Genomic DNA, 56,047 nt, shown 5'->3' on the forward strand with positions numbered 1-56,047 from the left:
CGGAGGTGCGGCAGGCCATCGCCGACCGGCTGGCGCGGATGATTGCCGCCGCCTCAAAGACAGCGTGATGCCCGCCATGCGGGTACCCTTGGCGGTTCACTTCTTGAACGACGGGAACGCCTGATGGATTACCAGCTTGTGATCAAGTTCTGGCGAAAGTCGCTGGACGACGAGGCCTTTCTGGCCACGCTGGAGGCCGAGCTGACCACCGCGCTCGGCAAGGCTGCCACGCTGGACGGCTACGACGTCAGCGCGAAAGAGATCAACCTTTTCATGTTCACGGCGGATCCGCGCCCGACGTTCCGGAAGACCAAGGACGTGCTGGAAGCGATGGGCGTGCTGCACAGTGTGTCGGCGGCGTACCGGCTGGTGGGTGGTGCGCAGTTCACTTCGGTGTGGCCGCTGCGGATGGCGCGGAAATTCACGTTGCCGTGATGGGCTGAGCGGCTGTCTTGCTGGCGGAAGACGGGCACAAAAAAGGCCGGGACCTTCGATTTCTCTAGGGTTCCAGCCTTTGATGCACCGTCGAAACGGCTATATGGTGGAGGTGGGCGGAATTGAACCGCCGTCCGAAGGCACTCCATCCCCGGTACTACATGCTTAGCTCACCGTTGAATCTCATCCTGTGGCAGCACGGTGTGCAAAGCGCACCCCAGGACCAGCCTGCTTTAGTTAAGTCGTGACTGACAGGCAGCCATCACAACCGGTTCCGTGATAATGACCCTACATCTACGAGCACGGGCACAAGTAGGTTCGGGGGTTCGCCTAAGGCGGCTGTAGAACTAAACGCTAAAGCTGTTTTTAGGCAGCGATTGCGAAGTCGTTCGAACCGTAGTTGTCGTCGTTGGCAACTAAAAGTTTGCTGCTGGATTAACGAGGAAAGCTGCCCCCTCGGCATGCACCAAGTAACTTCACAACCCCCGTCGAAACCAATGCACCCCCGGTTTCTTCAAGAACCGCACTTCATCCGGAGAACAGCACCGGAGCTCTACTTGACGGACTGGATGCTACTCCAATCCAGCTGAACAGTCACCTTGCCCGCCAAGGACTTACTTCTGCAGCTGGCGGCGGCTGTCGGCCTTGTGGCGGGCCTTTTCCTTCTTCAGGCGGTTGTGCTCGTTGCGCACGGTCATGGCCTGCTTCTTGGCCTGCGGCTCAACCCGGGCCATCAGCGATTCCACCTGGGCCACCAGGCGGCGGTGCTCCAGACTGTCGTAGCTCTGGGTTTCCGAGGCAACACGCTTGGCATTGCGGATCAGGTAGGTCAGCACCTTGAGCAGCGCGGCCGGGTCCATGGCGCGGGCGAGTTCGTCAAAGATGAACTCCAGCGCCGCCACGTCGGCGCGCAGGGTGGTCAATTCGTCCGCCGCCTGTGCGGGTGCCGGGGTAGTTTCAAGAGTCACGCGCGGATCCTTTCCGTATCAATGCGGGGATTCTGACAGCTGTGCGGGGTTGGCGGGGAAAGATCGTTTCCGTGCGGGGGGCGCGGGGGGGGCAGGCGAGGCGGACGTCCGGCCGGTAAGGCCGCCTGCCGATGGTGCCGGGGCGCAGCACTGGCGGCTGTCAGGCAGGGGCTACAGCCGCTTGCGCAGATACATGCGCTGATGACCAGGCGGAAAATCCTGCAGCCGGCCGAACACTTCATAGTCCTGCTTGAGATAGAAGCCCTCGGCCTGCCAGGAGAAGGTATCCAGCGTCACGGCGTGCGCGCCGAGCGCGCGGGCCTGCTGCTCGGCCTCGGCCAGCAGGGCCCGGCCCAGTCCTTCGCCACGGCGGGTATCGTCGACCCAGAGCGCATGCACCATCAGCCAGCCGCCACAGACATCGGCGGCGATCCCGGCCACGACCTGGCCGGCGTCATCGTGGATCACCCGGTTGACCGGGTGATCGTCCAGCGCATCACCACAGGCGGCCTGGTTGAAGGCCAACAGGCCGGCGAACACCGCGCGGGTGCCCTCGGCGCTGGCGGGCTGGATAACCGGGGCGGGCGACGCCGGCGCCATCAGGCGTCGCGGTTGTGCCGGCGCATGGTGCGCGACTTCTCGCGCGCCCAGTCGCGGTCCTTCTCGGCATCGCGCTTGTCGTGGGTCTGCTTGCCCTTGGCCAGCGCGATCTCGAGCTTGATGTTGTTCTTGCTCCAGTACATCGCGGTCGGCACGATCGTGTAGCCATCGCGCTGCACCTTGCCGATCAGCTTGTCGATCTCGCTGCGATGCAGAAGCAGCTTCCGCTCGCGACGGTCGTTGGCCACCATGTGGGAGGAGGCCTGGATCAACGGGGTGATCTGCGCGCCGATCAGGAAGATCTCGCCATCGCGCACGTAGGCGTAGGCATCGATGATGTTGCCGCGCCCGGCACGGATCGACTTGACCTCCCAGCCCTGCAGGGCCAGGCCGGCTTCGAAGCGATCCTCGATGTGGTACTCGTGACGGGCACGCTTGTTGAGCGCGATGGTTTTGTTGGCCGTCGCGCCCTTTGCTTTATCCTTGCCGCTGTTCTTGCTCATTTCCCTATTGTCTCCGATTCGGGCACGCCCGGTCGATTCATCCGACATCTGTATCGCATGCCAACTATCCGACGTAGTGCCCTGGTCGAACATTCGGCTGCCCGTATGTTCGACCTGGTCAATGATATTGACGCCTATCCGCGCCGCTTCCGCTGGTGTTCGGCCTCGCAGATCCTGGAGTCCGGCCCGGACCGACTGGTCGCGCGCCTGGACCTGGGCTTTGGGTCGTTCTCGACCTGGTTCATGACCGAGAACACGCTGCAGCGCCCGCACAGCATTGATATGCAGCTCAAGGACGGGCCGTTCAAGCGCCTGCACGGGCGCTGGGAGTTCCACGCGCTGGCCGAGGACGCCTGCAAGGTCACGCTGACGCTGGAGTTCGAACCGACCTCACGCCTGCTGGGTCCGGCTTTGGCGCTGGGTTTCCAGGGGCTGGCCGACCGCATGGTGAATGATTTCGTCCGCGTCGCCGACGCTCAGGACTGAGTCGTGATCACGGTCGAGGTGGTGCTGGCCTGGCCCGATCGGGCCGATACCCGGCGTTTGACCTTGCCTGAGGGGGCCACGGTCGCCGATGCCATTGAAGCGGCGGCCATTGACGGCAGCGCGCAATGCCCGGCCGTGGCCGTGCATGGCCTGCTGGCCAGGCCGGATCAGATGTTGCGCGAGGGCGACCGGGTCGAGCTGCTGCGTCCGCTGCTGGCCGACCCGAAAGACAACCGCCGCCGGCGCGCACGCGCCGGCAGCTGAGTGAAGAAGGCGGGCCTCAGCGGCCACGCTTCTTCTTGTCCTTGGGCAGGTTGCGGCCGAACTGGCGCAGCGTGCTGCGGGCCAGCTCGGCGTCGTCGCTGGCGAAGTACTCGCCGTCCCAACGGGTGACTGCGTCGTTTTCGAAGTAGACGGTGAAGTTCTTCACTTCCGTCTTGCCCACGCGGTTGACGCGCTGGCTGGCGGTGTAGTCCCAGCGCTGGGCGTGGAACGGGTCCGCGATGGAGGGCGTACCAAGCAGGGCACCAACCTGCTGCTTGCTCTGGCCCACCTGCAGCTGACCGACGGCCTGCTCCCGGATCAGGTTGCCCTGATAGATGGGTTGCTTGTAAATGATGCCGCAGCCCGTGGTGGACAGGGCAACGGCGGCGACCAGCAGGAGATTGCGCATCGGGGAATGGCGTTTGGGGAAATCGAGTCGATGATACACTCCTGACGTGTCGCCGCGACCCAATCCGAGGCAGCTGGCGCTAAATCGCCAATGAACGGAGAAGTATGGAAACCCACGACCTGCGCAAAGTCGGCCTCAAGGTGACCCATCCGCGTATGCGGATCCTGGCGCTGCTCGAGCAGCGCAATGCCAGCCACCACATGACCGCCGAAGACATCTACCGCCAGCTCCTGGAGCACGGCGACGAGATCGGCCTGGCCACGGTGTACCGGGTGCTGACCCAGTTCGAGGCCGCCGGCCTGGTGCTGAAGCACAACTTCGAAGGCGGTCAGGCCGTCTACGAGCTGGACCGCGGCGGTCACCACGACCACATGGTCGATGTGGACAGCGGCAAGATCATCGAGTTCGAAAGCCACGAGATCGAGGAGCTGCAGCGCAAGATCGCGGCCGACCACGGCTACGAGCTGGAAGAGCACTCGCTGGTGCTGTACGTCCGCAAGAAGCGTCGGTAACGGCCTGCAGGGCGCCCGCATGCGATCAAAAAACCCCGGGCGTGCCCGGGGTTTTTGTTTTCAGGGTGAGGCACCGGTTCGGGCGGGGCGCCGGCCAGCGGCCGGCACTACCTGTCACACCTGGAGCAGCTTGCGCGCCGCGGCCCGGGCTTCCTTGCTGACTTCCACGCCGCCCAGCATCCGGGCGAGCTCTTCCTCGCGGGCCTTGGTATCGAGCTTCTCGACTGCACTCTGGGTCATGCCGTCCACCGGCGCCTTGCTGACCCGGTAGTGGGCGTGGCCCTTGGAGGCGACCTGGGGAAGATGGGTGACGCACAGCACCTGACGCTTCTCGCCCAAGGCGCGCAGCTTCTGCCCGACGATGTCGGCCACGGCGCCACCGATGCCCGAATCGACTTCGTCGAAGACCATGGTCGGCACCGCATCCAGGCCCAGCGCGGCGACTTCGATCGCCAGCGAGATACGGGACAGCTCACCACCCGAGGCGACCTTGCGCAGGGCGCGCGGCGGCTGGCCGGCGTTGGCGGCGACCAGGAACTCGACCCGCTCGGCGCCGTTCGGGTCCGGCTTGACCGCGGTCTGCGGCTCGATATCGATCAGGAACTGACCGCCGCCCATGCCCAGCTCGCCGATCAGGGTGGTGGTGGTGTCCGACAGGGCCTTGGCGGCCTTCCGGCGGCTGGCGCTGAGCACCTCGGCCACGGTCTTCCACTGGCCGGCGGCACGGTCGATCTCGCCGGCCAGGGCCTGCAGGCGCTCGTCGGCACCGCGCAGCTGCTCGACTTCGGCTTCCATCGCGTCGCAGTGCTCGCCCAGCGCTTCCATCGGCACGCGGTGCTTGCGGGCGAGGTCGTGCAGGCGGCCGAGACGGCGCTCGATATCCTCGAACTGCTCCGGGTCGGCATCCAGGTCGTCATGCACGCGGTCGAGCAGGGACAACGCTTCGTCCAGCTGGATGGCGGCGCTGTCGAGCAGGGCATCGACCTCGCCGAGCCGGCTGTCGTGTTCGGCCACGCGGGCCAGGTCATGGCGGGTCTGCTGCAGCAGCTGCAGGACCGAGACCTCGTCATCCCCATTGAGGCGGCTCACCGCCACGTCGCAGGCGCCGATCAGCGCGCTGGCATGGGCCTGGCGGCGGTGGCTGCTGCCCAGGGTGGCGATCGAGGCCGGGTCCAGGTCTTCGCGCTTGAGCTCGCTGAGCTGGTGCTCCAGATAGCCGATCCGGTCGCTCACGTCGCCCTGGCGCGACAGCGCCTCGGCTTCATCGACCAGCGTCTGCCAGCGTGCCGCGGTCTGGCGGACCTGGGCGCGCTCGGCGTCGTTGCGGGCGAAGGCATCCAGCAGCGAGAGCTGCGAGGGGCGCGAGAGCAGGGCCTGCTGTTCGTGCTGGCCGTGGATTTCGACCAGCATGCTGGCCAGCTCGGTCAGCTGGGTCAGCGTCACCGGGCGGCCGTTGATGAAGGCGCGCGAGCCACCGTCGGCGCGGATCACCCGTCGCAACTGGCACTGTTCTTCGTCGTCGAGCTCGTTGTCGCGCAGCCATTGGCGGGCCGGGGCATCGGCCAGCGGCGCGAATTCAGCCGAGAGCTCGGCGCGCGCGGCGCCGTGGCGGACCACGCCGCTGTCGGCGCGCAGCCCGGACAAAAAGCCCAGCGCGTCCACCATCAGCGACTTGCCCGCGCCGGTTTCACCTGAGACCACGGTCATGCCGGCGCCGAATTCCAGCTCGGTGGCGCGGACGACCGCGAAATCCTTGATCGATAGATGTCTAAGCATGGTCTACGTTGTACACGAGGGGCGTCTCCAAGCCGCGCACGCTAGCATGGGCGGGGGGCGTCTCCAATGACTTGCCAACGCCCCGTGCAGCCATTATCTAAGTGGGCGTCTCACAGGCTGATTCCATGCATCCTTCCGCGTCCCATCTCGCCCCACGCGCCCGCCATCTGCTGCGGACGCTGATCGCGCGTCACATCCAGGATGGCGAACCGGTCGGCTCGCAGACGCTTGCCCGGCATGCCGGCCTGGACGTCAGCCCGGCCACGATCCGCAACATCCTGGGCGACCTGGAGGACCTGGGGCTGCTCAGCTCGCCCCATACCTCCGCCGGCCGGGTGCCGACCGCGCACGGCTACCGGGTGTTCGTGGACAGCCTGGTCAAGATGCAGCCGCCGGGCGAGGGCGAGCTCAGCCGCCTGCGCACCGAGCTGGCCACCGGCACTGGCACCCAGGCCCTGCTCGGCAGTGCCTCGGAGCTGCTCTCGGCGATGAGCCATTTCGTCGGGGTGGTCAGCGCCCCGCGCCGGGAGCAGTTCGCGTTCCGGCATATCGATTTCGTGGCACTGGACGCGCGCCGGGTGCTGGCGATCCTGGTGTTCGCCGACAACGAGGTGCAGAACCGGGTGATCGAGCCTCGCCGCGGGTTCAATCCCGGGGAGCTGGAGCAGGTCGCCAACTACCTCAATGCGAATTGCGCCGGTCGGCCGCTGGCCGAGATCCGGGCCCGCCTGCTGCTGGAGCTGCGCGATGCGCAGTCGGAAATGGAGCAGTTGCTGGCGCACAGCATCGAGCTGGCCGAGCAGGCGATGGTGCCGCCGGCCGATGACATGGTGCTGGCCGGGCAGACCCGCCTGATGGGCGTGCAGGATCTCTCAGACCTGGAGCGCCTGCGCGAGCTGTTCGACGTGTTCGCCAGCAAGCGCGAGATCCTGCAGCTGCTCGAGCGCACCATCCAGGCCCCGGGGGTGCGCATCTTCATCGGCGAGGAGACCGGGGTGATGCCGCTGGAAAGCGTCTCGCTGGTCACCGCCCCGTACTCGGCCGACGGCCAGGTGCTGGGCGTGCTGGGGGTCATCGGCCCCAAGCGGATGGCCTACGACCGCATGATCCCGCTGGTGGAGGCCACCGCCCAGGTGCTGGGGGCCGCGCTGGGCTCGCCCGCTGGCGGCGGATTGTCCCGCGATCGCGCATAAAGCGGCCCTGGACTCTTGAATCCCGTAGCCGCGCCCACATAGGGGTGGGTGGAGGCGGAGAGTCACCGCCAAGGATCCGGAAATGAACCAAGATCAGCCCGATATCGCATCCCAGAATCCCGCCGGCGAGCCGGCCGCTGAGCCGTCCCTGCAGCAGCAGCTGGACAGCCTGCACAACGAGGTGGCCCTGCTGCGTTCGGAGTCGCTGCGCGAACGCGCCGACCTGGACAACCAGCGCAAGCGCGTTGCCCGCGACGTGGAACAGGCGCGCCGCTTCGCCAACGAGAAGCTGCTCGGCGAACTGCTGCCGGTGTTCGACAGCCTCGACGCCGGCCTCAATGCCGCCGGCAGCGAGCCGAGCCCGCTGCGCGAAGGGCTCGAACTGACCTACAAGCAGCTGCTCAAGGTCGCCGCCGACAATGGCCTGACCCTGCTGGACCCGACCGGCCAGACCTTCAACCCTGACCACCACCAGGCCATCAGCCAGGTCGACGCGCCCGGTGCGGCGCCCGGCAGCGTGGTCCAGGTGTTCCAGAAGGGCTACCTGCTCAACGACCGCCTGCTGCGGCCGGCGCTGGTCGTGGTCGCCCGCGACTGATCCACAGGTCGGTCCGCCGGGCCAGGTCCGGCGGCTCGGCCGGACGCTGAACGCGTTGGGTCGCCATCGAACACTGTGTTTGATGGACGGCTTGAAAGTGTCCGCAGCGTCCCACACATCCCATTCATAACCCGGCAGCTGCCGGATGTACCCAGAACTTTCAGGAGTCTCCCTCATGGGCAAGATCATTGGTATCGACCTCGGCACCACCAACTCGTGTGTGGCGATCATGGACGGCGGCAAGGCCCGCGTCATCGAAAACGCGGAAGGCGATCGCACCACGCCGTCCATCGTCGCCTACACCAAGGACGGCGAAGTCCTGGTCGGCGCCTCGGCCAAGCGCCAGGCCGTGACCAACCCGAAGAACACCTTCTACGCTGTCAAGCGCCTGATCGGCCGCAAGTTCACCGACGCTGAAGTCCAGAAGGACATCGCGCACGTGCCCTACGGCATCCTGGCCCATGACAACGGCGACGCCTGGGTCCAGACCAGCGACGGCAAGAAGATGGCCCCGCAGGAAATCTCCGCCCGCGTGCTGGAGAAGATGAAGAAGACCGCCGAAGCGTTCCTGGGTGAGACCGTCACCGAGGCCGTGATCACCGTGCCGGCCTACTTCAACGACAGCCAGCGCCAGGCCACCAAGGACGCCGGCCGCATCGCCGGTCTGGAAGTCAAGCGCATCATCAACGAGCCGACCGCTGCTGCCCTTGCCTATGGCCTGGACAAGGGTGACGGCCGTGACCGCAAGATCGTTGTGTACGATCTGGGCGGCGGCACCTTCGACGTCTCGATCATCGAGATCGCCAACGTCGACGGTGAGAAGCAGTTCGAAGTGCTGGCCACCAACGGTGACACCTTCCTGGGCGGCGAAGATTTCGACAACCGCGTCATCGAATACCTCGTCGACGAGTTCAACAAGGACCAGGGCATCGACCTGCGCAAGGATCCGCTTGCCCTGCAGCGCCTGAAGGATGCCGCCGAGCGCGCCAAGATCGAGCTGTCCACCAGCCAGCAGACCGAAGTGAACCTGCCGTACGTCACCGCTGACGCGTCGGGCCCGAAGCACCTGAACATCAAGCTGACCCGCGCCAAGCTGGAAGCGCTGGTGGAAGACCTGATCAAGAAGTCGATCGAGCCGTGCCGCATCGCGCTGAACGATGCCGGCCTGCGTTCGAGCGACATCGGTGAAGTGATCCTGGTCGGCGGCCAGACCCGCATGCCGAAGGTGCAGCAGGCCGTGACCGAGTTCTTCGGCAAGGAACCGCGCAAGGACGTCAACCCGGACGAAGCCGTGGCACTGGGTGCTGCGATCCAGGGCGGCGTGCTGGGCGGCGACGTCAAGGACGTGCTGCTGCTGGACGTGACCCCGCTGTCGCTGGGCATCGAGACCCTGGGTGGCGTGTTCACCAAGATCATCGAGAAGAACACCACCATCCCGACCAAGGCCTCGCAGGTGTTCTCCACCGCCGAGGACAACCAGTCGGCCGTGACCGTGCACGTGCTGCAGGGTGAGCGCGAGCAGGCCCGCTTCAACAAGTCGCTGGCCAAGTTCGACCTCTCCGGCATCGAGCCGTCGCCGCGCGGCCTGCCGCAGGTGGAAGTGTCCTTCGACATCGACGCCAACGGCATCCTGCACGTGTCGGCCAAGGACAAGAAGACCAACAAGGAACAGAAGGTCGAGATCAAGGCCGGTTCGGGTCTGTCCGAGGACGAGATCGCACGCATGGTCGCCGACGCGGAAGCCAACCGCGAAGAAGACAAGAAGTTCCATGAACTGGTCCAGGCCCGCAACCAGGCTGACGCGCTGATCCACGGTACCCGTACCGCGATCACCGAGCACGGCAGCAAGGTCGGTGGCGACGTGATCGGCAAGGTGGAGTCGGCCCTGGCCGATCTGGAAACCGCGATGAAGAGCGACGACAAGGCACAGATCGAAGCCAAGTCGAAGGTGCTGGAAGAAGCCGGCCAGGCACTGTTCGCGGCCTCCGCGGCAGCCGAGCAGGGCGGCGCGGCACCGGGCCCGGATGCCGGTGGCAACAGCGGCGCGCACGACGATGTGGTCGACGCCGAGTTCACCGAAGTCAAGGACGACAAGAAGTCCTGATCCGGGCACGACACGGGACGTTGCGCAGGCAACGTCCCGTTGTCATATCCCCCTTCTGGTCCTGACAGCCGTATCCCGGCCTGTCGGGGCGCCCGGCGAAAGAGCGGACCTGGTGCCGCTCTTCCGCTTTGACGAATCCCGACTTCCGGAACCCGATTCAAGTTATGAGCAAGCGCGATTACTACGAAGTGCTGAGCGTGTCCCGCACCGCCAGCGATGAAGAACTGAAGAAGGCCTATCGCCGTTGCGCGATGAAGTTCCATCCGGACCGCAATCCGGGTGACAACGAGGCCGAGGCCGCCTTCAAGGAATGCAAGGAAGCCTACGAAACCCTGTCCGATGGCAATAAGCGCCGGATGTACGATGCGCACGGCCACGCGGCGTTCGAGCACGGCATGGGCGGCGGTGGCGGTGGTCCGGGTGGCCCGGACATGGGCGATATCTTCGGTGACATCTTCGGCAACATCTTCGGCGGTGGCGCCGGTGGTGGTGGTCCGCGCCAGGCCCGTCGGGGTGCCGATATCGGGTACGTGATGGAGCTGGACCTGGAAGAAGCGGTGATGGGCGTGGAGCGCCGCATCGAGATTCCGAGTCTGGTCGAGTGTGATGACTGCAATGCCAGCGGCTCGGAAGATGGCAAGGTCGAGACCTGCTCGGTCTGCCGTGGCCAGGGCCAGGTGCGCATCCAGCGCGGCATCTTCGCGATGCAGCAGGCTTGCCACCACTGCAACGGCCGTGGCCAGATCATCCAGAACCCCTGCAAGACCTGTCACGGCAATGGCCGTGTCGAGGAAGACAAAGTGTTGTCGGTCAAGGTGCCTGCGGGCGTCGACACCGGCGACCGCATCCGTCTGTCCGGTGAAGGCGAGGCCGGTCCGGCCGGCACCCCGGCAGGCGATCTGTACGTGGAAGTGCGGGTGCGCGAGCACGCCATCTTCCAGCGCGACGGCGACGACCTGCACTGCGAAGTGCCGATCCGCATCTCGCAGGCCGCCCTGGGCGATACCGTCCGTGTGGCAACGCTGGGCGGCTACGCCGAGATCCGCATCCCGGCCGAGACCCAGACCGGCAAGCTGTTCCGCATGCGGGGCAAGGGCGTGCGTTCGGTGCGCAGCCGCAGCGAAGGCGACCTGTACTGCCGCGTGGTGGTGGAGACCCCGGTCAACCTCACCCCGGAGCAGCGCAAGCTGCTGGAACAGTTCGAAACCACCTTCACCGGTGAGGAAGCGCGCAAGCATTCGCCGAAGTCGGCGACCTTCATCGATGGCGTGAAGGGCTTTTGGGATCGGATGACGTCGTAAGCGTCACGGGTTCCTGTGAACTACCGAAGGCCCCCTGGCGACAGGGGGCCTTTTTTGTACGCGGACGGCGGTGTAGAGCCACCCCATGGGTGGCTGCGCGGGGTCCTCGGTGGATCGACAGCCACCCATGGGGTGGCTCTACCGGGCGGCACCGGGCGTAAAATGTCGGCATGAACGAATCCCTCGAAAGCCACCTGGTCCACGGCCGCCGCCAGCGCCCGGACGGTCCGTCGCCGGTCGACGTCATCTCGGTCCAGTCGCAGCTGGTGTACGGCTATGCCGGCAACAGCGCGGCCGTGCCGCCGCTGCGCGCGCTGGGCGTGCGCGTGGCCGAAATCCCGACCACGCTGCTCAGCAACGCGCCGTTCTACGAGACCACGCGCGGCCGCGTGCTGCCTTCGGACTGGTTTGCTGACCTGCTGCTCGGCGCCGGTGAGCGCGGCCTGCCACAGCGGGCACGGATGCTGGTGTCCGGCTACTTCGGCAGCGTCGGCAACGGTGCGGCCTTCGCCGACTGGCTCGATGCGGTGCTGCCGTCCTCGCCGCAGCTGCGCTACTGCCTGGACCCGGTCATTGGCGACACCCACACCGGCCCTTATGTCGAGCCGGGCCTGGAAAACGTCTTCGCCGAACGTCTGCTGCCGCATGCCTGGCTGGTCACGCCGAATGCCTTTGAACTCGGCCGCCTGACCGGGATGCCGAGCCTGGCCCAGGACGATGCGATCGCCGCCTCGCAGGCGCTGCTGGCGCGTGGGCCGGAGTGGGTGCTGGCGCACAGCGTCGGCGGCGATCCAGGCCAGCTGGTCACGCTCGCGGTGAGCCGCGACGCGATCTGGCGCTGGTCCTCGCCGCATCTGCCGGTGGACGTGGCCGGCACCGGCGATGTGCTGATGTCGTTGCTGGTCGCCTTCCTGCTGCGCGGGGAAACCTTCGAACAGGCGATCTCGCGTGCCATCGCCGGCGTGCACGTCGCGCTGGAGACCACGCTGGCCAACGGCCACGAAGAGTTCGATGTACTGGCCGCGGCGCCGGCAGCGTTGGCGTTGCCGGATCGTTTCGTCGCCGAGCGCCTGGCGTGAGTCTGAAACCGGTGGTCGGCATCGTCGGCAGCGACGGTGCCTACGGGCGCTGGCTGCGCCGGTTCCTGGAACAACGCCTTGGGCTGGACGTGATCGGCCATGACCCGGCCGACGCATCGTCGGACAATCCGGAAACGCTGCTTGATCGCGCCGAGGTGTTGATCTTCTCGGCACCGATCCGGCACACGCCCGCGCTGATCGCCGAGTACGTGGCCCGCTCGGCCGGTCGTGAAGCCGGTCGCCTGTGGCTGGATGTCACCTCGGTGAAATCGGCCCCGGTGGAGGCGATGCTCGCCTCGCAGGCGGACGTAGTGGGTCTGCATCCGATGACGGCTCCGCCCAAGGCACCCACGCTGAAGGGCAGGGTGATGGTGGTCTGCGAGGCGCGCCTGTCGCGGTGGCAGCCGTTCGTGCAGCAGCTGTGCGAGGCACTGGAAGCGGAGTGCGTACGCGCCACGCCCGAGCACCATGACCAGGTCATGGCGCTGGTGCAGGCGATGGTGCATGCCACGCATCTGGCCCAGGCGGGTGTGCTGCGCGAGTACGCGCCGATCCTCGGTGCCCTGCCGGCGTTGATGCCGTATCGCTCGGCCTCGTTCGAGCTGGATACCGCGATCATCGCGCGCATCCTCTCGCTCAATCCGGCGATCTACGAAGACATCCAGTTCGGCAACCCGCACGTGGCACCGATGCTGGACCGGCTGCTGGCTCAGTTGCAGCAGCTGCGATCGCAGCTGGAGCAGGGCGATGACGCGGCGCGCGCGGCGTTCCGTCAGCAGTTGCTGCTGGACAATCGCGACAGCCTGGGAGCGGAGGTGCTGGCCGACGGAAATTACACCTTCGAGCGGGTCGGCTACCTGCTGGCCGATCTCACCGAACGCAACGCGATCAGTGTGCACCTGCCCGAAGACCGGCCCGGCTCGTTGCGCGAGTTGCTGCATGTGTTCGAACGGCACCGGGTCAGCCTGGCCTCGATCCATTCTTCGCGGACGCCGGCCGGTGAGGTGCACTTCCGGGTGGGCTTCGTGGCGGGCAGCGATGCCCTCGCGCTGCAGGCGGCGGCCATCGAGATCGATGCCTCCGGTATCGGCCGCGTGCTGGTCCGCTGACACGGTGCGCTGCAGCATTCATCCACAGGGGGTGTGGATGATCTGCGCACAAACATGTGGATAAGTGCGTACGCGCCTTGCGGTAAAAGGCTGTCAAGATGCTTGGTCAAAAATTGACCAACATCCGCGTAACTTTTTTTCAACGCGTCAGGTGACGAGGGTCAGCTCGCCGCCCGCCGTGCGGAACTCGCGGCCGTCGCGGATCAGATGGCGGCCATCGGCCAGCTCGTAACGCGCGCTCTGGCCGGTGCCTGCAGCAGCATCGGCCTGCTCATCTTTGAACTCGATGATCACGTAATCGTCGCCGTTGGCGTCGGTGGCGGGGAACTGTCGGAACGACATGAAACACCTCCTGCAGCGCATCCAGTGAGGGCTGCAGGATGCGATGGCCGGTGTTACCGGCCCGTCATCAATCGATGAATTGCAGACGCGCCAGCTCGGCGTAGAGACCGCCCTCGGCCAGCAGCTCGGCATGCGTGCCTTGGGCGACGATGCGGCCGTGGTCCATGACCACGATGCGGTCAGCCTTGAGCACGGTCGCCAGGCGGTGCGCGATCACCAGCGTGGTGCGGCCGGCCATCAATCGCTCCAGCGCCTGCTGCACCGCGCGCTCGCTTTGTGCATCCAGTGCACTGGTGGCTTCATCGAGCAGCAGGATCGGCGCGTTCTTGAGCAGGGCGCGCGCGATCGCGATGCGCTGCTGCTGGCCGCCTGACAGGCGCGCGCCGCGCTCGCCCAGCTCGCTGGCATAGCCCTCGGGCAGGGCCTGCAGGAATTCATCGGCCTCGGCGGCTTCGGCCGCGCGCTGCACCTCCTCATCGGTCGCCTCCAGGCGGCCGTAGCGGATGTTCTCGAACGCACTGCTGGCGAACAGGGTCGGCTGCTGCGGCACCAGCGCCAGCTGTTCGCGCAGCTGCGCCGGATCGACTTCGCGCAGGTCCACGCCATCGACCAGGATGCGGCCGGCCGCCGGATCGTGGAAACGCAGCAGCATCGACAGGATGGTGCTCTTGCCGGCGCCGGAGGGGCCGACCAGCGCGACCGTTTCACCCGGGCGCACGAGCAGGTCCACATGATCCAGCGCGGCGGTATCCGGGCGCTGCGGGTAGTGGAACACCACGTCCTCGAAACGGATTTCGCCGCGCAGTGGCTGCGGCAACGGGGTGGGATGGGCCGGGGCGGTGATCTCCACGTCTTCCTGCAGCAGCTCGGCAATGCGGCCCATGCCGCCCGAGGCACGCTGCAGTTCGTTCCAGACCTCGGCCAGCGCACCGACCGAACCGCCACCGATCAGCGCGTACAGGACGAACTGGCCCAGCGTACCGGCGCTCATGTTGCCGTCGATCACCTCGTGCGCGCCCAGCCACAGCACGCCGACGATGGCGCCGAACACCAGCACGATGGCGCTGGCGGTGACGATCGACTGGGCGCGGATGCGGCGGCGTGCGGCACCGATCGCATCGCCCAGCGCGGCATTGAAGCGGCCGCGCTCATACGGTTCGCGGGCGTGGGCCTGCACGGTGCGTACCGCGCCCAGGGTTTCCGAGGCCAGGCTGTTGGCATCGGCGATGCGGTCCTGGCTGGCGCGCGCGATGTTGCGCAGGCGGCGGGCGCCGATGATGATCGGCAGCACCGCCAGCGGAATGCCGACCAGCGACCACGCCGCCAGGTGCGGGCTGGTCACGAACAGCATCACCAGGCTGCCGACCACGGTGACGCTGCTGCGCAAGGCCACCGACATGGTCGAGCCGATCACGCTACGCAGCAGTTCGCTGTCGGCGGTCAGGCGCGAGACCAGCTCGCCGCTGCGGCTGCGGTCGTGGAAGCCGGCACCCAGCGTGATCAGGTGGGCATACAGGCGGCTGCGCAGATCGGCGACCACCTTTTCGCCCAGCAGCGAGACAAAGAAGAAGCGCGCGGCGGTGGCCAAGGCCAGCACCACTGCGACCAGGAACAGCAGCGCGAACGCCTTGTTGATCTGGCCGCCACTGGTGAAGCCGTGGTCGATCATCTGGCGCACCGCGACCGGCAGGCTCAGGGTGGCCACCGAGGACACCGCCAAGGCCACCAGCCAGGCGCTGAACAGCCCGACGTGCCGGCGCACGAATGGCCACAAGGTGTTCAAGCTGCCCAATCGGCGCATCGGCGTGTCGTTCGGAACGGGTGCGTCAGTCATTCGATGGGCCTGGTTCGATGCGGGATTCAATACGGACACGATCACGAGTGGCGTCGCGGAGGCGGTTTTTCAACGGTTCGACCTGATCGGCCGGCAAGCGCAGGTGCAGGTTCACGCCGTCGGCGGTGAATGCTTCGTCCACTTTCTCGGCCAGATGGGCGCCCAGGGCGGCATGCAGCGGGCCCAGATCCTCGAAGCCGGCCTGCACGTCCAGCTCGGCCATGGCGATCAGGGGCAGCCGCGGGGCTACCCGCAGGCACTCGGCGGCGGTGCCGCCATAAGCACGGACCAGGCCGCCGGCACCGAGCTTGATGCCGCCGTACCAGCGTGTCACCACGACCATCACGCGATCGAAGCCCTGGCCATCAATGGCGGCCAGGATCGGGCGCCCGGCGGTGCCGGACGGCTCGCCGTCGTCGCTGGAGCGGTACTCGTTGCCGTAGCGGTAGGCCCAGCAGTTGTGGGTGGCATCGGCGACGGCGACCTGCTGCAGGAAGTCCAACGCCGCGGCTGCATGCTGGATCGGCGCGGCATGGGCGATGAAGCGGCTGTGCTTGATCTCCAGGCTGTGGCTGACGGGGGTGGCGAGCGTATCGGGCATTCCCATCATTCTAGTGGGGATGCCTGATCACCGTACGCGCCGCATCAGTTCTCGAGCAGCTGGCGGAGATCGCGCGGGATGCGCACTTCCGGGTATTGCTGCAGGTAACGCTCCAGGCTGGCGCGTGCGGTATCCACATCGCCGGCATCGCGTCGCTCGCGGATGCGCTTGAGCCATTGCTTGCGCGGCAGGCTGGCGTCGGCAGCGACCGCCTGATGCAACGCGCGCACGGCGTCGTCTGCCGAGGTGGGGGCCCCCATCGGCGCGGCGGCGCGCCGCATCACGCCGGGGGCGCTGGGCGCAGGCTTGACCGGCGCGGCGCTTTTGAGCGCCCCACGCGGTGCTGCGCGGTCGATCGTGGAGCCGGTCACCACCACGCTGTCCAGCGCCGGTTCGTTCGTCTGCAGGGCAGCGGCCGATGCCGCCTCCGGTGCCGGGGCGGACATCATCGGCGCCGGTGCTGGCGGCGGTGCTGGTGCTGGTGCGGAAGCATGCGGCGCGGGTGCGGCGATCACTTCCGGGCGGGGCGGGGCGACCGCTTGCGCACGCTCGGGCGCAGGCGTCGAGGTTGGCGCAGTGGCGGCCGCTGTGTCGTTCGCAATGCGCTCTTGCTGGACCACGGGCGGTGCAGCGACCGGGGCCGGTGGCGGTGCGGCGTCCAGTGCCGGCGCAGCCTCCATCCTTGCCGTGCTCGATGGGGCGGCGCCCGGTACGGGTGCGGCAACCGGTTCGGCCAGCGGCGGCGCGGGCGGCTCTTCAGGCTTGAGCTGCCAGGCGATGCCGACCGCGAAGATCACCGAGGCGGCGAGGCCAAACACCGCCGGCAGACGCGAACGCTTGCGCGTTGCCCGCACCGGCGCAGCCGGCGGCAGCTTCCAGGTCGCCGCGTCGGCGGCCGGTGCTTCCACGGCCGTTCGCGCGGCCGCGAGCACGGCCGCGTCGATCGCCGGTGCGGGACCGGTCGCGCTCGGCCGACCCAGCAGCCGAGCCAGTTCGCGTTCTTCCGGGGTCAGCGAATCCGGGCGGTTCATCCGCTCAACCCCGCACGTAGTTTGTCCATGGCATAGCGCAGTCGCGATTTGACCGTCTCACGGCCGACGCCGGTGATCTCGGCGATCTCCTCCAGGCTCAGTTCCTGTTCCAGGCGCAGCTGCAGGACCTCGCGCTGCTCCGGCGGCAGCTGTTCCATCGCCAACTGCAGCTGGCGGCGTTGCTCGAAGTCGGACAGTTGGGTTTCCGGCGTCCGCGCATCGGCGATCGCCGCCACACGCTCATCGGCGTCGATCGGGGCCGACGGCCGGTGCCGTGCGGCGCGCCAATGGTCATTGAGACGGTTGTGGGCGATCCGGAACAGCCAGGTGGTGAAAGCAGCTTCGGGCTGCCAGCCGGCACGGGCGGCAATCACGCGTTGCCAGACATCCTGGAACATCTCATCGGCCAGCGCACCATCGCGCAGCTGGCGCAGCAGGAAGCTGTACAGGCGGCTGCGGTGCCGGCCGTACAGCGCCTCGAACGCACGCAGGTCGCCACCGGCCCAGGCCAGCATCAGTGCTTCATCGGTCGGCAGGGCAAGGGCGTCCACGCCGCACAGAGTAAGCGCTGCGGGGGTGTTCGCATAGTCGATGGGCAGCCGGGCGAGGTTGCTGGGGGGCATGGGGATGGCCTGGGAGACAACAGGAACAACGTCCATTGGCAGCCGATGGGGTTGATGCGCTTCCATTTCCCCCCGGTCGGCGCGTTATGCTCGCAGGCAGGGGAGGTGCCGGGCAGCCGGCACCCGTAGGGATGAGCAACGTGTCCAGTCAGATGGTGACCTCTGCAGTGCAACGCGATGGTGATGCGGTGATCCCTGCCGCCGTCGCCAGGGCGTTGTGCGCCCTGCTGCCGGGTGGCGCCGTGGTCGCGCTGGCCTGGTCGGATCCGGTCCTGGGCGAGGGCACCCAATGCCATCCGGACGGGGATTCCCACGGCGCGGACCCGCCCCCGGCACGCCGGCATGAGGCCGCTGCCGGGATGGCCTCGCAGCAATCCTGGACGCATATCGGCGCCGAGTTGACGCTGAGCGTGGCACTGCCCTGCGGCAACGCGCCTGCCGACAGCTGGTGGACGGCCGCGCGCAGTCTGTTCCAGGGCGAGTTGTCACTGGCCCGACAGCGCCGCGAGATCGCCTCGCTGGAGGAATCCAAACGCCTGCAGCAGGCCTTGTATGAAATCGCCGATCTGGCCGGTGCGGATCTGGAAATGGCCGAGATGCTTCGACATTTCCATCGCGTGCTCAATTCCCTGATGTACGCGCAGAACTGTTTCATCGTCGAGTACGACGATATCCGGCATCGGGTGCGGTTCCTCTACTTCGCCGACCAGAAGGACGACTTCGTCGCCGATCCGGACCGCAGTTACGAAGAACACGAAATGCCGCGCAGCCTGACCTTCGCGCTGCTGCGGCATGGCGAGCCGTTGAGCGGTCCATCCAGTGAGCTGCTGGCGGAAATGGAGGGTGAGCAGGGGCAGCGCGGGCCGGAAAGCCTGGACTGGCTGGGCGTGCCGATGCTCCGCGACGGCCGTGTCTGCGGTGCGATCGTGGTGCAGAGCTATGAGCACCGCGCGCGCTATGGCGAGGCCGATCGCACGTTGCTGGGCTATGTCGCCCAGCACATCCTCACTGCGATGGACCGGCGCCAGGCGCAGGTCCAGCTGGAGCGTCAGGTAGAAAGGCGCACGCTGGAGCTGCAGCGCGCCAATCGCAACCTGCAGGACGAAGTGGTCGAACGTCGCCGTGCCGAAAAGCTGCAGATGGCCCTGTTCAACATCGCCGAGCTGGCGATGAGCGCCGAGTCGCTGTCGCAGTACTACGGTCAGGTGCATGGCGTGGTCGGCACGCTGCTGGACGCCCGCAATTTCTATATCGCGCTGGTCAACGAGAACGGCGATGGGCTGGAGTTCGTCTACTCCGTGGACGAATACAACCCCTCGCGCGCGCCACGTCCGTTCAGCGAGGGGCTGACCGAATTCATCGTGCGCAACCGCCAGCCGCTGCTTGCCAATCGTGAGCGCATCGATGCGCTGCGCGACAGTGGTGTTGTCCGCGAGTTTGGCGCGCGTTCGCAGTGCTGGCTCGGCGTGCCGCTGCTGAGCGATGACGATGTGGTGGGCGTGATCGTGGTGCAGAGCTACTCCCCGGAAGTGGTGTTCACTGCACACGACCAGCGCCTGCTGACCTTCGTCGCGCAGAACATCGGCAACGGCCTGGCGCGCCAGCGTGACCAGGAGCAGCTGCGCAACGCGCATGCCGACCTGGAAAAACGCGTGGACGAACGTACCCGCGAGCTGGCCGACGTCAACGACAAGCTGCTGGGCCAGATCGGCGAGCGCCTGCGGGCGGAGCAGCGCCTGACCCACCAGGCCATGCACGATGCGCTGACCGGGCTGCCCAACCGGCTGCACCTGCTGGATCGGCTGGAAGATGCGATCGCGCGCGCGCGTGGCAGCGAGGGTCACGGTTTCGCGGTGCTGTTCCTGGATCTGGATCGCTTCAAGCTGGTCAACGACAGCATCGGGCATGCCGCTGGCGATCAGATGCTGGTCGAGGTGGCCAAGCGCATCGTGTCGATGATGTCCGCGCAGGACGTGGTCGCGCGGCTGGGCGGTGATGAGTTCGCGATCCTGCTCCAGTGTGGCGATGGCCTGGCGTCGGCGCTGGAGTTCTCGCAACGCATGCTGGTCGCACTGGAAGAATCGATGTGGGTGAAGGGGCGCGAACTGTTCCCGTCCGGCAGCCTGGGTATCGCGATGTGGAACCCGCGCTACCGCAACGGCGAAGAGCTGGTACGCGATGCGGATGCGGCCATGTACCGCGCCAAGGCGCAGGGCAATGACCGCTGCGCCGTGTTCGATGAGGCCATGCGCGAGCAGGCAATGCGCAGCCTGGATCTGGAGGCGGACCTGCGCCGGGCCATCATCAACCGGGATTTCGTGCCGTACTACCAGCCGATCATGCGGCTCAGCGACGGTGAGCTGGTCGGCCACGAGGCGCTGCTGCGCTGGCAGCACGAACGCCGCGGGCTGCTGCTGCCGAGTGCGTTTCTCGATCTGGGCGAAGAGAGTGGCCTGATCGAGCAAGTGGACTGGCTGCTGTACGAGCAGGTCATCACCCAGTTGGCCCGTGGCGGCCGCGGCTACCTCTCGGTCAATGTGTCGCCACGGCACTTCCGCTCGGCCGATTTCAGCACGCGGCTGTTCGGTCTGATCGAGGCGGCCGGTGCCGACCCGCACCGGTTGCGGCTGGAGATCACCGAGGTGGCGTTGCTGGACGATGGTCCACGCACGCTGCGTATCCTGCAGACGCTGCGCGAGCGCGGCGTGCTGGTGCAGCTGGATGATTTCGGCACGGGCTTCTCGGCGTTGTCCTACCTGCACCGGTTCCCGATTTCGACGTTGAAGATCGACCAGTCCTTCATCGCCGGTCTGCACGGCCAGGACATGCAGAGCACGCACGCGCTGGTACAGGGCGTGCTGTCGCTGGCGCGCACCCTGGGCATCGAAACGATAGGCGAGGGCATCGAGACCCAGGCCCAGCACGACACGCTGCTGCAGCTAGGCTGCGATTACGGCCAGGGCTACCTGCTCGGCCGGCCAGCGCCGATGGACACTGCCGCAGCGGTCTGAACCGCTACGGCAGCGGGTGGATCAGCGCAGCGCGTTGGCGCGCTTTTCGTCGATCCACTTGGAGGCCTGCGCCGGCTCGTAGGCGCGCATCCAGGCCAGCATCTCGTCGATGTCCGAGCCGTACCACAGGTCCGCGCGCTGGGCCGGGTGCAGGAAACGCTCTTCGACCATGCGGTCGATCATGCCGATCAGCGGGGCGTAGAAGCCGTCCACATCCAGGAACGCGCACGGCTTGTTGCCGATGCCCAGCTGGCGCCAGGTCAGCATCTCGAAGATCTCTTCCATGGTGCCGAAGCCGCCGGGCAGGGCGACGAATGCATCGGAGAGATCAAACATGCGCGACTTGCGCTCGTGCATCGAACCAACGATTTCCAGCTCGGTCAGGCCGCGGTGGGCGACTTCCCAGTCCGCCAGCTGCTGCGGGATCACGCCGGTCACTTCACCGCCACCTTCAAGCACGGCATTGGCCACGGTGCCCATCAGGCCGACGTTGCCGCCGCCGTAGACCAGGCGCAGGCCGTCGCGGGCGATGCGGTCACCCAGCGCGATGGCGCGCTCGGTGTAGACCGGCTTGCTGCCGGGGTTGGAACCACAGTAAACGCAAATCGACTTCATTGGATCTTCCTGTTGTCCGAATCTGTAGCGACCGGAAACGAAAAAGCCCCGCCGATGACCGGTGCGCTGGTCTCGTGACGGGGTGTCGTTCCGCAGGTGCGGTAGCGGATTATCGCGCGTTTCGGGCGCGGGGGCCAATCGGCCAGCGGTGACGGCAACCGACCCGTGGTCGGCTACCTCCGTGCGGGCTAACACCCGCACGGAATCCGGACTCAGGCCGCCTGCGACTGCTCCCGGCGCGGGCCTTCCTTCAGGGCGCGGCCGACCAGGCCGACCAGCAGGTCCAGCTCTTCGCCGTCCATCCCGAAGTGCGGGGTGAAGCGCAGCGAATTCTCACCGCCATGGATCACATTGATGCCGTGGTTGCGCAGCCACTCTTCGGTGGAGCCGGTGCCGTAGCACTTGAACTGCGGGGCCAGCTCGCAGGAGAACAGCAGGCCGGTGCCCTGGACCTTGGTGATCAGGCCGCCCAGCTCGGTCTTCAGCTGTTCCAGCTTGCGCACGGCTTCCTCGCCGCGCACGCGGATGTTCTCGCGTACCTGCGGGGTCAACAGCGAGAGCGTGGCGCAGGCCACGTCCAGCGCCCGCGGGTTGGAGGTCATGGTGTTGCCGTAGATGCCCTTGCGATACAGCTGCGCGGCGTGCTCGGTCACGGCCAGCACCGAGAGCGGGAACTGGGCCGCGTTGAGCGCCTTGGAATAGGTCTCCATGTCCGGCACGTCCAGGCCTTCAAAGCCCGGGTAATCCACGATCGAGAGCACGCCGTGCGCGCGCAGGCCCGCCTGGATCGAGTCCAGCAGCAGCAGGCTGCCGTGCTGGCGGGTCAGTTCGCGGGCCAGCGCATAGAACGCGGGCGGCACCGAGCGGCCCGGGTCGCCTTCGCCCATCACCGGCTCCAGGAACACCGCTTCGATGAACCAGTGGTTCTGCTCGGCCTCGGCGAACACCCGCTTGAGCGCGTCTTCGTCATACGGGGCGATCGCGATGACCGTGTCCTCGCCGCGGTAGCTGGCAAGGTGCTGCATGTAGGTCTTGCGGCTGGAATCGGAATACAGGCCCGGGCGATCGGTGCGGCCGTGGAAACTGCCCTTCACCACCACGCGCTTGATCTTCGCCCCGGCATGGCGCGCGCCCGGATCGGTCTGCAGCTTGGCGTTGACGTCGGCGATGCGGGCGGCCAGGCCCACGGCTTCCGAACCAGAATTCAGGCACATGAAGTGGCTGTACGGACAGCCGCCACGACGGTGGCCGATTTCCCTGCGCAACGCCTGGATGAAGCGCTGCTGGGAGAGGCTGGGGGTCATCACATTGGCCATGACCTGTGGCGCGGCCATCGCCGCCATCACCGCCTCGGGGGTATGCCCGAAGCCGAGCATGCCGTAGCCGCCGGCGTCGTACAGCACCGCACCCTTCAAGGTGACCACCCACGCGCCACGGGCGGCGAGGGCGACGTACGGGGTGACCGCATCATCGGCATAGAAATTGACGAAACCGTCCTGCATCGCCTCGATCTGGGCGCGTTCGTCCAGGGCCAGCAGATCGCCCAGATCGGCGCGCACGCGGTCGAACTCCGCAGCGGCAGCATCAATGGCGGCGACCAGGGCGGGATGACCCGCAGCCAGGCGTTCAAGGGTGGCGTCATCCAGGCCGGTGGTCAGGCGGGTGCCGGGCTGGGCGCGAAGGGGGGCGAGGCGTTCGATGAAGCTCATTGCAGATCTCCTGAAACGATTGGCGGCACGGCGGAAAAGCAAAACGCGCGTCTATTCGCGCGCGCTTCGGGCATTCCTGCTCGTGCATCAGACTTCCGGTTCGATGCTAGCACGCGGTTTTTCGCGCGATAACCCCGCAAAACGCTGTTGCATAGCAGCATTTTGCGCGACGTTTGCCGAATCCTGCGTTGCCACCGAGGGCCAGTCGTACAATGGCCGACATTGCCTACACGTTGCCGTGCGCTGCCTTGAAGAAGTCCGATTTCAACTACGAACTCCCGCCTGAACTGATTGCCCAGGCGCCCCTTGCCGAACGCTCGGCCAGCCGCCTGATGGTGGTGCCGCCGGCGCCGGCCGCCTTCGAGCACCGTCAGGTGCGCGACCTGCCTGATCTGCTGCGCGCAGGCGACCTGCTGGTGTTCAACGACACCCGGGTGATTCCGGCCCGTCTGTTCGGCCAGAAGGCCAGCGGCGGCCGTGTCGAGATCCTGATCGAGCGCCTGCTCGGTGGTCAGCAGGCCCGCGCGCAGGTCGGCGCGAGCAAATCGCCCAAGCCGGGCAGCTGCATCGCGCTCGACGCGGGTGGCGAGGCCGAGGTGCTGGGCCGCGACGGCGAGTTCTATGTGTTGCAGTTCCACGTGCCCGAGGCCCTGGAGCAATGGCTGCTGCATGCCGGCCGGCTGCCGCTGCCGCCCTACATCCAGCGCGAGCCGGGCGTGGACGACCGCGAGCGCTACCAGACCGTGTTTGCGCGCGAGATCGGCGCGGTGGCCGCCCCGACCGCCGGCCTGCACTTCGATGAGGCCCTGCTGGCCACGTTGAAGGACAGGGGCGTGGACTTCGGCCACGTGACACTGCATGTGGGCGCGGGCACCTTCCAGCCGGTCCGCGTGGACGATCTGAAAGAACACGTGATGCACCGCGAATGGCTGAACGTCGGCGCCGAGCTGGTCCAGCAGGTGCGCCGCACCCGGGCTGCCGGCGGACGGGTGATCGGCGTCGGGACCACCGTGGTGCGTGCACTGGAAAGCGCCATGCGCGAGGGCGAACTGCTGCCGTATGCCGGGGAAACCCAGATCTTCATCACCCCGGGCTACCGGATCCGCAGCGTGGACGCGATGGTCACCAACTTCCATCTGCCGGAAAGCACGCTGCTGATGATGATCTCCGCGTTTGCCGGCCAGGCCCGGGTGTTCGAGGCCTACCAGGCCGCGATCGCGGAGAAGTACCGCTTCTTCAGCTATGGCGATGCGATGCTGCTGTTCCCGCAGGGGGAATGACGGCAGCGGGGCAGGCGCGGCCGTTTTCGGCGACAATGGCAGACTATCTGCCCGAATGACCGCTCCATGTCCCGACTCCAGTTCCAGCTCCAGACCACCGACGGTCGCGCCCGCCGCGGCCGCCTGACCTTCCCGCGCGGGACCGTGGAAACCCCGGCTTTCATGCCGGTGGGCACCTATGGCTCGGTGAAGGGCATCCTGCCGGAGCAGATCCGCGCGCTGGGTGCGGAAATCATCCTGGGCAACACCTTCCATCTTTACCTGCGCCCGGGCCTGGACGTGATCGCCGACCACGGCGGCCTGCATGGCTTCGCCCGCTGGAACGGCCCGATCCTGACCGACTCCGGCGGCTTCCAGGTGTTCTCGCTGGCCCACCGCCGCAAGATCACCGAGCAGGGGGTGACCTTCTCCTCGCCGACCGACGGCGCCCGCGTGTTCCTGGGCCCGGAAGAGAGCATGCGCATCCAGAAGGTGCTCGATTCGGACGTGGTGATGATCTTCGACGAGTGCACCCCGTACCCGGCCACCGAGCCGGTCGCGCGCACCTCGATGGAACTGAGCCTGCGCTGGGCGCAGCGCAGCCGCAACGCGCACGATGAACTGGGCAACGACGCGGCGCTGTTCGGCATCGTCCAGGGCGGCGTCCATCACGACCTGCGCAGCCGCTCGGCCGAGGGCCTGCAGCAGATCGGCTTCGACGGCTACGCCATCGGCGGCCTGGCCGTGGGCGAGCCCGAGCACGAACGCAACGCCATGCTCGACCACATGCACCCGATCCTGCCGGCCGATCGCCCGCGCTATCTGATGGGCGTCGGGCGACCGGAAGACTTGGTCGAAGGCGTCGCCCGCGGCGTGGACATGTTCGATTGCGTGATGCCGACCCGGAATGCCCGCAACGGCCACTATTTCACCTCGTTCGGCACGGTGCGCATCCGCAACGCCCGCTACGAGCGCGACATGGACACCATCGAGCCGGGCTGCGGCTGCCATGCCTGCACCAGCGGCTACACGCGCTCCTACCTGCGCCATCTGGACCGCTGCAACGAGATGCTGGCACCGATGCTGGGCACCATCCACAACCTCTATTACTACGAGAAGTTGATGGCCGACATGCGTGCCGCGATCGCGGCGGGAACCTTTACCGCCTTCCGCGAGTCTTTCTACGCGGCTCGTGGAGCGGTCACGCCTGCGCTGTAAAGTGACCCCCGCCGGCCGATCCGGCGCGCCGACCCTGCCAAACGGCCCAAGGACGAACTCCCGGGGCCATGGCATACTTCGAGGCTGACCCCCGTTTCGCGGCGACTCCCTGACCCTTCAAGGGGCTGGGCGCCTCCCAACCCAAGGACACACTATGAACCTGCTCGCCTTCCTCATTCCCACCGCCAACGCCCAGGCCGCCGGTGGCCAGCCGCAGGGCATGGGTCTGACCACCCTGCTGTTCCCGATCATCCTGATCGCGATCATGTACTTCCTGATGATCCGCCCGCAGATGAAGCGCCAGAAGGAACACAAGGCCATGCTGGAGAAGGTCAAGCGCGGTGACGAAGTGCTGACCAACGGCGGCATCGCCGGCGTGGTCACCGACATCGGCGACAACTTCATCACCATCGAAGTGGCCGAGAACGTGCGCATCCGCGTGCAGAAGGGCGCCGTGGGCAATGTGCTGCCGACCGGCACGCTGAAGTCGGCCAACTGATCCACTCCCTTTCCGTTCAACCGCGGTGCCGGGACGGGCACCGCGCGGGACCCAAGCAATGCTCGAATTTCCACGCTGGAAGTATTTCCTCATCCTGATCGTGCTGGCGGTCAGTGCGCTGTACGCACTGCCCAACATCTACCAGAAGGACCCTGCCGTGCAGATCACCGCCAACCGTGGCGGGCAGATCGACGACGCCCTGCGCGACCGCGTGCTGGGTGACCTCAAGCAGGCCGGCGTGGAGCCGTTGTCGGTGGCCAAGGAAGGCGACAGCCTGATCGTGCGCCTGCCGACGCTGCAGGCGCAGACCGCCGCCAACGACGCCCTGCGCGACGAGATGGGCGAGGACTACGTGGTTGCCCTGAACCTGGCCTCCACCGTGCCGGAGTGGCTGAGCGACCTCGGCGCCAAGCCGATGGTGCTGGGCCTGGATCTGCAGGGCGGCGTGCACTTCGTGCTGCAGGTCGACCAGAAAGCCGCACTGGACAAGCGTCTGGATGCCTACGCCGAAGACGTGCGGACCAGCCTGCGCGATGCCCGCATTGCCTACCAGTCGGTCGAACGCCGTGGCGACAACACCATCGTGGCGAGCATCAGCCCGTCCGCCGGTGCCGATGCTGCCGCGCGTGCCCGCGAAGTGATGGTCAAGGCGCAGCCGACGCTGGGCTACGAGGTGGCGGGCAACCGCATCACTGTGAGCATGCCGGAGACCGAACTGACCGCGATCGCCAACGGCGCCATCGAGCAGAACGTCAACACGCTGCGCAACCGTGTCAACCAGCTCGGTGTTTCCGAGCCGATCATCCAGCGTCAGGGTGCCGACCGTGTGGTCGTGCAGCTGCCGGGTGTGCAGGACACCGCCGAAGCCAAGCGCATGATCGGTGCCACCGCGACGCTGGAATACCGCGCCGTGGTCGAGGGCAATGCCCAGGACGCGATCACCAGTGGCCGCATTCCGCCGGAGGCCAAGGTCTACCAGCGCCGCGATGCAGGTGGCCCGATCCTGCTCAACAAGCGCGTGATCGTGACCGGTGACCAGATGGTCGCCGCACAGGCCACCACCGACCAGAACGGCGCCGCGGCGGTGAGCGTGACGCTGAACAATGTCGGCGGCCAGCGCATGTTTGATTTCACCAGCGCCAACGTCAACAAGCCGATGGCGGTGGTCTACACCGAGCGCATCCCGACCGTGAACGTGGTCGATGGCAAGGAAGTGCGCAGCTTCCGCGTCAAGGAAGAAGTGATCTCGGTCGCCAATATCAACGGCGTGTTCGGCAAGAACTTCCAGACCACCGGCCTTGAGAAGACCGAGGCGGAAAATCTGGCCAAGCTGCTGAAATCCGGTTCGCTGGCTGCACCGATGGACTTCGTTGAAGAACGCATCGTCGGCCCCAGCCTGGGTGCGGAGAACGTCGAGCGCGGCGTGACCGCGGTCGGCTTCGCGTTCCTGTTCACCCTGATCTTCTTCACCGTGTACTACCGGATGTTCGGCGTGATCACCTCGGTGGCCATGCTGTTCAACCTGCTGATCGTGGTGGCGGTGATGTCGCTGTTCAGTGCGACGATGACGCTGCCCGGCTTTGCCGGTCTGGCGTTGTCGATCGGCCTGTCGGTCGACGCCAACGTGCTGATCAACGAACGTATCCGTGAAGAGCTGCGGGCCGGCATGCCGCCCAAGACGGCCATCGTGGCCGGTTACGAGAAGGCTTCCGGGACCATCCTGGACGCCAACCTCACCGGCATTCTGGCGGGTGTGGCGTTGTATGCGTTCGGTACCGGTCCGTTGAAGGGCTTCGCCGTGACGATGATCGTCGGCATCCTGGCCTCCATGTTCACTGCAATCACCGTCTCGCGTGCCCTTGCCGTGCTGCTTTACAGCCGCCGCAAGAAGCTCAAGACCCTGGCCATCTGACGGGAAGCGAATAGAAACCATGAAACTTTTCCCGTTGCATCTGATCCCGAACGACACCAAGTTCGACTTCATGCGCACCCGCTGGGTGGCCATCGGTCTGGCGGCGCTGGTGTTCATTGCCGCCATCGGCTGCATTGCCTTCAAGGGCTTCAACTACGCGCTGGACTTCACCGGCGGCACCGTGGTCGAAGTCCGCTTCGACAAGCCCGCTGACGTCGATGCCGTGCGCGAGCACCTGGAAGGCGCCGGTTATGCCGGTGCCCAGGTGCAGAGCTTCGGCAGCGGCAGCAACCTGCTGATCCGTCTGCAGCCGCAGGAGATGGCCGAAGGCGAGAACGCCGGTGAGGCCAACAACCGCACCGCCGAAGCCGTGCAGAAGGCGATCTCGATGGAGGGCAACCAGGCCGCCATCGTGGGTGCCGAGTTCGTCGGCCCGCAGGTGGGTAAAGAGCTGGCGCTGAACGGCCTGTACGCGGCGCTGTTCGTGCTGATCGGCTTCCTGATCTACATCGGTTTCCGCTTCGAGTGGAAGTTCGCGATGGTGGCGATCATCACCACGCTGTTCGACGTGCTGGTGGTGGCGGGTTACTTCTCGCTGAGTGGCCGTGAGTTCGATCTGACCGTGCTGGCCGGCCTGCTGTCGGTGATGGGCTTCTCGATCAACGACACCATCGTGGTGTTCGACCGTGTCCGTGAGAACTTCCGCAGCCTGCGTGTGGAGCCGCTGGAAGTGATGAACCGGTCGATCAACCAGACGCTGTCGCGCACGATCATCACCTCGCTGGTGTTCTTCCTGTCGGTGCTGGCACTGTATCTGTACGGCGGTGGTTCGCTGGAAGGGCTGGCGCTGAGCCAGATGATCGGTGCGGTGATCGGTACGCTGTCGTCGATCTTCATTGCCTGCCCGCTGCTGACGATGGGTGCGCTGGCGGTGACCAAGCAGGATCTGCTGCCGAAGGCGAAGGACGTGGAGGCGTTGGAGCGCCGTCCGTAAGGTTTCTGGTGGTATGAAACATCTGAGAGGCCGCGCATTGCGCGGCCTTTCTTTTTGTTTGGGGCCAGAGCCAGAGCCAGGGCCAGGGCCAGGGCCAGAGCCAGAGCCAGGGCGGCGCCTTGGGTGCTCACTGTTGGAGGGCGACGGATAGCGCTGTGCTGGACCCGCCGTAAACCCATCCCTGGGGGCTCGTGAGCGCCATCCATGGCGCTCCAACGGTCCTGCACAGCGCTATCCGTCACCCTCCAGACGGGCTGCTGGATGGCGGTCGGTAGGGCAGAGCGAAGCAAGGCAACGCAAGGCACAGCAAGGCACAGCAAGGCACAGCAAGGCACAGCAAAACAACGCAACCCGCGCTGGCGTGGATCTACGGGGTGCAAGAATCGGTCTTGGCATTGGTGACTCTCTGCACGCGCGATCCTGGTTCGGCGACAGTCGGCCAATCTCCAAGAGTCAGCATCCAATGCACTCGTCACAGCGTCAGGTGTGGCAGGTAGAGCCACGCCATGCGTGGCTGCTCTCCCGTCCGCAGCGACCCTGTGTCGGGCAGGGGCCGGTGAGGGCAGGGCGGGACCGACACCCGCATGGATGCGGGTGTCGAGCCTCCACGGACGGATTCACGGCGCGTCCGGTCCTGCCCTCACCGGTCCCAGGCCACAAGGAACATACACCCCCGTCGGTTGTACTAAGCAGCGCTGCGCACTACGATCCCTTGCGTTCCGCGCAGCCGCTCCGGTGGCGCGCGACCTCCCTTTTCAACGCGCCGGTCCGCCCTGCGCCAGTCCCCCTCGAGGTTTACATGGTCATCAAACCGCGTGTGCGCGGCTTCATCTGCGTCACCACCCATCCCGTCGGCTGCGATGCGGCCGTCAAGCAGCAGATCGATTACATCCAGTCCAAGCCGAAGATCACCCACGGCCCGAAGAAGGTGCTGGTGCTCGGCGCCTCCACCGGCTACGGGCTGGCCGCGCGCATCACCGCTGCCTTCGGCAGCGATGCCGCCACGCTGGGTGTGTTCTTCGAGCGCCCGGGCACCGAGACCAAGCCCGGCACCGCCGGCTGGTACAACACTGCCGCGTTCCACAAGTACGCCGAGCAGGCCGGCCTGTACGCCAAGAGCGTCAATGGCGATGCGTTCTCCGATGAGGTCAAGGCCAAGGTGATCGAGCTGATCAAGCAGGACCTCGGCCAGGTCGACCAGGTGGTGTACAGCCTGGCCGCACCGCGCCGCAAGCATCCCAAGACCGGTGAAGTGATCAGCTCCACGCTCAAGCCGATCGGTGCGCCGATCACGCTGCGCGGCCTGGATACCGACAAGGAAGTGATCACCGAGACCACGATCGAGCCGGCCAGCCCGGAAGAGATCGCCGGCACCGTCGCCGTGATGGGTGGCGAAGACTGGCAGATGTGGATCGATGCGCTGCTCGAGGCCGGTGTGCTGGCCGAGGGCGCGACCACCACGGCCTTCACTTACGTGGGTGAGGAAATCACCCAGGCGATCTACTGGAACGGCTCCATCGGCGCGGCGAAGAAGGATCTGGACGAGAAGGTCGTCGGTCTGCGCCAGAAGCTGGCCCCGATCGGTGGCGATGCGCGCGTGTCGGTGCTCAAGGCGGTGGTCACCCAGGCCAGCTCGGCGATCCCGACCATGCCGCTGTACCTGTCGCTGTTGTTCAAGGTGATGAAAGCCAAGGGCACGCACGAAGGCTGCATCGAGCAGCTCGATACGCTGTACGACATCCTCTACGGCGGCAAGGATGCGGGCACCGCAACCGAGCGCCTGCGCCACGATCTGGTCACCGATGGCGGCCGCAAGGTCGAGCTGATCGATGACGCCGGCCGCCTGCGCGCGGACTACAAGGAAATGGCACCGGAGGTGCAGGGCGAGGTGGTCGCGCTGTGGCCACAGGTGACCAACGAGAACCTGTACGAGATCAGCGATCTGGCCGGCTACAAGGCCGATTTCCTGCGTCTGTTCGGGTTTGGCGTGGAGGGCGTGGATTACGACGCCGATGTCGCCACCGACGTGAAGATTCCGAACCTGGTCGAGATGGCCTGATCGAAAGGAGGGATGCCGACCAACGGTCGGCATTTACTGGTGTGGCGCGTCCGTTGGTGCTTGGGCGGCGCGCCCCCTGATGCGGGGGAGGCGGTAGGTCACGACCGTGGGTCGTGACGCTTCCCCTCAGCTGAAATCGAAGTTCATCACCGGCCCCGCCGGGCCGACGAACTCACCCTGCACGTAATCCACGCCGGCACTGAAGAGCAGGCTCATCGAGTTGGCATCGGCGACGAACTCGGCGATGGTCCGGATGTTGGCGGCCTGCGCACGCGCGGTGATCTCGCTGATCTTCTCGCTGTGCTCGCGGGTGCGGGCGAAGTCGGACGTGAAGTCGCGGTCCAGCTTGAGGAACTGCGGCTGGAAGTGCGCCAGCAGCTGGAACGAATCCAGCCCTGATCCGAACTGCTCCAGACCGATCCGGCAGCCCAACGGGGCGACCGCGGCCAGGAACTGCTGGGCATTGCGCAGGTGGGTGAACACCTTGGCCTCCGGCGCGTGCAGCCACAGCTGTTCGCCCGGCACGCCCTGCGCCTCGAGTTCCCGCCGGAGCGTGGCGATCATCTGCGGGTCGTTGAACGACTCCGGGGTGATCTTGACCATCATGTGGGTGACATGGCCCTCGCGCTTGCGCGCGGCGAGCATGCCGATGGCGTGCGTGACCACCCAGCGGTTGATGTCGGCCAGCAGGCCATGGTCCTCGGCGATGCCCAGGAACGCGTTCGGGCTGAGCAGCTCGCCGTTGTGGTCCAGGCGCAGGTAGGCCTCGTACAACTCCAGTGCTTCGCCCTGCAGGCTGAGCACCGGCTGGTAATGCAGCTGGAAGCCATCGCCGTCCAGCGCCTGCCGGATGCGGGTCACCCAGTGCTGGATGCGCTCTTCTTCCACGCGGTCCACCGCGGCCGGATCGAACACGCGGGTGGTGTTGCCCAGTTCCAGTGCCGCCTGGGTGCACTCGGTCGCGCGCGCCAGCACCTGGCCGATGCTCGCGATCTTCTCGCCGACCTGCACACCGCCCACGCTGACGGTGACCGTGGCCGAGCGCTCGCCGATGCTGAACACCTGCGAGGCGAAGGCCTCCCGGATCTGGTCGGCCAGGGCGACGGTCTGCGCGTAGGGGGCCTCGGTCAGCACGGCAAAGCTGTGTTCGCCGAAGCGGGCCACCTGCGCGGTGTCGCCAACCGATTGGGCCAGCACGCGGGCGAGGGCGCCGATCAGCGCATCGGCCGAGTCCAGCCCGATCTCCGGCAGCAGGCGCGCGTAATGGTCCGGTTCGATCAGCAGCAGGCCGAACTGGCCCTCGCTGCGGCCGGCCTGGGCCACGGCATTCTCGACATGCAGCATGAAGGTCGGGCGGTTGAGCAGGCCGGTGACCTGATCGCGCTGGCGGAGGTCCTCGACCTCGCGCGCCAGTTCGGGATCGAACTCCATGCGCCGGCGGAACACCACCTGCAGGCAGGATTCGCCCTCGTAGCTGGCCTGGGTGAACTCCATGGTCGCGGCGAACACAGCGCCGTCCTGGTTGCGCGCGTCCACCTGGTACTGCGGTGGTGGGGCATCGCCTTTGCTCATGGATTTGAGCAGCTGTTTGAAGCCGTCCACGTGCTGCGGGGCGACCATGTCCAGCAGCGAAATGCCTTCCACATCGTCGAAGGTCTCGTAGCCGAACATCTCCAGGTAGGCCTCGTTGGCCCGGATGTGCATGCCTTCGTGGATGTAGGCGATCGGGTCGCGCGAGGACGAGATCAGCGCATCGCAGCGGCGCTCGGTCTCGCGCATCTGCGCCTCGATCCGGCGCAGCCCGCGGCGCGCGTGCAGATCGGTCCATTCGTTGCGGACCACCGCCAGCAGGTGCTCGGGGCGGTGGCGCAGGGCGATGGCGCGGATGCCGTTGGCGCCGGCCTCGACCCACTCGTTCTCATCGATCGATTCGGCCAGCAGGATCATCGGGATGTCCTTGCCACTGGCCGCGATCTGTTGGGTCACCTGCAGCAGCGGGATGCTCTGCGCGGCGGCGACCAGCACCAGGTCGATCGGCTGGGTGCCCAGTGCCTGGGCCAGTTCCTCGCTGTGCTGCGGGCGCATCGGGCGCACCGCGATGCCGCTGTTGCGCAGCGTGCTGACGATGGTCTCGGCGTTCTCGCCGCTGTCGTCCACGATCAGCAGGCGGACCGTCATGTCATTCGCGTTCTGCATTCACTACTCCCCGGACTGCAAACTTGATACACGATGCGTGTGACTACGTCCATGCGGCAAACGGTAGCCGATCACGGAACGTTCGTTCCGGCTCAGGCCACGCTGCCCGCGGCATGGCCACAGGCCCACGCCCACTGGAAGTTGTAGCCCCCCAGCCAGCCGGTCACGTCCAGCACTTCCCCAATGAAGTGAAGGCCGGGAACCAGCTGCGATTCAAAGGTACTGGAGGACACCTTGCGGGTGTCGACCCCGCCCAGCGTCACCTCGGCGGTACGGTAGCCCTCGGTGCCGCTGGCCACCAGCGGGAAATTCTGCAGTACTTCCGCGGCCTGGCGCAGCTGGGGCTCGTCGATCTGGCGCACCAGCCGGTCCGGCAGCCAGTGCTCGCACAGGCGCAGCGCCAACCGGCGCGGCAGCACCTCCGACAGCACCGTGCGCAGCTCGGCGGCACCGCGCTCGGCCTTCATCCGGCGCAGCCAGGCCAGCGCGTCCTGGCCGGGCAGCAGGTCCAGCCGCAGTTCATCGCCGGGCTGCCAGAAGGAGGAGATCTGCAGGATCGCCGGGCCGCTGATGCCGCGGTGGGTGATCAGCATGGAATTACGGAACTCGACCTCGTTGCAGCGCGCCGTGATCGGCAGCGCCACCCCGCTGAGGTCATTGAAGCGCTCCTGGTGCTTGCCACTCAGCGTCAGCGGCACCAGCCCGGCGCGGGTCGGCAGGACTTCATGGCCGAACTGGCGGGCCAGCTCATAGCCGAAGCCGGTGGCGCCCATGCTCGGAATCGACAGGCCACCGGTGGCCACCACCAGCGAGGCGGCATGGAAGTGCCCCTGCGCGGTGTGCACGTGGAAGCCGTCCGCGCCGCGCTCCACCTTCTGCACCCCGCAGTCGGTGCGGATCTGCACCCCGGCGGCCCGGCATTCGTCCACCAGCATCTTCACGATCTGCTTGGAGGAGATGTCGCAGAACAGCTGGCCCAGCTCTTTTTCGTGATACGCGATGCCGTGCCGCTCCACCATCTCGATGAAATGCCACGGCGTATAGCGGGCGAGCGCGGATTTGCAGAAGTGCGGATTGGCCGACAGGAAGTTGGCCGCCGTGGTGCCGGTATTGGTGAAGTTGCAGCGCCCGCCGCCGGACATCAGGATCTTCTTGCCAACCTTGTTGGCATGGTCGATCACCTGCACCAGGCGCCCGCGTTTGCCTGCGGTCATCGCACACATCAGTCCGGCAGCGCCGGCCCCGATGACCAGCACATCACAGCGGATCACACTCACGCCTGCGGCTTCTGCTTGCGCCAGGTGGGGATGACGCTGAGCTGCGCCTTGTCGGACGTCAACTGCACTTCGCCGTCCTGGATCTGCACGTCCCACTGCATCGTGCGTTCAATCTGCGCGCCCCATTCGGTGACGAACTCGCCCGGCAGGTCCATGACCTCCAGCGTGGACAGCTTCTTCAGCGCGGAGGCGTTGCGGTCCCACCAGATATCGGCGGCGCGGCCGCCGTAGGTGACCAGCTGCACCGCGCGCGCGCGGCCGGCGGCCTTGCGCAGGCGCGACTCGTCGGGCTGGCCCAGTTCGATCCACAGCTCGACATCGCCGGTGTAATCGCGGCGCCACAGGTCCGGCTCGTCGTCCACGCTCAGGCCGCGGCCGAACTCCAGCCGGTCATCGGCGTTCAGGGCGAAGGTGAGCAGGCGCACCATCAGGCGGTCGTCGGTCTCGGACGGGTGCTGGGCCAGCGTCAGCGTATGGCTGGCGTAATAGCCGCGATCCATGTCGCTGATCTGCAGTTCGGCCTTGCGGATGGTGGCGGTGAGGGCCATGGGGATACCTGAAACAAAGAGCGCCATGATAATGGTTCGCCATGAGCCCGTCCGATCCGATCCTCGCTGCCCCCGCACCCAGCCGCCTGCAGTTGCCCCCCGGCGACTGGCCAAGCCTGCTGGAGGGGCTGTGTGCGCGCTTTCCGCGCATCGACCGCGCGCAGTGGGCGGACCGCTTCGCCCGGGGGCGGGTGCAGGACGCGCAGGGCAGGGCGCTCGCGCCGGATCAGGCTTGGCAGGTGGGGCTGGAGATCGTGTACTTCCGTGAAGTGGCTGATGAGCCGGTGATTCCGTTCGTGGAGGCCATCGTCGATCAGGACGCGCACCTGCTGGTGGCCGACAAGCCGCACTTCCTGCCGGTTACCCCTGCCGGCGGCTACGTGCGCGAGACGTTGCTGGCGCGGCTGGTGGCGCGCACCGGTAACCGCGACCTGGTGCCGCTGCACCGCCTGGACCGGCTGACCGCCGGGCTGGTGCTGTTCTCGACCCGGCCCGATACCCGCGATGCCTACCAGCGCCTGTTCCGCGAGCGGCGCATCGAGAAGGTGTACGAGTCCCTGGCACCGCCGCTGCCGGATCGGGCGTTCCCGCTGGAGCGCCATACGCGGTTGGTCCCCGGCGAGCCGTTCTTCCGCATGGCCGAGGTGCCCGGTGAGCCCAATGCCAGGACCCGCATCGAGGTGATCGACGGCACTGGACCGGTCTGGCGCTACCGGCTGCACCCGGTCAGCGGCCGCAAGCACCAGTTGCGCGTGCACATGGCGGGACTGGGTGCGCCGATCCTGGGGGACGACCTGTACCCGGAGCTGCTCGCCGATGCGCCGGCGGACGCGCCGCTGCAACTGCTGGCGAGGGAATTGACGTTCGATGACCCGCTGACCGGGGAGCGGCGCACGTTCACCAGCGGGCTGTCGCTACATCTGTAGAGCCGGCCGCTGGCCGGCTGCCTGGAACTGTGGATTGATCCTTCAGCCTGAACGCTTGGCCAGCCAGCGGTCCAGCTGCGCAGCGAAGGCCTGCTTGTCGCGCGCGTGCAGGGGCGCCGGTCCGCCCGTCTGAACGCCGGAGCCGCGCAGTTCTTCCATGAAATTGCGCATCGACAGCCGCTCAGCCATGTTGTTCGGGGTGTACAGGTCGCCGCGCGGGTTCAATGCGACGGCCTTCTTGTCCAGCACCAGGGCCGCCAGTGGGATGTCCTGCGTGACGACCAGATCGCCTGGCTGGACCCGTTCGACGATCACGCTGTCGGCCACATCCAGGCCCGGTGGAACCTGGATCGAGCGGATGAAACGGGACGGAGGGGTCCGCAACCAGTGGTTCGCGACCAGGGTCATCTCGATCCCGGCACGCTCGGCGGCCCGGAACAGGATCTCCTTGATGACCGCCGGACAGGCGTCGGCGTCCACCCAGATGTGAACTTTAGGGGTCGGGGCATCTGTCATTTTGCTGATCTTAAGGTAGGAAAAATCTGAATGGGGGGTGCGATTTCGTGTAGGATCGCCCGACCCCTTGTCCTGTCAGGCGGGAGGGGGAGGATGGCTGAATCAACCAGCTATCGCTTTTTCGGTAAAACACGAGTATCGTCACCCACACTGTGTTTGCTAGGGTCACCGTGAATCGTGGCCTGGTGCAGTTGATCTCACGATCTGCTCATCGATCCGCTTTACCAACGCCTGCAACTCAGTCTCGGCTCCGATACGCGGCGGCCGCGATTATTTCAACTATTGTTTCAGGAGTTAGTACATGTCTGATCGTCAGCAGGGCACCGTGAAGTGGTTCAACGACGCCAAGGGCTTCGGCTTCATCACCCCGGAAAGCGGCCCGGACCTCTTCGTGCATTTCCGCGCGATCCAGGGCACCGGCTTCAAGTCGCTGCAGGAAGGCCAGAAGGTGACTTTCGTCGCCGTGCAGGGCCAGAAGGGTATGCAGGCTGACCAGGTGCAGGCGGTCTAATCGACCCCCCGCAACCGTAAGGTCGCCTAAAACGCCGGAAGCGAAAGCTTCCGGCGTTTTTTATTGGGCGGCATTCGGGCATTGCCACCGCAGAACACGTTGAAGACGTCATCGTGCCGGCCGCCCGGTTACGATGCCGCTTTGACCCTGCGGAACCCTCGATGATCAAGGTGCACCATCTGGACCACTCGCGCTCGCTGCGCGTGTTGTGGATGCTCGAAGAACTGGGCCTGCCGTACCAGGTCGTCAACTACCAGCGCGATCCCAAGACGTGGCTGGCACCGCAGGCGCTGCGCGACGTGCACCCGCTGGGAAAATCGCCGGTGCTGCAGGACGATGCGCTGGTCCTGGCTGAATCCGGCGCGATCCTGGAATACCTCGCCGACCGCTACGACAGCGGCCGCCAGCTCTCGCCCGAGCCGATGCCGGCCCAATCCCCCGAACGGGTGCGTTACCGCTACTGGATGCACTACGCCGAAGGCTCGGCGATGCCGCCGCTGGTGATGACGCTGGTGTTTTCGCGGCTGCGCAACGCGCCGATGCCGTTCTTCGCCAAGCCGATCGCGCGCTCCATTGCCGACAAGGCGCTGAACGGCTTCGTGCGTCCTCAGGTGAAGCTGCACATGGACTGGATGGAACGCGAGCTCGGCCAGTCGCCGTGGTTTGCCGGGGAACGCTTCACCGCTGCCGATATCCAGATGAGCTTCCCGATCCAGGCCGCCGCCGCGCGCGGTGGCGACATGACCGCCTACCCACGGTTGCAGGCGTACCTGGCCCGGATCGAGCAGCGCCCGGCGTACCAGCGTGCGGTGGAGCGCGGCGGTCCGTTGAACCTCGGCGGCGGTTCGCGCTGAACTTGCGGGGCAGCCGGTCTGCCCCCATTTCATGCCTATGAGCACCCAGCCCCTGCGTTTCGACAACCGTTTCATCCGTGACCTGCCCGGCGACCCGGAAACCGGCCCGCGCGTGCGCGAGGTGCGGGAGGCCGCGTGGTCCTCGGTCATGCCGACGCCGGTTGCCGCGCCACGGCTGCTGGCGTACTCGCCTGAGGTGGCCACGCTGCTGGGCATGGGCGAGGACCTGATCGAGAGCGAGGATTTCGCGCGGGTGTTCGGCGGCAATGCGCTGTATGCCGGGATGGCACCGTGGGCGGCCAACTACGGTGGCCATCAGTTCGGCCATTGGGCGGGGCAGCTCGGCGATGGCCGTGCGATCTCGCTGGGCGAGCTGCTCACCCCGGACGGTGCGCATTGGGAGCTGCAGTTGAAGGGCGCCGGGCGCACACCGTACTCGCGGGGCGCCGACGGGCGTGCGGTGCTGCGCTCGTCCATCCGCGAGTTCCTGTGCAGTGAAGCGATGCATCACCTAGGCGTGCCGACCACGCGCGCGCTGAGTCTGGTCGGCACCGGCGATGCCGTCGTGCGCGACATGTTCTACGACGGTCATCCTGAAGCCGAACCCGGCGCGATCGTGTGTCGCGTCGCGCCGTCGTTCATCCGCTTCGGCAGCTTCGAACTGCCGGCCTCGCGCGGTGACACGACGTTGCTGCGGCAGTTGGCCGATGTCTGCATCGCGCGCGATTTTCCTGCGCTGGCAGAGGCGGGCGAGGCGCGCCATGCACGCTGGTTCGCCGAGATCTGCGAACGCACCGCGGTGCTGGTCGCGCACTGGATGCGCGTCGGCTTCGTGCACGGGGTGATGAACACCGACAACCTCTCCATTCTCGGGCTCACCATCGATTACGGCCCGTATGGCTGGGTCGAGGACTACGATCCGGAGTGGACCCCCAACACCACCGACGCGCAGGGCCGACGCTATCGTTTCGGCACGCAGCCGCAGGTGGCGTACTGGAATCTCACCCGGCTGGCGCAGGCATTGGCACCGCTGTTCGAGGATGTCACCCCGCTGCATGACGGGCTGGCGCGTTTCCAGCAGGTGCACGCGGACTGCGAGCGCGCCGACATCGCCGCGAAGCTGGGGCTGGACACCTGCCGCGATGACGACGTGGCGTTGATGGCGGCGTGGCTGGAGATTCTGCACGAGGGCGAGATGGACATGACCCTGGCCTTCCGTGGGCTGATGGCGCTCGATCCCGCATCGCCTTCCGTGGCGGTGCTGGAGGAGGCGTTCTACAGCCCGGCCCGTCGCGACGCGGTGCTGCCGTCGCTGCAGGCATGGCTGCAGCAGTACGCGGTGCGCCTGCGCGGCGATGGCCTGAGTGCAAACGCGCGTCAGCAGCAGATGGGCCGGGCCAATCCGGTTTACGTGCTGCGCAACTGGCTCGCCCAGGAGGCGATCGAGCAGGCGGAGCAGGGCGACCTGAGCGGCGTGCATACGCTGCTGGAGGTGCTGCGGCGGCCGTATGAAACGCAGCCGGGGCGCGAACACTTCGCGGCCAAGCGGCCCGAGTGGGCGCGTGTGAAGGCCGGCTGCTCGATGCTGTCCTGCAGCTCGTAGAACATTGCGGGCGCTGCCCTGGTTGCCGCCCGCCATCGGACGTTTTCACCGTTGAATGCATGGGTACAGCCCCGTTGCGGCACGGCCGCAGGCATCGTCGTGCCTGCTTCTACGACAATGGTCGTAGGGCCGATGTTCGATAATCGCACGCATAGTCGATAAACGCACTTGAATGGTGCAGTGCGATAAACCTACTTTCAATCCCGTTCCAAGCGATCCACCTCTGGCGGGCGAGGGCGGTGCCGAAACGGTACTGAAGCCAGGTGCAGGGGAAGACCGCAGGAGTTCCCTTCCCTGTGCGGAGTATGCGCATGCGTTGCCGTCTGTCTGCTGTTTCCCTGTCCCTGCTTGCCGTGCTGCCGTCGCTGGCACAGGCCTTCCAGGCCGAGCCTGCGCGCACGCCACTGGAGGTGCTGAAGGTGGAGCGCTATGCCGATGATGCCAACCCGGGCTCGTTGCGCTGGGCGATCAGCACCGCCAACCAGGCACCCGGGCGCTACCGGATCGAGATTGCCGCGGTGGGCAACGCGCCGTACGTGATCCGTCCGACCACGCCGCTGCCGGAGATTGTCGGGCCGGTGCAGATCGTCGGCACGCCGTGGGCGCTCGATGGGCAGTACGTCGCCATCGACGGCTCGGCCTATGTCACCGGCACCGGCACCGATGCCTGCCCGGGGGCCGAGCCCGGCCAGTCCGGCACCAACGTGCGTACCACCACCCTGCCGGGGCTGGTGCTGCGTGACACCCGCGGCGTCGAACTGACCGGGCTGGAGATCCGCAATTTCTGCATCGGCGTGCTGATCAACCGCAGCAGCCACAGCGAGATCCATGACAACCGGATCGTCGCCAACAAGGGCGGTGCCGGGATCATGCTCACCGGCGATGACGGCAAGGGCCAGTCCACCGCCACCACCACGGTGCACAACCGGATCGTGCGCAACCAGTTCGTGGACAACGGCGATGGGCTGGAGCTGACCCGCGGCGCTGCCTGGAACCTGGTGGCCGACAACCTGTTCCAGTCCACCGCCGCCAATCCCGAACCTTCGCAGGGCATCGAGATTCTGTGGGGCAACGACAATACCGTGGTGCGCAACCGTTTCGTCGATTACTCCGATGGCCTGCAGATCAACTGGGGCAACCGCAACTACATCGCGGCCAACACGTTCACTGGCAATTCGATCGGCCTGAGCATCACCGGCAGCGGGAATGTGGTGGATGGCAACACGATCACCGGCAACGGCATCGGCATCGCAGTGCGACCGCAACCGGTCAGCGCACCGAATCGTTTCAGCGCCAACCGGATCTTCGACAACGGGCTGAAAATCGAGCGCTGTGAGGCCGGTGGTGCCTGCGCCCAGGGCCAGCCGCGCGGGGCCATCGTATTCGGCGTACCCGGGTTGGAACATGCGAACTTCGTGGGCTCGCGCGGGCGCGGGGTGGACAACGATCCGGCCAAGCGTGCGCGCATCTGTACCGCGCCGGGGCCGGCCGAGTGTCAACCGGCCCCCAATCTCGGCCAGACCGCCCCGACGCTGCAGGCAGTGCAGGGCAACGGTGCAGCGCGCACGGTGCAGGGTGTCTTCCAGGGCATGCCAGCGCAGCGCTATCAGCTGGAGCTCTTCGGCAACCGCGCCGCGCATGGTGGCGAAGCCGAACGCCTGCTCGGCACTGTCGAGGCGATCACCGATGCACAAGGGCAAGGCCGCTTCACGCTGGCGTTGCCGACCACCGGCGAAGCGGCTGACATCGCCACCGTGACCGCCACTGCGACCTCCGCGCTGGGCGCGACGTCGCCTCTCAGCGCACCGCTGTCGCTGCGCTGATCCCCCTTCGAGTGATGCCCATGGCCGTCCTGATCCGAACCTCCCTGTCCACGCTGGTCGCCACGGCGCTGCTGTGCCCGGCGCTGGCCGCCGCGCAGTCCGCCAACCGCTACGACGGCACCACCCTGACCGGCGATTGGGGCGGCACCCGCACCTCGCTGGATGAACGCGGCATCCGGTTCCGCGGCGACTATGTCGGCGAAGCGATGGGGGTGGTCGACGGCGGTTACGGCCGCACCGGCGCGCGCTATGCCCAACAGGTGCGCGTGGGCGTGGACCTGGACATGGGCACGCTGGCCGGTTGGAGCGGCGGTGCATTCCACGTCACGCTCAATGACCGCCGCGGCAACAGCACCTCGGCCGATCTGGTCGGCAACCGCTTTCCGATCCAGGAAGCCTACGGTGGCCAGTACACCCGCCTCACCGAAGCCAGCTACGACCAGACCTTCAACGTCGGCCAGTCGTATTTCAAGCTGGGCTATTACGCGATGGGCAACCAGTTCGGCCTGCACAGCCTGCTGACCCACTTCGTCAATGCGGCCTTCTGCGCGCATCCGCTGGCGATGTCCGGCAACAGCGGCTGGTACAACTACCCCACGGCACGCTGGGGCGGTGAAGTGGCCCAGCAGGTCAGCCCGGCGTTGAACGTGCGCACCGGGTGGTTCCAGGTCAACCCGAACCTCGGCGGCAACATCGAACGCAACGCGTTCCGCCCGTTCGTGTCGGGCACCACCGGCTCGCTGTTCCCGCTGGAAGTGACCTGGACGCCGGACAAGGGCGGCACCCATCCGGGCGTGTACAAGTTCGGCGGCTACTACGACACCTCGCGGGTCAATCAGCGTGGCCTGGATACCTCGCCGACCACGGGACGCCACGGCGCCTACGTGCTGGCCGAGCAGCGCCTGACCCGCGAAGCCGGTGATCCGCAGCGCGGGCTGACCGCGTTCGCGCAGTACATGGTGTCCGATACCGATACCGCGCAGATCCGCCGCTGGTACGCGCTGGGTGGCGTCTACCAGGGCATCGGCTCACGGGCGCAGGACAGCATCGCGCTGGGTTACGTCGGTGCGGACATCAATCGTCGCCTGGTCGATGCGCGCCGCGCCGATCTCATCGGCATGGGCGTACCGGGCGATTCGCCGCTGTACCAGCTCAGCCAGGCCGAAGAACTGTTCGAACTGTCCTACAGCATCCAGGTCACGCCCTGGCTGATGATCCGCCCGGACGTGCAGTACATCGTCAATCCCGGCACGTTCGCCTATACCCGCACCGACAACGCCTGGGCGTTGGGTGTACAGACCAAGGTCACCTTCTGATGCGCGCGCTCACTCCCTATCTGTTGGCCGCCGTGCTGGGCGGCGTGGCATCCGTTGCACAGGCCGCCCCGCCGGCGGTGACGCCGTTGCAGGTCGGTGCACTGCGCATCGGCGAAGGCGCGCCTCGCACCATCGTGCCGATCACCGGCGCCACCGCCGAACTGGCGCTGCAGCAGGCCGCGGCGATCGCCGCCAGCCCCTCCACCGACCTGGCCGAATGGCGCATCGATTACCTGGACATCGCCACCGATGGCACGGCGCTGGTCGCGCTCGGCAAGCGCATCGCGCGCACGCTGAACGGCAAGCCGATGATCGTCACCTTCCGTACCCAGGCCGAAGGCGGCAGCAAGCCGATCAGCGATGCAGACTACGCGGCGCTGTACAGCACGCTGCTGCACGGTGACTTCGCCCAGTTGATCGACGTGGAAATGTTCCGTGATCCGGCCCGGGTCGCGGCGCTGGTCGCGCAGGCGCACAAGGCCGGAGTGAAGGTGGTGATGTCCAGCCACGACTTCCACGCCACGCCCGCCCGCGAAGAGATCATCGCGCGGCTGCTGCGGCAGGACACGATGGGCGCGGATGTGTTGAAGATCGCAGTAATGCCGCAGGACGCCGGCGACGTACTCACCCTGCTGGAGGCCACCTGGCAGGTGCGCCAGCGCAGCAGCAAGCCCCTGCTGACCATGTCCATGGGCGGCACCGGTGTGGTCTCGCGGCTGGCCGGTGAGACGTTCGGCCAGGCGCTGACCTTCGGCATGATCGGCACGCCTTCGGCCCCGGGCCAGGTCGAGGTCGAACAGCTGCAGTCGGTGCTCCAGGTCATCCATGCCTCCAGCCAGGCCGGTCGCTGAGACCTCCCCGCCGGACATCTTTCGCATCACGTTGTCGCAGGATCCTTGTATGAGCCATGCCGCCACCTCCGCTTCCCCGCTCGTGCTCGAGCGGATGAGTCCCTTCCAGTGGACCGCCATCGCGATCTGCGTGCTGTTGAACATGCTTGATGGCTTCGATGTGATGGTGATGGCGTTCACCGCGCCGCACGTATCGGCCGACTGGGGGCTGTCGGGCAAGGTGCTGGGCATCATGCTCAGCGCCGGTCTGGTCGGCATGGCGCCGGGCTCGTTCCTGCTCGCACCGCTGGCCGACCGCTGGGGCCGCCGGCCGATGATCATGCTCTGCCTGGTGATCCTGACTGTGGGCATGGCCGCATCCGCGCTGGCTGCCAACGCCTGGCAGCTTGCCGCACTGCGTGTGTTCACCGGCATCGGCATTGGCGGCATGCTGGCCGGGGTAGGGGTGATCACGGCCGAGTATGCCAATGCGAAATGGCGCAGCACGGCGGTGGCGATGCAGGCGACCGGGTATCCCATCGGGGCCACCCTCGGCGGCCTGCTGGCGGCGTGGATGCTCCAGCATTTCAGCTGGCACAGCGTGTTCCTGATCGGTGCCGGTGCCTCGCTGCTGTGCATTCCACTGGTGCTGGCGTGCCTGCCCGAATCGCTGGATTTCCTGGTGGCGCGCCGGCCGAAGGATGCGTTGCCGCGGCTCAATGCCCTGCTGGCCCGCATGCGCATGCCGACCCTGCAGGCACTGCCGCCGGTGCCCGTGCGCGCCGACGGCCGCAAAGGGTACGCGGCGCTGTTCGTGGGTGACCTGCGCCGGGTGGCGGTGCTGATCGCGATGGCCTTCTTCCTGCACATGTTCGCGTTCTACTTCGTGCTCAGCTGGACGCCGAAGCTGCTGGTGTCCGCCGGGGTCTCGGCGCAGCAGGGCATCACCGGTGGCGTGCTGCTCAACTTGGGCGGCATCGTCGGCGGCAGCCTGTTCGGCTGGCTCGCTTCGCGCTGGGCGCTGTCGCGGCTGACTGCCGCCAGCCTGGTGCTGGCCATGCTGGCGATGCTGCTGTTCGCCGGCTTCAACACCCGTCTGGAGATCGCGTTCCCGATCGCCTTCGTGATCGGCGCGGCGTTGTTCGGCGCGATGGCCGGCCTGTATGCCGCCGCGCCGGTGGTGTTCGCGGCGGACGTGCGCACCACCGGGCTCGGCTGGGCGATCGGGATCGGGCGCGTCGGTGCGATTCTTTCGCCGTTGAGCGTGGGCCTGCTCGTCGATGCGGGCTGGTCGCCCGCGGCACTGTACGTGCTGTGCGCGCTGCCGCTGGCCCTGGCCGCGTGGGCCTGCCTGGGGCTGCGCGTCGGCGTTGGCCAGACGCGTACCTGAGCCGGCCGGGAGAACCGCAATGATGTGCGATTATCGAATCAAGTGGCCGAATATCGGATTGACCGCGCTGAGCGCGCTCCGCACCATGGTCCCTTCCAGAGTCTTCCCGCACGTGGCCGCGCATCGCAGTGCGTGGCAAGGAGCAATGCAGTGATCGACAAGACCGTGGCCAGCGCTGACGCAGCGGTGGCCGATATCCACGACGGCGCAACAGTGATGATCGGCGGGTTCGGTACCGCCGGCATGCCTGATGCGCTGATCGATGCCTTGATCGCGCAGGGCGCGCGCGGGCTGACCATCATCAACAACAACGCCGGCAACGGCGACAGCGGGCTGGCTGCGCTGATCCAGCACAAGCGGGTGCGCCGCATCATCTGCTCGTTCCCGCGCCAGTCCGATTCGCAGCATTTCGATGCGGCTTACCGCGCCGGTGAGATCGAACTGGAGCTGGTGCCGCAGGGCAATCTGGCCGCGCGCATCCATGCGGCCGGCTCGGGGCTGGGGGCGATCTTCACCCCCACCGGCTATGGCACCGAGCTTGCGCAGGGCAAGGAAACCCGCGAGATCGACGGCCGCCATTACGTGCTCGAGTATCCGCTGCATGCCGACTTCGCGCTGATCAAGGCACACCACGGCGACCGCTGGGGCAACCTGGTCTACCGCAAGACCGCGCGCAATTTCGGCCCGCTGATGGCGATGGCCGCGCGCTGTGCGATCGTCCAGGTAGAGTCGGTCGTGCCTCTGGGTGAACTCGATCCCGAGGCGGTGGTGACCCCGGGCATCTTCGTGCAGCGGGTGGTCGAACTCCCCGCGTCGACCACCGCAGGAGACCGCGCATGAACCGCCTCAGCCGCGATGAGATGGCCGCGCGCGTTGCGCGTGACATCCCTGAAGGTGCCTACGTCAATCTGGGCATCGGGCTGCCGACCACGGTGGCCAACTTCCTCCCTGCCGACAAGGAAATCTTCCTGCAGTCGGAGAACGGGCTGCTGGGCATGGGCCCTGCGCCGGCACCCGGTCAGGAAGATCCGGACCTGATCAACGCCGGCAAGCAGCCGGTGACGCTGCTCACCGGCGGTTGCTATTTCCACCATGCCGATTCCTTCGCGATGATGCGCGGCGGCCACCTGGACATCTGCGTGCTCGGTGCGTTCCAGGTATCGGCGCAGGGCGACCTGGCCAACTGGAGCACCGGCGCGGCCGATGCGATTCCGGCGGTAGGCGGCGCGATGGATCTGGCCATCGGTGCCAAGCAGGTGTTCGTGATGATGGACCTGCTCACCAAACAAGGGCAGAGCAAGCTGGTGGCCGAGTGCAGCTATCCGCTGACCGGCCTGCGCTGCGTCTCTCGGGTCTATACCGATGTCGCCGTGTTCGATCTCGGCAAGGACGGCGCGACCGTGCTGGAGATGGTCGACGGGGTGACGCTGGCGCAGCTGCGCGAGCTGACCGGCCTGCCGCTGCAGATGAGTGAAGGAGCCTGACATGAGCCTGCAGGACATCTATATCGTCGATGGTATCCGCACCCCGATCGGCCGCTACGCCGGTGCGCTGTCCGGCATCCGTGCCGACGACTTGGGCGCGCTGCCGATCAAGGCGCTGCTGGCGCGTCACCCACAGCTGGACCCGGCATTGATCGAGGAGGTGTACCTGGGCTGCGCCAACCAGGCCGGCGAAGACAACCGCAACGTGGCGCGGATGAGCCTGCTGTTGGCCGGCTTGCCGGTCAGCGTGCCGGGTAGCACCGTCAACCGCTTGTGTGGCTCGGGCCTGGATGCGATCGGCACGGTGGCCCGCGGTATCGCCGCCGGCGAGCTCGGGCTGGCCATTGCCGGCGGGGTCGAATCGATGTCGCGCGCGCCGCTGGTGATGGGCAAGCCGGGTGCCGCGTTCGCCCGTGATCAGACCCTGGAGGACACCACCATGGGCTGGCGCTTCATCAACCCGAGGCTGCGAGAGCTGCACGGTGTGGACACCATGGGCCAGACCGCGGAGAACGTTGCCGAGCGCTACGCGATTTCGCGCGAGGACCAGGATGCATTCGCGCTGCGCAGCCAGCAGCGCACCGCCGCAGCCCAGCAGCGCGGGTTCTTCGAGGGCGAGATCGTCGCGGTCGATGCACCGGGCCGCAAGCGCGGCGAAAGCGTGCGCGTGGAGCACGACGAACACCCGCGTGCCGATACCACGATCGAGGCGCTGGGCAAGCTCAAGCCGCTGTTCCGTCAGCCGGGTACCGTCACCGCCGGCAATGCCTCGGGCATCAACGATGGGGCGGCCGCGCTGCTGCTGGCCTCCGGTGCGCAGGTACAGGCGCTGGGCCTGACCCCGCGTGCGCGCATCCTTGGCTTTGCCAGCGCGGGCGTGGAGCCGGCGATCATGGGCATGGGCCCGGTGCCGGCCACCCGGCGCCTGCTGGCCAGGCTCGGGCTGGGCATCGCCGATTTCGACGCGATCGAACTCAACGAGGCGTTCGCCTCGCAGGGGCTGGCCTGCCTGCGCGAGTTCGGGCTCGCCGACGATTCCGCGCACGTGAACGCCAACGGCGGCGCCATCGCGATCGGTCATCCGCTTGGCATGAGCGGTGCGCGGCTCGCACTCACGCTGCTGCGCCAGCTGGAGGCCAGCGGTGGCCGACGTGGCCTGGCCACCATGTGCATCGGTGTCGGCCAGGGTGTGGCGCTGGCGATCGAGCGCGTCTGAATTCGCTTTCCCATCTTCCGCTTCACGGCCGCTGTCGCCCTCGCGTGGCAGCGTGCCGTAGCACCACAGCCGCGGTCTTCCGGCCGCCCGCCAATCGGAGTACGCCATGAGCGATCCCACTGACCTGCGCGGTTACCGCAGGCCGTATCCCGGCTCCCAGCCGGACCGCATCCATCTGCCGTATGCGTCCACGCGCCTGCGCGGCCCGGGTCGCGATCCGATCCGGATCCCGGCCACCTTGTCCGAAGTGACCGGCCCCACCTTGGACCGCATCACCCTGGGCAAGCATGCGGCCGATCTGACCGCCGGCTTCAAGGGCCAGCCGCTGGGCGAGCGCATCGTGGTCAGTGGCCGTGTGCTGGATGAGAACGGCCGCCCGGTCCGCAACCGCGTGGTCGAGGTGTGGCAGTGCAACGCCGCTGGCCGTTACCTGCACAGGGGCGACCAGCACGACGCACCGCTGGACCCCAACTTCATCGGCACCGGCCAGGTGCTCACCGACGAACACGGCCGTTACCGCTTCACCACCATCAAGCCGGGCGCGTATCCGTGGCGCAACCACTTCAACGCGTGGCGGCCGGCGCACATCCATTTTTCGCTGCATGGCGAAGGCATCGGCCAGCGTCTGGTCACGCAGATGTACTTCCCCGGCGATCCGCTGCTGGAGTTCGATCCGATCTACAACTGCGTGGACGATGCCAAGGCGCGTGCGCGCATGGTGTCTTCGTTCGATTGGGAAAACACCGAGAACGAATTCGCGCTGGGCTATCGTTTCGACATCGTCTTGCGTGGTCGCAAGATGACCGTGTGGGAGTAAGCAGATGAGTTTCCAATCCACTCCGTGGCAAACCGTGGGCCCGTACTACCGTCTGGGCCTGGAACCGCTGTATCGCACCGATATCGCACCAGCCCAGGCGCAGGGCGAGCGCGTGCAGGTGCAGGGGCAGGTGTTCGACGGCCTGGGCGTACCGGTCTCCGATGCCGTGCTGGAAATCTGGCAGGCCGATGCACAGGGCATCTATGCGCACCCGGAGGACCCGCGGCATGCCGATCATGATCCGGCGTTCGACGGGTGGGGCCGAGTGCCGACCGATGAGCAGGGGCGCTTCGCCTTCACCACCGTGCGCCCCGGCAGCGTGGCAGGGCCCAGCGGCCAGGCGCAGGCGCCGCACCTGATGGTGCTGGTCTTCATGCGTGGGCTGTTGCGGGCAGCCAGTGCGCGCCTGTATTTCAGCGATGCGCCCGGCACTGCCGAGGATCCGATCCTGGCGCTGGTGCCGGCCGAGCGCCGCGCCACCCTCATCGCACAGGCGCAGGGCAATGGCCTGTACCACTGGGACGTGCGCATGCAGGGCGAACACGAAACGGTCTTCTTCGATTACTGATCCAGGCCTGCACGTCGCGCCGACCCGGCGCGGGTAAGCTGGTTCCTACTGTGAATGGATGGCGCGTGATGAGCGATTCCTACTCCCTGCTCGGTGGCCTGTTTGGTGCGCCGGAGGTCGATGCGATGTTCACCGACACAGCGCGGCTGCAGGCGATGCTCGATGTTGAAGCCGCGCTTGCGCGGGCGCAGGTGCGCTGTGGAGTGATCCCCGCTGACGCGCTGGGTGCGATCGAAGCGGCCTGCCGGGCCGAGTTGTACGAGGTGCCGGTGCTGGGCCGGGCAACCGCGCTGGCCGGCAATCCGGCCATTCCGCTGGTCAAGGCGCTGACCGCGCAGGTCGGGCGGGACAGTGCCAAGGCGGCGCGGTGGGTGCACTGGGGCGCGACCAGCCAGGACATCATCGACACCGGTGCGGTGCTGCAGCTGCGTACCGCGTCGGCGTGGGTGCAGGACCGTCTGCAGGTGCTGTGCGATGCCTTGGCGACGTTGGCCGATGCCGAACGCGATACCGGCCTGCCGGGGCGCACCTTGCTGCAGCAGGCGGTGCCGGTGACCTTCGGCCTGAAGGCGGCCGGCTGGCTCGATGCACTGCAGCGCAGCCAGCGCCGCCTCAGGGTGTTGCGTGCCGATACGCTGGTGCTGCAGTTCGGCGGCGCCGCGGGGACGTTGGCGTCGTTGCAGACGCGCGGCCTGGACGTGGCGCAGGCGCTGGGCCAGGACCTTCAGTTGCCGGTGCCGGCCTTGCCCTGGCACACCGCGCGCGACCGCGTTGCCGAGTTCGGCAGCGTGTTCGCCCTGTTGACCGGCACGCTGGGCAAGATCGCCACCGATATCGTGCTGCTGATGCAGTCCGAAGTGGCCGAGGCGTTCGAGCCGGCCGCTGAGGGCAAGGGCGGTTCCTCCGCCATGCCGCACAAGCGCAACCCGGTCGGCTGCGTCGCGGCGATCGCTGCGGCCAGCCGGGTGCCGGGCTTGGTGTCAACCTTGTTCGCGGCGATGCCGCAGCCGCACGAGCGCGCCGCAGGGCAGTGGCATGCCGAGTGGGAAACCGTGCCGGAGATCGTGCGGCTGTGCGCCGGCAGCCTGGCCCAGGTCACCGTGGTGGTGCAGGGGCTGCAGCTGGACCGTGCCCGCATGCAGGAGCACCTGGACAGCCACGGCGGTCTGCTCTACGCCGAGGCGGTGGCGGTGACGTTGGCCGAGACGCTGGGCAAATCCGCCGCGCACGGGCTGGTGGAACAGGCCGCACGCCAGGCGCTGGCCCGATCGCGGCACTTGCGCGAGGTACTGGCGCAGATGCCCGAGGTCACCGCGCATCTGTCGCCGACGCAACTGGATGCGTTGTTCGCGCCGGAGAGCTGGCGCGGCATGGCCGATACCTGGATCGACCGCGTGCTGGCGCAGCGTTGATCCTTCTTTTTTTCTGGAGTGTTGCATGCCGTTTCTCGAGCTGGACTCGCACCGCCTGCATTACCGCATCGATGGACCGGTCGCGGCGCCCTGGCTGACGTTCTGCAATTCGCTGGGCACCGACCTGCATATGTGGGACCGGCAGGTCGAGGCGTTGTCGGCGCGGTTCCGCATCCTGCGCTACGACCGCCGCGGGCATGGCCAGTCCAGCACACCGCCCGGTCTGTACAGCGTGGCGGAGCTGGGCGCGGACGTCATTGCACTGTGGGATCACCTGGACGTGCAGCGCAGCCATTTCTGCGGGCTCTCCATCGGCGGCCTGACCGGCCAGTGGCTGGGTGTGCATGCCGGTGAGCGCCTGCGCACGCTGACGGTGGCCGCCACGGCCGCGAAGATCGGTACGCTGGACAGCTGGAACACGCGCATTGCCCAGGTGCAACGCGATGGCCTGCTGCCGCTGCGCGAGGGAACCGCCGAGCGCTGGTTCACCCCGGTGTTTGCCCAGGCGCGGCCCGCCGTGGTGGAGGACATCCTGCAGCGCTTTGTCGCGACGGAGGTGGGCGGTTACGTTGGCTGCTGCCATGCCGTGGCCACGGCCGATTTCCGTGACCAACTCGAGCGCATCACAGTGCCGACGCTGGCGATCGCCGGCGATGACGACCCGGTGTGCCCGCCCGCGGATCTGGACGCCATCGCGCAGGGCGTGGCCGATGGCCATTCCATCGCGGTGCCCGGGCGCCACATCTGCAACATCGAATCGGCCGACGCGTTCACCGCAGCGCTCGCCACCCACCTTCGCTAGCGCGCCACCGATGGTCGGCACGCCCCCACCTCAGAACGAGCACCCCACAATGGACGAACAGGAACGTTACGAAGCTGGCCTGGCGGTACGCCGCGCCGTGCTCGGCGAAGCGCACGTGGAGCGCTCGCTGCAGGCACGCACCGATTTCACCGAGGAGTTCCAGGCGTTCATCACGCGCACCGCGTGGGGTACGGTCTGGACCCGTGATGGCCTGCCGCGGCATACGCGTTCGCTGCTGACCATCGTGATGATGGTGGCACTGGGCCACGACGAAGAGTTCAAGCTGCACATCCGCGCCGCACGCAACAACGGCGTGACCCCGGAGGAGATCAAGGAAGCGCTGCTGCAGACGGCGATCTACTGCGGCGTACCGGCGGCCAACCATGCCTTCGCGCTGGCCAAGCCGATCCTGGAAGAGCAGGCCGGCGAACAGGCCGGCTGAACGGCGTCAGTGCAGCAGGTTGCCCAAGCGCTGCGCCGCTTCGCGCAGCCGCGGCAGCAGCTGCGACTGCATCACGCCCAGGCTGATCCGCCCGGCCTGGGTGCCGATGTTGAGCGCGCCCATCACGGTGCCATTGCGGGCATGCACCGGCACGGCGATCGAGCGGAGCCCGATTTCCAACTCCTGGTCCACCAGTGAGACGCCTTCGCGGCGCACGCGATCGAGCAGGTCGATGAAGTCCTCCATGCGGGTGACGGTGCGTTCGGTACGCGGGCGCAACGGATTGCGTTCCAGATAGCTTTCCAGAGTGTCGCGCGGCAATGCCGCCAGCAGCACGCGGCCCATCGAGGTGCAGTACGCCGGCAGGCGGCTGCCCGCACGCAGGCCGATCGACATGATCCGCACGGTTTCGGCGCGGGCGACGTAGAGCACGTCGTCACCGTCGAGCACACCCAGCGAGCAGGACTCATGCAGGTCGTCGCGAAGGGCATCCAGCACGGGCTGTGCGGCGGCAGTCATCGACGAGGAGGCGACGTAAGCGCCACCTATGCCCAGCACGCGCGGCAGCAGCACGAAGCCGCGGCCCTGTTCACCCACGTAGCCCAGCTTCTCCAGCGTGTACAGCACGCGCCGTACGGCCGCGCGCGAGATGCCGGTCTCGGTGCTGATCTGCGACATGGTCACTTCGCGCGGGTGCTGCGAGAACACACTGAGCACCACCAGGCCACGGCCGAGGGAGGTCATGAAATCCGGATCGCCCTGGTTGTCCTGGATCTGCTGCATCAACTCGTGGCTGAGCCCGCGATCCTGCGGTGGGGCAGGGGCGCGCTTGGGACGACGGCTGGGAGGTACGGCAGACATGGCGGTGGTTCGTGCTCGGTGATCGTGCATGGTAAGGGCTGCACGCGGCGAAGCGAAGCCGCCGCGCCACGGTCGGTGGACCGTGGCGCGCAGGGCTCAGTGCGTGGCCGGCAGCGCGTAGGCGATCACGTAGTCACCGCGATCCGGCGACTGGCGCGCGCCACCGGCTGAAATCACCACGTACTGGCGGCCGGTCTTGGGCGACACATAGGTGATCGGTGTGCCCTGGCTGCCGACTGGCATGCGGGCTTTCCACACTTCTTCGCCGGTGCGGCTGTCGTAGGCGCGCAGGTAGTAATCCTGGGTGCCGGCGAAGAACAGCAGGCCCGATTGGGTGGCCAGCGAACCACCGAGGGTCGGCATGCCGATCGGAATCGGCAGGCGCATCTTGATGCCCATCGGCCCGGTGTCCTGCACCGTGCCGACCGGCACCTGCCAGACCAGCGCGTGGGTAGCGAGGTTGATCGCCGACATCGTGCCGAACGGCGGCTTCTGGCACGGGATGCCCAGCTTGGAGAGGAAGCGATCCCGCAGCGAGCCATACGGCGTGCCGGTCTGCGAGGCCGCGCCCATTTCCACGCCGCCTGCGCCCTCGGTCATCTGCGCACGCGGAATAAGCTTGGTCCACAGGCCCAGGCGCATGTCGTTGACGAACAGGTAGCCGGTGGTCGGATCCACCGATGCGCTGCCCCAGTTCATGCCGCCCAGCGAACCGGGCCACTGCAGCGCCAGATCTTCACCCGGCGGCGTGAACATGCCTTCGTAGCGGAAGCCCTTGAACTGGATGCGGCACAGCATCTGATCGATCGGCGTGGCGCCCCACATGTCCGATTCGGTCAGGGTCTGCGCACCGATCTGCGGCAGCCCGACCGACAGCCGCTGCGTCGGCGAGTAGCGCTCACCATCGGCCTTGCCCTGCGGCGCCTTGATGTCGCGCACCTCGGTGATCGGCTGGCCGGTGGCGCGGTTGAGCATGAACACCTGCCCGGCCTTGGTGATCTGCAGCAGGGCGGGGAGGGTGCCGCCCTTGCCATCGGGCACATCGGTCAGGGTCGGCTGTGCGGGCAGGTCGTAATCCCACAGATCGTGATGCACGGTCTGGTAGACCCAGCGCTCTTTGCCGGTGGCCACATCCAGCGCCACCACCGCCGAGCTGTACTTGTCATCCTGCGGGGTGCGCTCGCCGGCCCACTGGTCCGGCGTGGTGTTGCCGGTGGGCAGATAGACCAGGCCCAGCTGCGGGTCATAGGCCATCGAGGTCCACACATTCGGGGTAGCCCGGGTGTAATGGATCGAGGGATCCAGCGGCACGTCCGGGGTTTCCTTTGACAGGTCCCACACCCATGCCAGCGCACCGGTCCGCACGTTGTAGGCGCGCACCACACCGGACGGCTCACCGACCTCGATGTTGTCGGCCACGCGGCCGCCCACGATCACCAGCTCACCGGCCACCAGCGGCGCGGCAGTGAGCGTGTAGAAGCCAGGCTTGATCTCGCCCATGCCGCGCTTGAGGTCGACCACGCCGTTGTCGCCGAAATCGGTGCACGGTGCGCCGGTGGTGGCATCCAGCGCGAACAGGCGCGCATCGATGGACGTCATCAGGATCCGCTTTTCGCAGATCGCCGGCGTTGTGCCGCTCACGGCAGCGGCGGGTGCCTGTGGTGCTGCAGGTGCCGGCGGTGCTGCAGGTGCAGCCGTCTCGGACGGTGCGGCAGCCGCCACGGTGGGCGCGCCACTCGCTGGCAGGCTGGCATCGAAGTAGCCCAGCCCCCGGCAGCGCTGCCAGTTCGGCGCGGTTGCCTTGGGGTCGAACGCCCAGCGCTGCTGGCCGCTGTCCACATCCATCGCGATCACCCGGTTGTGCGGCGTGCACAGGTACAGGGTCTGCCCGATCTGCAGCGGCGTGAGCTGGTCTTCGGCGCCGAAGCCATCGCTCTGCGGCACATCGCCGGTGTGCGCGGTCCAGGCAACCTGCAACTGCGCCACGTTGGCCGGGGTGATCTGGTCCAGCGCGGCGAAGCGGGTGCCGGCGGTGGTGTTGCCCCAGTGCATCCAGTCGCGCTGTTCGCTGCCCTTGGCCACCGGCACCACGGCCGGGCGTGCACCCTGGGCCGTGACGACCGGGCGCGGCTGGAAGGCGGAGACCGCCGTGCCCAGCAGACCGACCAGCAGCAGCGCCGCGACGGCATACGCCGAGCGCCCGGCGGACTGCCCACGGCTGCGCTTGAGTGCCGGCCAGGCCAGTGCCACCAGCATCGCCAGCACCGCCGGCATGACCAATCGCGAGACCAATGGCCAGAATTCCAGCCCGGCATCGGCCAACGCCCACACCACGGTGGCGATGAAGGCGGCCGCGTACAGTGCCGCGCCCATCGGCCGCCGCAGGACCAGCAGCAGACCGGCCAGCAGCGATGCGCCGCCCATCAGGAGGAAATACCAGCTGCCGCCGAGCTGGACCAGGCGGACGCCGCCTACCAGCAACGACAGCCCGAACAGCATCACCACGATGCCAAGCAGGACCACCAGTGTGCGGCCCAGGGCCGACGGTTTCGTGTTCTTGTCCACGTTGCATGAACCTCTACAGGAAATCCGGTGCCGACCGGCACCGGGCAGGCCCGCGCGCGCCGTGCGTGGCGGGGACCGTTGGTCGCTTCGCTGCTTATCGCGGAAGCGGGGTGAACAACCAGTTAGGGCGATTATCGCACGGGTGTGCGAATTCGAGGTGAGCGGATCAACGCATGGCTGGAACGCAGCAATGCCCTGATGCCGGGGATCTGCAAGCCCCCGCCGAAGCGTTTACCCTATGCCACCCTGTTTGTTTCCAGACCCATGACCGAGTCTTCCGCCACGCCCGCCTGGGCCGGCCGCCTGCGCGACATCGCCGATTTCCCCAAGCCGGGCATCCTGTTCAAGGACATCATGCCGTTGCTCGCCGACGGCCCGGATTTCGCGGCCGCCATCGATGCGATGGTCGCGCCCTGGCGCGATGCCAACCTGCAGGCAGTGATGGGGATCGAGTCGCGCGGCTTCATCCTCGGCGCGGCCATGGCGCGGGTGCTGGGCGTGGGCTTCGTGCCGGTGCGCAAGCCGGGCAAGCTGCCGGGCAAGGTGCTGCGCCAGGATTACACCCTGGAGTACCGCACGGACAGCATTGAGGTGCACGCTGATGCCTTGCCGGCCGGCGCACGCGTGTTGGTGATCGATGATGTGCTCGCCACGGGCGGCACCCTGCTGGCGGCGTTGTCGCTGGCCCGCCAGCTGCAGGTCGAGGTGGTCGGTGCGGCCGTGCTGGTGGAGCTGGCCGGCCTCGGTGGCCGCGACCGGTGGACGGATGACGTCCCGCTGCTGGCCAACCTGGTCTATTGATCCGGGAATCCGCGCGGGCCTACCGCTCCCGGTAGTGCCGGCCGCTGGCCGGCACCTCACACGCCGCGACGAAAGTGCAGCCGACCAACGGTCGGCTCTACCGCTCAGACATCCATCTTGCGGACACGGAACCGGCGGCCCTTGATCTTGCCTGCCTCCAGCTGGGCGATCGCCCGGCCAGCCTGCTCGCGTGCGATGGCCACATACGAGCGCGTGGCGTAGATGTCGATCTTGCCGATGTACTT

The 56,047-nt window shown here is 67.1% G+C and carries 54 protein-coding genes and 1 other RNA gene (2 of these 55 cut by a window edge); 35 read left to right on the forward strand and 20 right to left on the reverse strand.

Features of this window, described 5'->3' with window-relative positions; all coding sequences use genetic code 11:
- Both EDF74_RS04710 and EDF74_RS04715 read left to right on the forward strand, forming a co-directional pair.
- On the forward strand, positions 1-68 hold the 3' end of the coding sequence (locus EDF74_RS04710; protein WP_123729001.1) for a TetR/AcrR family transcriptional regulator. It extends 484 nt beyond the left edge of the window; the window shows 68 of its 552 coding nt (coding positions 485-552); the start codon falls outside the window, past its left edge; its stop codon occupies positions 66-68.
- A 55-nt stretch (positions 69-123) separates the two neighbouring features.
- Positions 124-435 carry a hypothetical protein gene (locus EDF74_RS04715; protein WP_123729002.1) on the forward strand — a complete coding sequence of 104 codons (312 nt, stop codon included), beginning with the start codon at positions 124-126 and terminating at the stop codon, positions 433-435.
- Positions 436-539: 104 nt separating this feature from the next.
- Here the strand turns inward: EDF74_RS04715 and ssrA are convergent.
- The 4 genes from ssrA to smpB form a co-directional block, all read right to left on the reverse strand.
- Positions 540-942: a transfer-messenger RNA gene (gene ssrA, locus EDF74_RS04720) on the reverse strand.
- 107 nt (positions 943-1,049) lie between these two features.
- Complete coding sequence (locus tag EDF74_RS04725; protein ID WP_123729003.1) at positions 1,050-1,403, reverse strand: hypothetical protein; 354 nt, start codon at positions 1,401-1,403, stop codon at positions 1,050-1,052.
- Positions 1,404-1,574: 171 nt separating this feature from the next.
- A complete protein-coding gene (locus tag EDF74_RS04730) occupies positions 1,575-2,003 on the reverse strand; it encodes a GNAT family N-acetyltransferase (RefSeq protein ID WP_123729004.1) in 429 nt (142 codons plus the stop codon).
- Positions 2,003-2,506 carry an SsrA-binding protein SmpB gene (gene smpB, locus EDF74_RS04735; protein WP_123729005.1) on the reverse strand — a complete coding sequence of 168 codons (504 nt, stop codon included), beginning with the start codon at positions 2,504-2,506 and terminating at the stop codon, positions 2,003-2,005. Before smpB ends, EDF74_RS04730 begins: the two co-directional genes overlap by 1 nt.
- Positions 2,507-2,563: 57 nt before the next feature.
- Here smpB and EDF74_RS04740 point away from each other — a divergent pair, with 57 nt between their 5' ends.
- Entirely contained in the window at positions 2,564-2,992 is a 429-nt protein-coding gene (locus EDF74_RS04740; RefSeq protein WP_026069778.1) for a type II toxin-antitoxin system RatA family toxin, read from the forward strand.
- A gap of 3 nt (positions 2,993-2,995) precedes the next feature.
- Complete coding sequence (locus tag EDF74_RS04745; protein ID WP_123729006.1) at positions 2,996-3,256, forward strand: RnfH family protein; 261 nt, start codon at positions 2,996-2,998, stop codon at positions 3,254-3,256.
- A 16-nt stretch (positions 3,257-3,272) separates the two neighbouring features.
- Here the strand turns inward: EDF74_RS04745 and EDF74_RS04750 are convergent, their stop codons facing one another.
- Positions 3,273-3,665, reverse strand: coding sequence for an outer membrane protein assembly factor BamE (locus EDF74_RS04750; RefSeq protein ID WP_123729007.1), 393 nt, complete (start codon positions 3,663-3,665; stop codon positions 3,273-3,275).
- 104 nt (positions 3,666-3,769) lie between these two features.
- Here EDF74_RS04750 and fur point away from each other — a divergent pair, with 104 nt between their 5' ends.
- On the forward strand, positions 3,770-4,177 hold the full coding sequence (gene fur, locus EDF74_RS04755) for a ferric iron uptake transcriptional regulator (protein WP_070470227.1): 408 nt from the start codon (positions 3,770-3,772) through the stop codon (positions 4,175-4,177).
- Positions 4,178-4,291: 114 nt separating this feature from the next.
- Here fur and recN read toward each other — a convergent pair whose 3' ends face one another.
- Positions 4,292-5,953, reverse strand: a complete 1,662-nt coding sequence (gene recN / locus EDF74_RS04760; RefSeq protein WP_123729008.1) for a DNA repair protein RecN — start codon at positions 5,951-5,953, stop codon at positions 4,292-4,294.
- A gap of 125 nt (positions 5,954-6,078) precedes the next feature.
- On the opposite strand from recN, the gene hrcA reads away from it, so the two are divergent.
- The 6 genes from hrcA to EDF74_RS04790 all read left to right on the forward strand — a co-directional run bounded on the left by hrcA (position 6,079) and on the right by EDF74_RS04790 (position 13,337).
- Positions 6,079-7,146, forward strand: coding sequence for a heat-inducible transcriptional repressor HrcA (hrcA, locus tag EDF74_RS04765; protein WP_088433152.1), 1,068 nt, complete (start codon positions 6,079-6,081; stop codon positions 7,144-7,146).
- An 82-nt stretch (positions 7,147-7,228) separates the two neighbouring features.
- Positions 7,229-7,744 (forward strand): nucleotide exchange factor GrpE, encoded by a 516-nt coding sequence (gene grpE, locus EDF74_RS04770; RefSeq protein WP_123729009.1) that lies wholly within the window; start codon positions 7,229-7,231, stop codon positions 7,742-7,744.
- A gap of 175 nt (positions 7,745-7,919) precedes the next feature.
- The gene (gene dnaK, locus EDF74_RS04775; protein ID WP_123729010.1) at positions 7,920-9,848 is read left to right on the forward strand and encodes a molecular chaperone DnaK; all 1,929 of its coding nucleotides are present in this window, start codon (positions 7,920-7,922) and stop codon (positions 9,846-9,848) included.
- Positions 9,849-10,012: 164 nt separating this feature from the next.
- Positions 10,013-11,149, forward strand: coding sequence for a molecular chaperone DnaJ (dnaJ, locus tag EDF74_RS04780; protein ID WP_121042065.1), 1,137 nt, complete (start codon positions 10,013-10,015; stop codon positions 11,147-11,149).
- Between the two features lie 170 nt (positions 11,150-11,319).
- Complete coding sequence (gene pdxY / locus EDF74_RS04785) at positions 11,320-12,228, forward strand: pyridoxal kinase (RefSeq protein ID WP_123729011.1); 909 nt, start codon at positions 11,320-11,322, stop codon at positions 12,226-12,228.
- Positions 12,225-13,337: a prephenate dehydrogenase gene (locus EDF74_RS04790; RefSeq protein WP_123729012.1), complete on the forward strand. Its 1,113-nt coding sequence runs from the start codon at positions 12,225-12,227 to the stop codon at positions 13,335-13,337. The genes pdxY and EDF74_RS04790 overlap by 4 nt, the downstream gene beginning before the upstream one ends.
- Before the next feature lie 147 nt (positions 13,338-13,484).
- On the opposite strand, the gene EDF74_RS04795 is transcribed toward EDF74_RS04790, so the two are convergent.
- The 5 genes from EDF74_RS04795 to EDF74_RS04815 all read right to left on the reverse strand — a co-directional run bounded on the left by EDF74_RS04795 (position 13,485) and on the right by EDF74_RS04815 (position 17,696).
- Positions 13,485-13,679, reverse strand: coding sequence for a hypothetical protein (locus EDF74_RS04795; RefSeq protein ID WP_123729013.1), 195 nt, complete (start codon positions 13,677-13,679; stop codon positions 13,485-13,487).
- A 67-nt stretch (positions 13,680-13,746) separates the two neighbouring features.
- The gene (locus tag EDF74_RS04800) at positions 13,747-15,513 is read right to left on the reverse strand and encodes an ABC transporter transmembrane domain-containing protein (protein ID WP_123729014.1); all 1,767 of its coding nucleotides are present in this window, start codon (positions 15,511-15,513) and stop codon (positions 13,747-13,749) included.
- Positions 15,506-16,114, reverse strand: coding sequence for an IMPACT family protein (locus EDF74_RS04805; RefSeq protein ID WP_123729015.1), 609 nt, complete (start codon positions 16,112-16,114; stop codon positions 15,506-15,508). The genes EDF74_RS04800 and EDF74_RS04805 overlap by 8 nt, the downstream gene beginning before the upstream one ends.
- A gap of 44 nt (positions 16,115-16,158) precedes the next feature.
- Positions 16,159-17,145 (reverse strand): hypothetical protein, encoded by a 987-nt coding sequence (locus EDF74_RS04810; protein WP_123729016.1) that lies wholly within the window; start codon positions 17,143-17,145, stop codon positions 16,159-16,161.
- Positions 17,142-17,696, reverse strand: coding sequence for an RNA polymerase sigma factor (locus EDF74_RS04815; protein WP_123729712.1), 555 nt, complete (start codon positions 17,694-17,696; stop codon positions 17,142-17,144). Before EDF74_RS04815 ends, EDF74_RS04810 begins: the two co-directional genes overlap by 4 nt.
- 203 nt (positions 17,697-17,899) lie before the next feature.
- Here EDF74_RS04815 and EDF74_RS04820 point away from each other — a divergent pair, with 203 nt between their 5' ends.
- Positions 17,900-20,779, forward strand: coding sequence for a bifunctional diguanylate cyclase/phosphodiesterase (locus EDF74_RS04820; protein ID WP_123729017.1), 2,880 nt, complete (start codon positions 17,900-17,902; stop codon positions 20,777-20,779).
- Between the two features lie 21 nt (positions 20,780-20,800).
- Here EDF74_RS04820 and EDF74_RS04825 read toward each other — a convergent pair whose 3' ends face one another.
- Together EDF74_RS04825 and EDF74_RS04830 are read right to left on the reverse strand one after the other, a co-directional pair.
- Complete coding sequence (locus EDF74_RS04825; RefSeq protein ID WP_123729018.1) at positions 20,801-21,394, reverse strand: TIGR00730 family Rossman fold protein; 594 nt, start codon at positions 21,392-21,394, stop codon at positions 20,801-20,803.
- A 212-nt stretch (positions 21,395-21,606) separates the two neighbouring features.
- Complete coding sequence (locus EDF74_RS04830) at positions 21,607-23,103, reverse strand: aminotransferase class III-fold pyridoxal phosphate-dependent enzyme (protein WP_123729019.1); 1,497 nt, start codon at positions 23,101-23,103, stop codon at positions 21,607-21,609.
- A gap of 212 nt (positions 23,104-23,315) precedes the next feature.
- On the opposite strand from EDF74_RS04830, the gene queA reads away from it, so the two are divergent.
- The 6 genes from queA to fabV all read left to right on the forward strand — a co-directional run bounded on the left by queA (position 23,316) and on the right by fabV (position 31,044).
- Positions 23,316-24,383: a tRNA preQ1(34) S-adenosylmethionine ribosyltransferase-isomerase QueA gene (queA, locus tag EDF74_RS04835; RefSeq protein ID WP_311316907.1), complete on the forward strand. Its 1,068-nt coding sequence runs from the start codon at positions 23,316-23,318 to the stop codon at positions 24,381-24,383.
- A 66-nt stretch (positions 24,384-24,449) separates the two neighbouring features.
- Positions 24,450-25,580: a tRNA guanosine(34) transglycosylase Tgt gene (gene tgt, locus EDF74_RS04840; RefSeq protein ID WP_123729020.1), complete on the forward strand. Its 1,131-nt coding sequence runs from the start codon at positions 24,450-24,452 to the stop codon at positions 25,578-25,580.
- A 154-nt stretch (positions 25,581-25,734) separates the two neighbouring features.
- Positions 25,735-26,079, forward strand: a complete 345-nt coding sequence (gene yajC / locus EDF74_RS04845; RefSeq protein WP_019183141.1) for a preprotein translocase subunit YajC — start codon at positions 25,735-25,737, stop codon at positions 26,077-26,079.
- Between the two features lie 58 nt (positions 26,080-26,137).
- A complete protein-coding gene (secD, locus tag EDF74_RS04850; RefSeq protein ID WP_123729021.1) occupies positions 26,138-27,991 on the forward strand; it encodes a protein translocase subunit SecD in 1,854 nt (617 codons plus the stop codon).
- A 19-nt stretch (positions 27,992-28,010) separates the two neighbouring features.
- A complete protein-coding gene (secF, locus tag EDF74_RS04855; RefSeq protein ID WP_121042091.1) occupies positions 28,011-28,985 on the forward strand; it encodes a protein translocase subunit SecF in 975 nt (324 codons plus the stop codon).
- A 799-nt stretch (positions 28,986-29,784) separates the two neighbouring features.
- A complete protein-coding gene (gene fabV, locus EDF74_RS04860) occupies positions 29,785-31,044 on the forward strand; it encodes an enoyl-ACP reductase FabV (protein WP_123729022.1) in 1,260 nt (419 codons plus the stop codon).
- 126 nt (positions 31,045-31,170) lie between these two features.
- Here fabV and EDF74_RS04865 read toward each other — a convergent pair whose 3' ends face one another.
- The 3 genes from EDF74_RS04865 to EDF74_RS04875 all read right to left on the reverse strand — a co-directional run bounded on the left by EDF74_RS04865 (position 31,171) and on the right by EDF74_RS04875 (position 35,065).
- Positions 31,171-33,240, reverse strand: coding sequence for a GGDEF/EAL domain-containing response regulator (locus EDF74_RS04865; protein ID WP_123729023.1), 2,070 nt, complete (start codon positions 33,238-33,240; stop codon positions 31,171-31,173).
- 92 nt (positions 33,241-33,332) lie between these two features.
- Positions 33,333-34,517, reverse strand: a complete 1,185-nt coding sequence (locus tag EDF74_RS04870; RefSeq protein ID WP_123729024.1) for an NAD(P)/FAD-dependent oxidoreductase — start codon at positions 34,515-34,517, stop codon at positions 33,333-33,335.
- On the reverse strand, positions 34,514-35,065 hold the full coding sequence (locus EDF74_RS04875; protein ID WP_123729025.1) for a YaeQ family protein: 552 nt from the start codon (positions 35,063-35,065) through the stop codon (positions 34,514-34,516). Before EDF74_RS04875 ends, EDF74_RS04870 begins: the two co-directional genes overlap by 4 nt.
- A 41-nt stretch (positions 35,066-35,106) precedes the next feature.
- On the opposite strand from EDF74_RS04875, the gene EDF74_RS04880 reads away from it, so the two are divergent.
- Positions 35,107-35,991, forward strand: coding sequence for a pseudouridine synthase (locus tag EDF74_RS04880; protein WP_123729026.1), 885 nt, complete (start codon positions 35,107-35,109; stop codon positions 35,989-35,991).
- Between the two features lie 42 nt (positions 35,992-36,033).
- Here the strand turns inward: EDF74_RS04880 and EDF74_RS04885 are convergent, their stop codons facing one another.
- Positions 36,034-36,507, reverse strand: coding sequence for a YaiI/YqxD family protein (locus EDF74_RS04885; RefSeq protein WP_123729027.1), 474 nt, complete (start codon positions 36,505-36,507; stop codon positions 36,034-36,036).
- 301 nt (positions 36,508-36,808) lie between these two features.
- Between EDF74_RS04885 and EDF74_RS04890 the strand changes: the two genes are divergently transcribed.
- From EDF74_RS04890 to pcaC, 15 genes are all read left to right on the forward strand, one after another.
- Entirely contained in the window at positions 36,809-37,018 is a 210-nt protein-coding gene (locus tag EDF74_RS04890; RefSeq protein ID WP_017356920.1) for a cold-shock protein, read from the forward strand.
- Positions 37,019-37,179: 161 nt separating this feature from the next.
- A complete protein-coding gene (locus EDF74_RS04895) occupies positions 37,180-37,872 on the forward strand; it encodes a glutathione S-transferase family protein (protein WP_123729028.1) in 693 nt (230 codons plus the stop codon).
- Positions 37,873-37,909: 37 nt separating this feature from the next.
- Positions 37,910-39,475 (forward strand): protein adenylyltransferase SelO, encoded by a 1,566-nt coding sequence (locus tag EDF74_RS04900; protein WP_123729029.1) that lies wholly within the window; start codon positions 37,910-37,912, stop codon positions 39,473-39,475.
- 311 nt (positions 39,476-39,786) lie between these two features.
- Positions 39,787-41,298: a right-handed parallel beta-helix repeat-containing protein gene (locus tag EDF74_RS04905; RefSeq protein ID WP_123729714.1), complete on the forward strand. Its 1,512-nt coding sequence runs from the start codon at positions 39,787-39,789 to the stop codon at positions 41,296-41,298.
- A gap of 20 nt (positions 41,299-41,318) precedes the next feature.
- Positions 41,319-42,614 carry a carbohydrate porin gene (locus EDF74_RS04910; protein WP_123729030.1) on the forward strand — a complete coding sequence of 432 codons (1,296 nt, stop codon included), beginning with the start codon at positions 41,319-41,321 and terminating at the stop codon, positions 42,612-42,614.
- Entirely contained in the window at positions 42,614-43,465 is an 852-nt protein-coding gene (aroD, locus tag EDF74_RS04915) for a type I 3-dehydroquinate dehydratase (protein WP_123729031.1), read from the forward strand. Before EDF74_RS04910 ends, aroD begins: the two co-directional genes overlap by 1 nt.
- A gap of 49 nt (positions 43,466-43,514) precedes the next feature.
- Positions 43,515-44,834, forward strand: coding sequence for an MFS transporter (locus EDF74_RS04920; RefSeq protein WP_123729032.1), 1,320 nt, complete (start codon positions 43,515-43,517; stop codon positions 44,832-44,834).
- A gap of 150 nt (positions 44,835-44,984) precedes the next feature.
- Positions 44,985-45,674 carry a 3-oxoacid CoA-transferase subunit A gene (locus EDF74_RS04925; RefSeq protein WP_123729033.1) on the forward strand — a complete coding sequence of 230 codons (690 nt, stop codon included), beginning with the start codon at positions 44,985-44,987 and terminating at the stop codon, positions 45,672-45,674.
- Positions 45,671-46,318, forward strand: a complete 648-nt coding sequence (locus EDF74_RS04930) for a 3-oxoacid CoA-transferase subunit B (RefSeq protein ID WP_123729034.1) — start codon at positions 45,671-45,673, stop codon at positions 46,316-46,318. Before EDF74_RS04925 ends, EDF74_RS04930 begins: the two co-directional genes overlap by 4 nt.
- A gap of 1 nt (position 46,319) precedes the next feature.
- On the forward strand, positions 46,320-47,534 hold the full coding sequence (gene pcaF, locus EDF74_RS04935; protein ID WP_428999131.1) for a 3-oxoadipyl-CoA thiolase: 1,215 nt from the start codon (positions 46,320-46,322) through the stop codon (positions 47,532-47,534).
- Positions 47,535-47,640: 106 nt separating this feature from the next.
- Positions 47,641-48,351 (forward strand): protocatechuate 3,4-dioxygenase subunit beta, encoded by a 711-nt coding sequence (gene pcaH, locus EDF74_RS04940; protein WP_123729035.1) that lies wholly within the window; start codon positions 47,641-47,643, stop codon positions 48,349-48,351.
- A 4-nt stretch (positions 48,352-48,355) separates the two neighbouring features.
- Positions 48,356-48,919 (forward strand): protocatechuate 3,4-dioxygenase subunit alpha, encoded by a 564-nt coding sequence (pcaG, locus tag EDF74_RS04945; RefSeq protein WP_123729036.1) that lies wholly within the window; start codon positions 48,356-48,358, stop codon positions 48,917-48,919.
- Positions 48,920-48,987: 68 nt separating this feature from the next.
- Positions 48,988-50,331: a 3-carboxy-cis,cis-muconate cycloisomerase gene (locus EDF74_RS04950; protein ID WP_123729037.1), complete on the forward strand. Its 1,344-nt coding sequence runs from the start codon at positions 48,988-48,990 to the stop codon at positions 50,329-50,331.
- Between the two features lie 25 nt (positions 50,332-50,356).
- Positions 50,357-51,133 (forward strand): 3-oxoadipate enol-lactonase, encoded by a 777-nt coding sequence (pcaD, locus tag EDF74_RS04955; protein WP_123729038.1) that lies wholly within the window; start codon positions 50,357-50,359, stop codon positions 51,131-51,133.
- A 49-nt stretch (positions 51,134-51,182) separates the two neighbouring features.
- Positions 51,183-51,575: a 4-carboxymuconolactone decarboxylase gene (gene pcaC / locus EDF74_RS04960; RefSeq protein ID WP_123729039.1), complete on the forward strand. Its 393-nt coding sequence runs from the start codon at positions 51,183-51,185 to the stop codon at positions 51,573-51,575.
- A 6-nt stretch (positions 51,576-51,581) separates the two neighbouring features.
- On the opposite strand, the gene EDF74_RS04965 is transcribed toward pcaC, so the two are convergent.
- Entirely contained in the window at positions 51,582-52,436 is an 855-nt protein-coding gene (locus EDF74_RS04965; RefSeq protein WP_123729040.1) for an IclR family transcriptional regulator domain-containing protein, read from the reverse strand.
- Positions 52,437-52,532: 96 nt separating this feature from the next.
- Positions 52,533-55,001: a membrane-bound PQQ-dependent dehydrogenase, glucose/quinate/shikimate family gene (locus EDF74_RS04970; RefSeq protein WP_123729041.1), complete on the reverse strand. Its 2,469-nt coding sequence runs from the start codon at positions 54,999-55,001 to the stop codon at positions 52,533-52,535.
- Positions 55,002-55,265: 264 nt separating this feature from the next.
- Between EDF74_RS04970 and EDF74_RS04975 the strand changes: the two genes are divergently transcribed.
- Positions 55,266-55,802 carry an adenine phosphoribosyltransferase gene (locus EDF74_RS04975; RefSeq protein WP_123729042.1) on the forward strand — a complete coding sequence of 179 codons (537 nt, stop codon included), beginning with the start codon at positions 55,266-55,268 and terminating at the stop codon, positions 55,800-55,802.
- 104 nt (positions 55,803-55,906) lie between these two features.
- On the opposite strand, the gene dbpA is transcribed toward EDF74_RS04975, so the two are convergent.
- Positions 55,907-56,047, reverse strand: partial view of an ATP-dependent RNA helicase DbpA gene (dbpA, locus tag EDF74_RS04980; protein WP_123729043.1) — the 3' end only. Its footprint extends 1,242 nt past the window's final position; the window shows 141 of its 1,383 coding nt (coding positions 1,243-1,383); its start codon lies off the right edge, out of view; it ends in the stop codon at positions 55,907-55,909.

The organism is Stenotrophomonas rhizophila (assembly GCF_003751305.1).
Taxonomy (GTDB): domain Bacteria; phylum Pseudomonadota; class Gammaproteobacteria; order Xanthomonadales; family Xanthomonadaceae; genus Stenotrophomonas; species Stenotrophomonas rhizophila_B.

What these genes read in the sequence shown, in the direction of transcription:
- EDF74_RS04715 (WP_123729002.1), top strand. Translation starts at nt 124, where the DNA reads ATGGATTACCAGCTTGTGATCAAGTTCTGGCGAAAGTCGCTGGACGAC.
- EDF74_RS04730 (WP_123729004.1), bottom strand. Translation starts at nt 2,003, where the DNA reads ATGGCGCCGGCGTCGCCCGCCCCGGTTATCCAGCCCGCCAGCGCCGAG.
- smpB (WP_123729005.1), bottom strand. Translation starts at nt 2,506, where the DNA reads ATGAGCAAGAACAGCGGCAAGGATAAAGCAAAGGGCGCGACGGCCAAC.
- EDF74_RS04740 (WP_026069778.1), top strand. Translation starts at nt 2,564, where the DNA reads ATGCCAACTATCCGACGTAGTGCCCTGGTCGAACATTCGGCTGCCCGT.
- EDF74_RS04750 (WP_123729007.1), bottom strand. Translation starts at nt 3,665, where the DNA reads ATGCGCAATCTCCTGCTGGTCGCCGCCGTTGCCCTGTCCACCACGGGC.
- fur (WP_070470227.1), top strand. Translation starts at nt 3,770, where the DNA reads ATGGAAACCCACGACCTGCGCAAAGTCGGCCTCAAGGTGACCCATCCG.
- recN (WP_123729008.1), bottom strand. Translation starts at nt 5,953, where the DNA reads ATGCTTAGACATCTATCGATCAAGGATTTCGCGGTCGTCCGCGCCACC.
- hrcA (WP_088433152.1), top strand. Translation starts at nt 6,079, where the DNA reads ATGCATCCTTCCGCGTCCCATCTCGCCCCACGCGCCCGCCATCTGCTG.
- grpE (WP_123729009.1), top strand. Translation starts at nt 7,229, where the DNA reads ATGAACCAAGATCAGCCCGATATCGCATCCCAGAATCCCGCCGGCGAG.
- dnaK (WP_123729010.1), top strand. Translation starts at nt 7,920, where the DNA reads ATGGGCAAGATCATTGGTATCGACCTCGGCACCACCAACTCGTGTGTG.
- dnaJ (WP_121042065.1), top strand. Translation starts at nt 10,013, where the DNA reads ATGAGCAAGCGCGATTACTACGAAGTGCTGAGCGTGTCCCGCACCGCC.
- pdxY (WP_123729011.1), top strand. Translation starts at nt 11,320, where the DNA reads ATGAACGAATCCCTCGAAAGCCACCTGGTCCACGGCCGCCGCCAGCGC.
- EDF74_RS04795 (WP_123729013.1), bottom strand. Translation starts at nt 13,679, where the DNA reads ATGTCGTTCCGACAGTTCCCCGCCACCGACGCCAACGGCGACGATTAC.
- EDF74_RS04800 (WP_123729014.1), bottom strand. Translation starts at nt 15,513, where the DNA reads ATGACTGACGCACCCGTTCCGAACGACACGCCGATGCGCCGATTGGGC.
- EDF74_RS04805 (WP_123729015.1), bottom strand. Translation starts at nt 16,114, where the DNA reads ATGCCCGATACGCTCGCCACCCCCGTCAGCCACAGCCTGGAGATCAAG.
- EDF74_RS04810 (WP_123729016.1), bottom strand. Translation starts at nt 17,145, where the DNA reads ATGAACCGCCCGGATTCGCTGACCCCGGAAGAACGCGAACTGGCTCGG.
- EDF74_RS04820 (WP_123729017.1), top strand. Translation starts at nt 17,900, where the DNA reads ATGAGCAACGTGTCCAGTCAGATGGTGACCTCTGCAGTGCAACGCGAT.
- EDF74_RS04825 (WP_123729018.1), bottom strand. Translation starts at nt 21,394, where the DNA reads ATGAAGTCGATTTGCGTTTACTGTGGTTCCAACCCCGGCAGCAAGCCG.
- EDF74_RS04830 (WP_123729019.1), bottom strand. Translation starts at nt 23,103, where the DNA reads ATGAGCTTCATCGAACGCCTCGCCCCCCTTCGCGCCCAGCCCGGCACC.
- queA (WP_311316907.1), top strand. Translation starts at nt 23,316, where the DNA reads ATGGCCGACATTGCCTACACGTTGCCGTGCGCTGCCTTGAAGAAGTCC.
- tgt (WP_123729020.1), top strand. Translation starts at nt 24,450, where the DNA reads ATGTCCCGACTCCAGTTCCAGCTCCAGACCACCGACGGTCGCGCCCGC.
- yajC (WP_019183141.1), top strand. Translation starts at nt 25,735, where the DNA reads ATGAACCTGCTCGCCTTCCTCATTCCCACCGCCAACGCCCAGGCCGCC.
- secD (WP_123729021.1), top strand. Translation starts at nt 26,138, where the DNA reads ATGCTCGAATTTCCACGCTGGAAGTATTTCCTCATCCTGATCGTGCTG.
- secF (WP_121042091.1), top strand. Translation starts at nt 28,011, where the DNA reads ATGAAACTTTTCCCGTTGCATCTGATCCCGAACGACACCAAGTTCGAC.
- fabV (WP_123729022.1), top strand. Translation starts at nt 29,785, where the DNA reads ATGGTCATCAAACCGCGTGTGCGCGGCTTCATCTGCGTCACCACCCAT.
- EDF74_RS04865 (WP_123729023.1), bottom strand. Translation starts at nt 33,240, where the DNA reads ATGCAGAACGCGAATGACATGACGGTCCGCCTGCTGATCGTGGACGAC.
- EDF74_RS04875 (WP_123729025.1), bottom strand. Translation starts at nt 35,065, where the DNA reads ATGGCCCTCACCGCCACCATCCGCAAGGCCGAACTGCAGATCAGCGAC.
- EDF74_RS04880 (WP_123729026.1), top strand. Translation starts at nt 35,107, where the DNA reads ATGAGCCCGTCCGATCCGATCCTCGCTGCCCCCGCACCCAGCCGCCTG.
- EDF74_RS04885 (WP_123729027.1), bottom strand. Translation starts at nt 36,507, where the DNA reads ATGACAGATGCCCCGACCCCTAAAGTTCACATCTGGGTGGACGCCGAC.
- EDF74_RS04890 (WP_017356920.1), top strand. Translation starts at nt 36,809, where the DNA reads ATGTCTGATCGTCAGCAGGGCACCGTGAAGTGGTTCAACGACGCCAAG.
- EDF74_RS04895 (WP_123729028.1), top strand. Translation starts at nt 37,180, where the DNA reads ATGATCAAGGTGCACCATCTGGACCACTCGCGCTCGCTGCGCGTGTTG.
- EDF74_RS04900 (WP_123729029.1), top strand. Translation starts at nt 37,910, where the DNA reads ATGAGCACCCAGCCCCTGCGTTTCGACAACCGTTTCATCCGTGACCTG.
- EDF74_RS04905 (WP_123729714.1), top strand. Translation starts at nt 39,787, where the DNA reads ATGCGTTGCCGTCTGTCTGCTGTTTCCCTGTCCCTGCTTGCCGTGCTG.
- EDF74_RS04910 (WP_123729030.1), top strand. Translation starts at nt 41,319, where the DNA reads ATGGCCGTCCTGATCCGAACCTCCCTGTCCACGCTGGTCGCCACGGCG.
- aroD (WP_123729031.1), top strand. Translation starts at nt 42,614, where the DNA reads ATGCGCGCGCTCACTCCCTATCTGTTGGCCGCCGTGCTGGGCGGCGTG.
- EDF74_RS04920 (WP_123729032.1), top strand. Translation starts at nt 43,515, where the DNA reads ATGAGCCATGCCGCCACCTCCGCTTCCCCGCTCGTGCTCGAGCGGATG.
- EDF74_RS04930 (WP_123729034.1), top strand. Translation starts at nt 45,671, where the DNA reads ATGAACCGCCTCAGCCGCGATGAGATGGCCGCGCGCGTTGCGCGTGAC.
- pcaF (WP_428999131.1), top strand. Translation starts at nt 46,320, where the DNA reads ATGAGCCTGCAGGACATCTATATCGTCGATGGTATCCGCACCCCGATC.
- pcaH (WP_123729035.1), top strand. Translation starts at nt 47,641, where the DNA reads ATGAGCGATCCCACTGACCTGCGCGGTTACCGCAGGCCGTATCCCGGC.
- pcaG (WP_123729036.1), top strand. Translation starts at nt 48,356, where the DNA reads ATGAGTTTCCAATCCACTCCGTGGCAAACCGTGGGCCCGTACTACCGT.
- EDF74_RS04950 (WP_123729037.1), top strand. Translation starts at nt 48,988, where the DNA reads ATGAGCGATTCCTACTCCCTGCTCGGTGGCCTGTTTGGTGCGCCGGAG.
- pcaD (WP_123729038.1), top strand. Translation starts at nt 50,357, where the DNA reads ATGCCGTTTCTCGAGCTGGACTCGCACCGCCTGCATTACCGCATCGAT.
- pcaC (WP_123729039.1), top strand. Translation starts at nt 51,183, where the DNA reads ATGGACGAACAGGAACGTTACGAAGCTGGCCTGGCGGTACGCCGCGCC.
- EDF74_RS04965 (WP_123729040.1), bottom strand. Translation starts at nt 52,436, where the DNA reads ATGTCTGCCGTACCTCCCAGCCGTCGTCCCAAGCGCGCCCCTGCCCCA.
- EDF74_RS04975 (WP_123729042.1), top strand. Translation starts at nt 55,266, where the DNA reads ATGACCGAGTCTTCCGCCACGCCCGCCTGGGCCGGCCGCCTGCGCGAC.